This window comes from Pseudomonas sp. SIMBA_041, from assembly GCF_046535095.1.
Taxonomy (GTDB): Bacteria; Pseudomonadota; Gammaproteobacteria; order Pseudomonadales; family Pseudomonadaceae; genus Aquipseudomonas; species Aquipseudomonas mucoides.
Map to the genome: position 1 here is coordinate 57672 of NZ_JAWRXJ010000005.1, position 57671 is coordinate 115342.

Below are 57671 nucleotides of genomic sequence, written 5' to 3' on the forward strand. Positions count from 1 at the left end.
GCTGCAGGATTTGGCCACTGGCCAGAAGCCGAAGCTTTCATTCTCGAGCTGGATCGCTAATTCAGGCGCCGGCTGGCCGCAAGCCAACCGGCATTTGCCCTCAATCCTGAGCAACGCAAAACCCTGGTACAAGGGAATGCGTGAGGGCGGCTGCGCTTAAAACAAATACAAAAGGCGGAGACAACGCAATGCACAACAATAAGAGTCACGGGTTCACGGTTTCGCGTTACACATTGCTGGCCTCAGCCATTCTGGCCGCGTCCATGCCGACCGCCCACGCGGTTGAACTGGATACCGGTAACCCGGACTGGACCGCGCGCATCGATAACACCATCAAGTACAACTACGGTGTGCGCACCGAAAGCGCCGACAAGCGCATGTTGGGGACGCCAAACAACAACGATGGCGACTACAACTTCCGCAAGGCTGGCACCAACATCACCAACCGTATCGACCTGTTGACCGAGATGGACGTGGTCTACAAGAACACCATGGGCTTTCGTGTCAGTGCCGCCAGCTGGTACGACAAGGCGTATGAGAACACCGGCTCCAACTCCAACCCGTTCGTCAACGGCAACGATGCACGCTCCGGCCTGGTCGCCAACGACCCACGCCTGGCTGCCGTCACCAACGACAACGTCGGTTTTGGCAGCCCGCACCTGAGCAACTACGCCCAGCGTTACTACACCGGCCCGTCCGGTGAAATCCTCGATGCATTCGTGTTCTACAGCACTGAAGTGGGCGAAGAATCATTGCTCAGCATGAAGGCCGGTCAGCACAACGTGTTCTGGGGCGAGACCATTCTCAACCCGGTGCATTCGATCAGCTACGGCCAGTCCGGCCTCGACCTCGCCAAGCTGGCGGCGTCGCCTGGCACTGAAGCCAAGGAACTGTTCGTACCGCGTAACCAACTGTCGACGACCTTCACCGTTAACCCTGAGTTGACCATCGGCGCTCAGTATTTCCTCGACTGGGATGCAGCTCGCTTGCCTGAAGCCGGCACCTACTACGGTGGTTCCGATCTGGTGGGTTTCGGCGCGCAATCGTTCCTGTTGGGCAACACCAACGCCGTGGTTCCGGGCAGCCCGCTGGGTTGCGGCCTGGCGCCGTGCAACGGTTTGACCAACGTGGTGCGTGGGCATGACCTGACGCCGCACAGCAGCGGTGACTGGGGCGTCATGGCCAAGTGGTCGCCGGCCTGGCTGGACGGGACGCTCGGCGTCTACTACCGCGAGACGTCGGAAATCCTGCCGCAAGCCTGGCTGGATGCCCGAGGCATATCGTCGGCCAACCCGAACGGCACCCGACCAGCAGGGCAAGTGCCTGCCGTGGTCAACACGCTCAATTCGTTGAACACCGCCACTTATCAACTGGCCTATGCCGACGACATCAAGATTTTCGGCCTGAGCCTGTCCAAGGACGTTGGCGGCGTGAGTGTGGGTTCCGACCTGAACATCCGTCACAACATGCCGCTGGCCAGTATCCCGGCAATCGTCAGCTCCACCAGTCCGTTGGGCCTGGGCAAAGGCCTCGGCCTGTTGCCGGCGCGCACCGATGCCACGGGCGTGATCTACGACACCCCGAGCCGCGGCGACAGCATGAGCGCCACCGGCGAGACGTTGCACTGGACGTTGAACGGTCTGATGACCCTGCCTAAAACGCCGGTGTTCGATCAGGCGACAGTGCTTGCCGAACTGTATTACAGCAACCTGTTGAGCATCGATGACAAAAACAAGGCGCTCTACAAGGGTGAGGACAGCTATCGCGGTATCGACAAACCGACCCGTGATAACTGGGGTATCGCGGTCAACTTCACACCGACCTGGTACCAGGTATTCCCGGGCGTTGACCTCAACGCGCCAATGTCCGTCAACGTCGGCATCGACGGCGTGTCCCCGGTGTCCGGTGGCGGTGCCAAGGACACCGGCAACTATGCCTTCGGCGTGGGTGCCGTTGTGTACAACAAATACTTTGTCGACCTGAAGTATGTGGACTCTTTCGGCCAGACCGAGAAGTGCAATAAAAGCGGCGTGAGTACCGGCCCGACGGGGGGCGACGGCTCTACTCCCAACGCCTTTAGTGGTAACGAAAACTATGCGTGCTACGCCGGTGGCTACTCGTCCTTTTCCGGTGGCGGTGCCACGACTGAGGATCGTGGTGCTGTGTACCTGACAATGAAAACCACCTTTTGATTCATCACTCGCTTACTCGACGTAAGCAGGAGAACCTCAACATGAAATTTGTACAAACCGTGTTGGCTGCCTCGCTGGCGATGGTTGTTGCCGCCCAGGCACACGCTGCCGTATCTGCTCAGGATGCCGCCAAACTGGGCAGCAGCCTGACCCTCGTCGGCGCTGAAAAAGCCGGGAATGCCGATGGTTCCATCCCGGCCTATGACGGCGGCCTGACCACGCCACCCGCCAGCTTCAAGGCCGGTGACAGCATGCGCCCGGATCCGTTTGCCAATGAAAAACCGCTGCTGGTGATCGACGGTAAAAACGTCGATCAGTACAAGGGTCAGCTCACCGCAACCACCGCGGAACTGGCCAAGCGTTTCCCGACGTTCAAAGTCGAGGTGTACCCGACTCACCGCACCGTTTCGCTGCCTAAGGCGATCCTCGACAACGGCGTGAAAAACGCCACCGGCGCCAAGTCCCTTGAAGGTGGCCTGGCCATCGACAACGTGCTGCCGGGCGTACCGTTCCCGATTCCGCAATCGGGTAATGAGGCGATGTGGAACTTCCTGTTGCGCTATCAGGGCGTCAGCATCAACTCCAAGTACGACTCCTGGAACGTTGACTCCGCGGGCGTTCCAAGCCTGGCGACCACCGGGCAGGCATTCATCTCTTATCCGATCTACGAAAACCTGGCGCAGCCGATCAGCAGTGCCGACGTGTACTACCAGATGAAGCTGCAATACACCGGCCCGGCGCGTCGTGCCGGCGAAGCGGTGATGCTCAAGGACGCCGCCAACCCGCTGCAACAACCGCGTCGTGCCTGGCAGTACTTGCCTGGCCAGCGCCGCGTGAAGCTGGCTCCGAACCTGGCCTACGACACGCCTAACCCAGGCACCGCCGGCGCCGGTACTTACGATGATGTGTTCGTGTTCAACGGTGCGCTGGATCGCTACGACTGGAAGCTGGTCGGCAAGCAAGAAATGATCGTGCCGTACAACACCTACAAGCTGACCTACGTGCAGGATCCGAAGTCGATCACTACGCCTAATCACCTGGCATCCGATTATGTGCGCTGGGAAAAACACCGCGTGTGGGTCGTCGAAGGCACCCTCAAGGCCGGTGCACGTCACATCTACGCCAAACGTCGCTTCTACCTCGACGAAGACAGCTGGACAGCTTTGGCCTCGGACCAATATGACGCCCGTGGTCAGCTCTACCGTGGTTCCTTTGCCTTCCTCAGCCAGAGCTATGACAAGCAGGTGCCTGACTCCACGCCGTTCATGATTTACGACCTGGTGGGCGGTTCCTACAACATCAACGGTGTAGTCGGCCCTTACGGCGGCATCAAGTACATCGATCCGCTCTCCAAGGCGCAGTGGTCGTCGGAGTCCCTGGCGGGCGCCGGCATTCGCTAAGCAAACCGCAACAAGGCGTTCATCGGTCCACGGCCCGCAAGCCGTGTGACCGGCGACGGTCGGTGCTCGCCGATCGTCGCGGCGCCGGTTTTCAACGTCGGGCTGCACGCTTGCAGTCCCAGACGCGGTTTTCCCAAGAGGACGCGGTATGTGTTCGTACAAAAAGTACCTGCAGTTAACGCTCGGCGCCCTGCTTGTCATGTCGCAGGGCGTCACCCAGGCGGCCGGTTACATCGATGTGCTGGACCTGCCCGCCAGAGTCAGTCCGCTGGCGGTCAGCAGCCCGTTGACCGGCATGACCCGTGCGGGCGACCGATTGGTTGCCGTCGGGCAGCGTGGGCACATTCTCTATTCCGATGACAGCGGTAAACACTGGCAGCAGGCTGTCGTGCCAGTGAGTGCCGATCTCAGTGCGGTGAACTTTCCATCGGCCAGGGAAGGCTGGGCGGTCGGTAATGACGGCGTGGTGTTGCACAGCAGCGATGCGGGCGCGACCTGGACCAAACAGCTGGACGGCCGTCAGATCGGTGAGTTACTGATCAAGCATTATGGTGCGTTGGCCAGTGCCGAACCGGACAACGAACAATGGTCACACTGGGCCGCCGAAGGGCAGCGGCTGGTAGAGCAGGGCGCCGATAAACCCTTGCTCGACGTCTGGTTCGCCAATGAAAAACTGGGTTACGCGGTCGGCGTGTTCAACCTGATCCTGCGCACTGAAGACGGCGGCCAGACCTGGACCCCGTTTCAGGACCGCACCGACAACCCGCAAGGCTTTCACCTGAATGCCATCGCCTCCACGGGGGATGCGTTGTACATCGCCGGCGAGCAGGGTCTGTTGCTCAAATGGGACGACGCCAGCCAGCGTTTCGCTGAAGTGCAAACGCCTTATCAGGGCAGCTTTTTCGGCGTGCTTGGCAAACCCGGCGAAGTGCTGGTCTACGGCTTGCGCGGCAACGTATTGCGCAGCACCGATGGCGGTCAGAACTGGACCGCGCTGGACACCGGCCTGCACATCAGCGTCACCGCCGGCCTGATCGATAACCATGGCGACTACCGCTTGTTCACCCAGGGTGGGCAGATGCTGGTCAGCCAGGGTTCTGGCGCGCAACTGCACCTGGTTCAGCAGCCTGTACCGACGCCGATAGCTGGCGCCACCGAAGCCTCCGACGGCTCGTTGGTCGTGGCTGGCAGCCGTGGCGCACTGGCGCTGTCCGTCGTTAAGACCTCGAACCCTTAAAGCGAGAACCCAGACATGGGCAACATAAAACAACAAGAAGCCATGCCGGTGATCCGCGACGTGCGCGATTTCGACCGTCGCTCCGGCAACCTGCTGGAACGCCTGGTCTTCAACTACCGCCCGCTGTTCATGCTGCTGATGGCGCTCGCCACCGTGGTGCTGGGCTTCATGGCGGTCACCCGTCTGGAGCTGCGCCCCAGCTTCGAAAAAATGATTCCGCAGAGCCAGCCGTACATCCAGAATTTCCTGGAAAACCGTGCGTCCCTGCGCGGCCTCGGTAACTCGGTGCGGGTGGTGGTGGAAAACACCCAGGGCGACATTTTCGACCCTGAATACCTGGACGTGCTCAAGCAGGTCAACGACCAACTGTTCCTCACCGAAGGCGTTGACCGCGCCTGGATGAAATCGCTGTGGAGCCCGGCGGTACGCTGGACCGAAGTCACCGAAGAAGGCTTCCAGGGTGGCCCGGTGATGCCCGACACTTACCAGGGCAAGCCTGAGCAAATCGAGCAGCTGCGCCAGAACATTTCCCGTGCCGGGATCGTCGGCAGCCTGGTCGCCAGCGACTTCAAATCCAGCATGCTGATTGTGCCGCTGCTGGATAAGGCGGGCGCCGGCGGAAAGCGCATCAACTACCATGAATTTTCGCAGATGCTCGAAGAGCAGTTGCGCGACAAGATCGAATACGCCGGTGACAGCGCCGCGCGCAAGTCCGGCGTCGAAGGCAAAGGTCACTACAAAGTCCGGGTGATCGGCTTCGCCAAATTGATGGGCGACCTGATCGACGGCCTGATTCAGGTGATGATGTTTTTCGGCCTGGCCGTGATCACGTCGCTGGTGATCATTTACGCCTACACCCGTTGCGTACGCAGCACCTTGCTGGTGGTCGGCTGCTCGCTGATTGCGGTGGTCTGGCAGCTGGGCATCGTCGCCTGGCTGGGTTACGCCATCGACCCGTACTCGGTGCTGGTGCCGTTCCTGATCTTTGCCATCGGCGTGTCCCACGCCGCGCAGAAGATGAACGGGATCATGCAGGACATCGCCCGCGGCACCCATAAACTGATCGCCGCGCGCTACACCTTCCGCCGTCTGTTCATTGCCGGGGTCACCGCGCTGCTGGCCGACGCCGTGGGTTTCGCCGTGCTGATGCTGATCGACATTCCGGTGATCCAGGACCTGGCGATCACCGCCAGCATCGGTGTCGCCGTCTTGATCTTCACCTCGCTGCTGCTGATGCCGGTGGCGCTGTCCTACGTCGGCGTCGGTGCGAAAGCCGCCGAGCGCGCGCTGAAAATCGACACCCGCGCTGAAAAGCACAAAGGCTTTGGCCGACTCTGGGATTTGCTCGACCGTTTCACCACCCGCAAGTGGGCCACGGGCGCCGTATTGGTCGCGGTGCTGATGGGCGTCGGCGGCTTCATGGTCAGCCTGCACCTGAAAATCGGCGACCTGGAAAGCGGGGCGCCGGAGCTGCGTGCCGACTCGCGCTACAACCGTGACAACGCCTACATCACCCAGCATTACGCACTGTCCAGCGACCTGTTCGCGGTGATGATCAAGACCGCACCGGAAGGCTGCCTGAACTACAAGACCCTGGTATTGGCCGACCGTCTGGCCTGGGAGCTGCAACAGAACCCGGGCGTGCGTGCGACCACCTCGCTGGTCAACGCCGTGCGCCAGATCACCGCCGGCACCTACGAGGGCAACCCCAAGCTCAACAGCATCCAGCGCAACCAGGACGTGCTCAACTACGCCGCGCAACAGGCCTCGGTCAACTCGCCGGAGCTGTTCAACAACAATTGCTCGCTGATGCCGGTGATCGCCTTCCTCAAGGACCACAAGGCCGAAACCCTGGACGAAGTGGTCGCCATCGCCGACAAGTTCGCCAAGGAAAACAGCACCGACGATCGTCAGTTCCTGCTCGCTGCCGGCAGCGCCGGGATCGAGGCTGCGACCAACATCGTGGTGCGCGAGGCCAATCACACCATGCTGCTGTACGTGTACGCGGCGGTGACGCTGTTCTGCCTGATCACGTTCCGCAGCTGGCGCGCGACGCTGGTGGCGCTGCTGCCGCTGGTGCTGACCTCGATCCTCTGCGAAGCCTTGATGGTGGCGATGGGCATCGGCGTGAAAGTCGCGACCTTGCCGGTGATCGCGTTGGGCGTCGGCATCGGCGTCGACTACGCGCTGTACCTGCTGAGTGTGCAGCTGCATTTCCAGCGTCAGGGGCTGTCGTTGTCCCAGTCGTACCGCAACGCCGTGTCGTTCACCGGCCGGGTGGTCGGGCTGGTCGGCATCACTCTCGCCGCCGGCGTGGTGTGCTGGGTCTGGTCGCCGATCAAATTCCAGGCCGACATGGGCATCCTGCTGACCTTCATGTTCCTGTGGAACATGCTCGGCGCGCTGATCCTGATTCCGGCCCTGTCGTACTTCCTGCTACGCGAAAAGTCCCTGGAAACACGTCCTGTCGAGGACGCTCTGCTGGCGCCCGCCGAAGAAGCCGGCACCTCGCACACTTCACCTGTTCCACATGCCTTGAGCACACCTGAGTAAGTCACTATGTCCGAATACAAAGCTCCCTTGCGCGACATGCGCTTCGTCCTCAATGAAGTCTTTGAGGTGTCCAGTCTGTGGGCGACATTACCTGGCCTGGCCGAGGTGATTGATGAAGAGACGGCTGCCGCGATCCTCGAAGAGGCCGGCAAGATCACTGGTGAAGTGATTGCACCGCTGAACCGCAATGGCGACGAACAAGGCTGCACCTGGAACAACGGCAAAGTCATCGCGCCGGACGGTTTTGTCGCCGCGTACCAGGCGTTCGCCGAGGGTGGTTGGGTCGGCGTGGGCGGTGATCCGCAGTTCGGCGGCATGGGCATGCCCAAGGCGATTTCGGCGCAGGTCGAAGAGATGGTCAACTCGGCCGGCCTGTCCTTCGGCCTCTACCCGATGCTGACGGCCGGCGCGTGCCTGTCGATCAATGCCCACGCCAGTGAAGAGCTCAAGCAGCGTTATTTGCCGAACATGTATGCCGGCACCTGGACCGGTTCGATGTGCCTGACCGAAGCCCACGCCGGCACCGACCTGGGCTTGATTCGTACCCGCGCCGAGCCTCAGGCCGACGGCAGCTATAAAGTCAGCGGCAGCAAGATTTTCATCACCGGCGGTGAGCACGACCTGACCGAAAACATCATTCACCTGGTACTGGCCCGACTGCCGGATGCACCGGCCGGTCCTAAAGGTATTTCCCTGTTCCTGGTGCCCAAGGTGCTGGTCAACGACGACGGTTCCCTGGGCGAGCGCAACGCGCTGTCCTGCGGGTCCATCGAGCACAAGATGGGCATCAAGGCCTCCGCCACCTGCGTGATGAACTTCGACGGCGCCACTGGCTGGATCGTCGACGCGCCGAACAAGGGCCTGGCGGCGATGTTCACCATGATGAACTACGAGCGTCTGGGCGTCGGCATTCAGGGGCTGTCCTTGGGCGAGCGCTCGTACCAGAACGCTGTCGAGTACGCCCGTGACCGTCTGCAAAGCCGTGCGCCAACCGGTGCGCAGAACAAGGACAAGGCCGCCGACCCGATCATCGTCCACCCGGACGTGCGCCGCATGTTGTTGACCATGAAAGCCTTGAACGAAGGAGGCCGTGCGTTCTCCAGCTACGTGGCCCTGCAACTGGACACGGCCAAGTACAGTGAAGACGCGACCACGCGCAGTCGTGCACAGGAATTGGTCTCGCTGTTGACCCCGGTGGCCAAGGCGTTTCTCACCGACATGGGCCTCGAAACCACATTGCACGGTCAGATGATTTTCGGCGGCCACGGCTACATCCGCGAGTGGGGCCAGGAGCAGTTGGTGCGTGACGTGCGCATCACCCAGATTTACGAAGGCACCAACGGCATCCAGTCGCTGGACCTGGTCGGGCGCAAGATCGTCGGCAGCGGCGGGGCGCTTTACCGCTTGTTCGCCTCCGAGGTTCGCCACTTCGCCGCCAGCGCCAACGCCGAGTTCAGTGAGTTCAGCAAGCCGTTGAACGCCGCCGTGGACGTCCTCGACGAATTGACCGCGTGGGTGCTCGACCGGGCGAAAAACAACCCGAATGAAATCGGCGCAGCCTCGGTCGAGTACCTGCAAACCTTCGGCTACGTCGCCTACGCCTACATGTGGGCACTGATGGCCAAGACCGCCATCGGCAAGCAGGCCGAGGACGACTTCTACGTCAGCAAACTGGCCACCGCACGCTTCTACTTCGCCCGCCTGCTGCCACGCATCCATTCATTGAGCGCATCGGTCAAGGCCGGCAGCGAGTGCCTCTACGAGCTGGACGCCGCGCAGTTCTGATCGCCAGGCCCCCGCGACTCCCGACTCCGCGTCGGGAGTCGATTGCAACTGAGTGCATCGAGGGGCTCTGAGCCAATAACATAAGGACCAGGAACCCAAACATGATGGCGACAAAAATAATCCCGCCCGCCGATGGCGCCTACGCCTATCCCTTGCTGATCAAGCAATTATTGCTGTCCGGTGCGCGCTACGAACCGGGTCGCGAAATCGTCTACGCCGACAAACTGCGCTACGACTACCAGACCCTCAACAAACGCATCCGCAAACTGGCCAACGCCTTGACGGCCGCCGGCGTGAAAGCCGGGGACACCGTGGCACTGCTGGACTGGGACAGCCATCGCTACCTGGAATGCTTCTTCGCCGTGCCGATGATCGGCGCGGTGCTGCATACGGTGAACATTCGTCTGTCGCCGGATCAGGTGCTGTTCACCATGAACCACGCCGATGACGATCTGGTGCTGGTGCATGATGATTTCCTGCCGTTGCTCGAGCAGGTCCAGGATCGGTTGACCACCGTCAAAGGCTATCTCCAACTCACCGATGACAGCGCCGCCAGCACCTCGTTGCCGGTGCTGGGTGAATATGAGCATTTGCTGTCGCTGGCATCAGACCAGTACGACTTCCCCGATTTCGACGAGAACTCGGTGGCGACCCTGTTCTACACCACCGGCACCACCGGCGACCCGAAAGGCGTGTACTTCACCCATCGCCAACTGGTCCTGCACACCCTGAATGCCGTTGGCACGCTGGGCGTGTATCAAGGCCAGCCGCTGCTGCGTTCCGATGACGTGTACATGCCGATCACGCCGATGTTTCACGTGCATGCGTGGGGCGTGCCGTATGTCGCCACGCTGATGGGGCTGAAGCAGGTTTATCCGGGCCGCTACGAACCCAACAGCCTGGTCCGGTTGTATCGTGAGGAGAAGGTCACCTTCTCCCATTGTGTGCCGACCATTCTGCAAATGATCCTGAACTGCGAGGCCGGGAAGCAAACCCGTTTCGAGGGCTGGAAAATGCTCCTCGGCGGCAGTGCGCTGACCCTCGGTATCGCCAGCGAAGCCAGCGCCAAAGGCATGGTGGTGCACAGCGGTTACGGCATGTCGGAAACCTGCCCGTTGCTGTGCCTGAGTTACCTGCGTGACGACGTGCTCAAGCAACCCATGCAAGACCAATTGGCAACCCGCATCAAAACCGGCACCCCGGTGCCCATGGTTGACCTGAAAATCGTCGATGCCAGCGGCAACGATGTGGTCCATGACGGTGAGTCTCTCGGCGAAATCGTGGTCCGCGCACCGTGGCTGACCCAGGGTTATTTGAAAGAACCGGCAAAGGGCGCCGAGCTCTGGCTCGACGGCTGGATGCACACGGGCGACATGGCTTCCATCGACTCGATGGGCGGCGTGGAAATCAAGGACCGCATCAAGGATGTGATCAAGACCGGGGGCGAGTGGATCAGCTCGCTGGAACTGGAGAGCCTGATCAGCGAACACGCGGCGGTGATGTCTGTCGCGGTCGTCGGCATCGTCGATGAGCAGTGGGGCGAACGGCCCATGGCGATGGTGGTGTGCGAGCCGGGTCAGTACCTCGACAAGCAAATCCTCGAGACGCACCTGCAGACATTTGTCGAGAGTGGGCGTATCAACAAATGGGCGATTCCGAAGCAGTTCAAGTTCGTGGCCGAGATTCCCAAGACCAGTGTCGGGAAGATCAACAAGAAGCTGATTCGGGAGAGTGAGGCGGGCTGACGGTTGAAGCAGTTGTCCGGCTCGTTGGGTCGATAAAAGAACGTGGCGTGGGGGAGACCTCACGCCACGTTTTCGTTTGGGGTTGCTTGTTGATTGTGTGGTGTTATTTAAGGATTTGGCCTACGCCGTTTTCCTACTTCTCTGACTGCTTTCCTGATTGATCTCCCGCAAAGTCTCGCGCGCTCAAAACGCTGCGCGAGGGCGAAATTTCTGGGCAAGGTCGTCGGAAGTTTCCTTCAAGTTGTGGCGGCTTTGATGAACTGGTGCGAAGTGAGATCCATGGATAGTCTTTGGCTGTCGCTGCAAATGCAGTGGCAGGGTGTAGGAACCCTTGGATTTTCACCGCGCGTCAGCGCTGTCGTGTGATTGCGGCACTTACTTAGTGTCCGTAAGATCGTTCGCGGCGGCTGTGCGCGGGACACGCTTCGGCGTGGCTGAGTTTGGTGGATCCTCAGTTTCCTACTCCCGCGTACGGCTGCCACCCAAGCCCGTAGGAAGGCCGTTGGTAGCTTAAATTTATCCGCCCAAGGTCTGAAAAAATGAAAACCCTTCACCCCGATCCACCCTACGAAAAACCCATTCCCCACCCCAAAAGCCGCTTCATGGCGCTCACCAGCAACTGCACCGACATGCCCACGCTGTTCGTCGACACCCACGCGCCGCTCGATGTTTTATACGAAGCTGCCAACTACCGGATTCGCGCCGTCACCCAGGTACTGGAAAACATGTCGATGCGCGGTTCAGTCGAGTGCGAATCCTTCATCCTCAGCGACTTTGCGCTGCTGTGCGCCATCCCATTGCGCGATGGCTGTGATGTGCTGGATGTAGTGGGGCGGCGATTGCGGGCGCAGGCTTCGGATTAGCGCCGCTGAATAATCGTTCCCACGCTCTGCGTGGGCATGCAGCCCATGACGCTCTGCGTCAAACGGGTGCCCGGCTCGACACCGGCAGTATGGCTGGAACGCGGAGCGTCCCTTGAGGCGTTCCCACGCAGAGCGAGGGAACGATCGTCGCAACGATCGATGCTTTCGCAATAGCGACTCACCGCAAAGCACATGCGCAAGGAGGGGTCACCCACCAGTGGGTGCCACTCCTTGGTGCAAAAACTCACTCAGAGCAAGTAACCCGCAGCCTGGGCGAGGTGGTTGTCCTGCACACCAGCGATCAAGTGCAAGGGGATGTGCTGTTGTTCTTCCATGACGGGCACTTCGAAGCACCCCACAATTTGAACGTGCCGCTCACTCAATCCGGACGACTCTTGTGCCTGTAATTTAACCATTCTCGCGTGGTTCGCTGCGATTTCACTGAGGGTTGACACGTTAAATCTCCGGTGACTCACCAGGCGTTTCGCTGGGGTCCTTAAATGTTGAGTGGATTGTCGTCGCGTCAGATTTACGTCGTTTCCGGGCGGCTACGACCGGCCTCTGCAATCCCTGCGCCAGAGCGTCTCGTGCATTGCGCGACACGATTTACCAAGCGACGAATGGTTGAAAGGACAAGAAAGTTTCTGGGCGTGTCGTCGGAGAGTTTATGAAAGTTGCAGCGGTTTAAATGACCGTATGCGCCTTTCGACTGCGCATACGGTGTCGCGAATGCTCTGTAACGTCGCTTACTTGATCTCGACGTCGTTGAATTTCACGACGCTGTCATCGCCGTGATTGGTCCGCAGGCTCAGCTTGAGTGCAGGGGAATTTTGTAGATCACCGCGTCCTTGCTCAAACGCCAATCTCACCCGCGTGGGTACGCCGCGCACAACCGGGAAGGTTTCGCGGTTCATGAACTTTGAAGAGCCTACCTGCATCTTGTCGATGTTCAGCGCCCCACCGGTTTCTTCGAACAGACTTGTGTCGGAGTTGAAGTGAAATTCACCGTCCAGGCGGGTATTCGTCAGCTCGAAATCACAGTTGGGCGAACGCCCGATTTTCTCGCAGCCCAACAGTTCGATGCGCACACCGTCAATCACCTCGATGCGTTTGCCCAACATACTGGCACCGCCGTTCTCGATGAATTTCTGCTGGTTACGGGCGAAGTCGAAACTCGGTTTTGCGTATTCACCACCCAATGCGAAAAAAATCACCGCCAGGCCCGCCGAGAGGATCACCAGCATTGCACCTTTGAGCATCTGCGGGAGGCGGCTGGCATACCAGCCCAGGAAAATGACCGACAGAAAAACAAAGGCACTCATGAACAGGATCACGTTTTTCCAGTTCAGAAAGCTCAGCCCGAACACGGTAGGGTCTGGAAACACATAGGTGATCAACCCCCACATAGCAGCCAGCAGTGCACTGATGCCGCCCATGATGCGCGTGATAAGACCGGAGATTTTCTTCGGTGGCAGTGCGGTTTCCATGTAAATCCTTGAGTGATTTCGTCGACGGGCGTTGTTGCCCATCGAGAGAGATTGAAATAGGGAAGGGCGCTTCATGGAGTCCATTATCGAAGCGTTAGCTGTCAATTTTGAGCGAAATCAAGGGGGATGGCAATCTAATGGCCAAGGTCGTCTGTTTCGCCTGAAAGCAGGGAGCGAGAGTGGGCTTTGTTATATCAAAAAAGAATAAATAGATAATTATATATTCCTTTTATTGCTTGCCTGATGGGTGCACGTTGGAGGCCTGCACATTTTGTGCGTATTGGCCCGACATCAGACAGGAAGCCTCATCATGACCATCAAAGCGATTAACGTCCGGAACCAGTTCAAGGGCGTTATCAAGGAAATCGTCCAAGGCGAAGTGGTGTCCGAAATCGACGTGCAAACCGCCTCCGGCATCGTCACCTCAGTGATCACCACCCGTTCGGTGCGCGACCTTGAACTGAAAGTGGGCAGCGAAGTGATTGCCTTCGTTAAATCCACCGAAGTCTCGATCGCCAAGCTCTGAAGCCCCCAGCCAACACATACTTTGTAGGTTGTGCCATTCCTTAATTTATCGGCATTGGCCAGTCACCCCCGAGGTTTTCATGACGACACCTTTCAAGCGCTCCGCACTAACCCTGTTCGCCACTTCCGTGGTGGTGCTGAGCGCATTACTCAGCCCGGTGGTTCAGGCCGAAGGCAAAATCAGCATTGCCCAGCAATTTGGTATCGGTTACCTGATTCTGGATGTGGTGCGCGACCAGCAGCTCATCGAAAAACACGGCAAGGAGCAGGGCCTCGACATCAAGGTCGACTGGAACAGCATCTCCGGGGCCACCGCCATGAACGAAGCGCTGCTGGCCGGGGCGCTGGATGTGGTGTCGGCCGGCGTGCCGCCGATGCTGACGATCTGGGACCGGACCAAGGGCAAGCAAAACGTCAAGGCCATTGCCTCGCTGGGGTCGATGCCCAATTACCTGCTGACCAATAATCCGAATGTGAAAAGCCTCAAGGACTTCACCGAAAAGGACCGAATCGCGGTGCCGGCGGCGGGGGTAGGTTTCCAGTCGCGCACCTTGCAGATCGAAACGGCCAAACAGTTTGGCGTGGACAATTTCAAGAAGTTTGACGATATCTCGATCAGCCTGGCCCACCCCGATGCAACGTCGGCGCTGATCGCCGGCGGTTCAGAGATCAACTCACACTTCTCCAGCCCGCCGTTCCAGTACCAGGAACTGCAAAGTCCCAACGTGCACAAGGTGCTGAGTTCCTACGACGTACTGGGTGGCCAGGCCACGTTCAACGTGTTGTACACCACCGAAAAATTCCACGACGAAAACCCGAAAACCTACAAAGCGTTTTACGCAGCGCTGGCCGAGGCAGAGCAGATTATCAAGGCTGACAAGCCCGCAGCGGCCCAGACCTATATCCGCGTGGAGCAATCGAAACTATCCTTGCCATTGGTTGAGAAAATCGTCGCCGACCCGGAAATCGATTTCACCGTGGTGCCACAGCGAACCTATATCTATGCCGAGCAATTGCAGACGTTAGGGGTGCTGAAAAACAAGGCAGACAGCTGGAAAGACTATTTCTTTGAGGAAGCACATGGCGGTGCAGGCAGTTGAGACACGCTCGAACATCATGCAAACCCCGACCTACCAACGGCTGGACGTCGCCAACGGCAAGCCGATCAAGCTCTGGACCGAAGGCGTCCCGGTCGAAAACGAAGCCCGGCAGCAACTGATCAACACCGCGAAGATGCCGTTCATCTTCAAGCATCTGGCGGTGATGCCTGACGTGCACCTGGGCAAGGGCTCGACCATCGGCAGCGTGATTCCGACCGTGGGCGCGATCATCCCGGCGGCCGTCGGCGTCGATATAGGCTGCGGCATGATCGCCGCCTGCACCACGCTGACCGCTGCGGATTTGCCCGACAACCTGCACGGTTTGCGCAGCGCCATCGAGAGAGCGGTGCCCCATGGCCGCACGCTGGGACGTGGCGTCCGGGACAAAGGCGCCTGGGACAGTGTTCCGAAACAGGCCGATCATGCCTGGTCGGCGCTGGCTTCACGGTTCAAGGCAATCACCGATAAGTACCCGAAACTCGCCCACACCAACAACCGTGGGCATTTGGGCACGTTGGGCAGCGGTAACCACTTTATTGAAGTGTGCCTGGATGAGACCGACCGGGTCTGGTTCATGCTGCACAGTGGTTCTCGCGGGGTCGGCAATGCCATCGGAAACCTGTTCATCCAACTGGCCCAGGCCGACATGCGACAGCACCTCGCCAACTTGCCGGACCGTGACCTGGCCTATTTCAAGGAAGGCAGTCGGCACTTTGACGATTACGTTGAAGCCGTGGGTTGGGCGCAGGATTTTGCCAGACAGAACCGTGCGCTGATGATGCAATCGGTGATTCAAGCGACCCGGCAAGTGATCAGGAAACCCTTCGAGGCGGCGCTGGAAGCGGTGAACTGTCACCACAACTACGTGCAAAAAGAGCGGCACTTCGGCGAGGACATCCTGGTCACTCGCAAAGGTGCGGTGTCGGCGAAGAAGGGCGAGTTGGGAATCATTCCGGGGTCGATGGGCGCGAAAAGTTTTATCGTTCGCGGACTCGGCAATGAGCAGTCGTTCTGCTCCTGCAGCCACGGCGCCGGCCGCACCATGAGCCGCACCAAGGCGAAAAGTCTGTTCACCGTCCAGGATCAGGTTCGCGCCACCGCCCACGTGGAATGTCGCAAGGATGCGGCGGTGATCGATGAAATCCCGATGGCCTACAAAAACATCGACGACGTGATGCACGCCCAGCGCGAACTGGTGGAAGTGCTGCACACCTTGCGCCAGGTGGTGTGCGTCAAGGGCTGAACACTTCCACTCACCGAGCGATTACTTGTACTTGATCACGATGCCTTTGAGCTTGCGGCCCTGAATCGTTTCGATGTCGCGGCTCCACAGCGGCCCGCTGACATACGCGCCGACGGTCCCGATATGGTCGTAAACCACGACCACGGCATCGCCGCCAAGCTTGGCGGATTCCTCCCGCAGCTTTTCTTCAACCTGTGTAATCGGCGGGGCTGGGTCGACGCTGGCATCGATCAGCACTTCACCCAACCGAACATGCGGGCGAAGGGGCTCGGTGCGCAACACCACCACTTCACTGGCCAGTGTTGGGGCCGGATGTTCGACACCCACATAGGCTGTGGTCTGGGCATCGACGGTGGCGCAGCCATTGAGCGCGAGCAGGGCGGCGGCGAGCCCTCCCGCCAGCAGCGACATTTTGCAGCGGGTGGACCAAGGGGCATGGGCAGGCATAGCGGGTGTCCTCCGAACAATCCGTTGCCACGCGGGTGGCTTGTTGACGGTAGCAGACGGTCCGGGAGTTGCCAGAAAGCCCAACGTTCGCAGGTTGGGCTTTTTCAGGCCGGAGGCCAAAGCGTGTTACTGATCCTTCTCGCAGTTGACCATCCACGACACGCCGAACCGGTCCACCAGCATGCCGAAACGCGCCGCCCAAAACGTCTGTTCCAGCGGCATTTGCACGGTGCCGTCTTCCGACAAGGCATTAAAGACCCGTTCCGCTTCGGCGATGCTGTCGACATTCAGCGACACCGAAAAACCGGCCATGTCATCGACGGGACGATCCGGTGTGGTGTCAGACCCCATGATCGCCTGATCGCCCACCACCAGGCGGGTGTGAATGATCAGGTTATGAAGGTCTGTCGGCACGTGCTCGCCGGCCGGGGTTTCACCGAAGGTCATCATGGCTTCGATCTTGCCGGGCAAACTTTTCTCATAGAAAGTGAACGCCGCTTTGCAGTCGCCGTTGAAGATCAGGTAGGGGTTGATTTTCATGGTGTGCTCCCGGTAACGAAGGAGGCCGGGCGTGGCTGATCGACCCCCGGCCCACAGTAATTGGACGCCATTAGCAAAGCGTTAGAGGGAGGGTTTGGCAAAATTCGTTTAGATGATTTTTCTATTGAAGCGGGGTGTTTTATCGCCTGGACACGCGTGCACCTGACCTTGCATCAGGTGCTCACGCCACCGCGCGTGGCGCCGAAGGCCGCAGTAGACGCTCAATGGCCCCGCTCACCATGTTTTCCAGCAGTTCATCGCGCTCATGGTCGTTCAGCGGATGTTGCATCAACCAACTGGGGGCGCTGTTGAGCAAATTGGCGATGGCGTGTGCTGTGGCGCGTCTCGCCTGTTCACCGACCCGCGGTTTGGTGCCGAGCATCAGCAGCAGGCGGTGTTCGTATTGCTCGCGCAATTGCCGGACGCGCGCCTGTTGCTCGTCATTGAGGCAACCGCTGTCGCGTTCCGCCAGACGAAAATGCCACGGCATTTCCCGGTGCAGATTCAAATGCGCACGGATCAGGTTTTGCAGCTTGTCGCGTTTCGCCGGGCCCTTTTGATCGAGGCGATCCAGGGTCGCCAGCAGCTCTTCGTAGAACTCCTCGATCAGGTCGAGCAGCAAGTGCTGCTTGCTCGGGTAATGGTGATACAACGAGCCCGCGGAAAGCCCCAGGCACGTCGCCAGCTCACGCATGCCGACCTGACCGAAACCCTTGCTGGCAAACAACTCCAGCACTTTGTCCCGGTACTCGGCAAAGCGCGAGCAACGCTCAGGCATAGGCATGGAAGCCACGTCCTGTTTTACGACCCAGATAACCGGCGGCGACCATTTCCTTGAGCAGCGGAGCCGGGCGGTATTTGCTGTCGTTGAAGCCGTCGTAGAAGGCTTCCATGATGGCCAGCAAGGTATCCAGGCCGATCAGGTCGGCCAGGGCCAGCGGGCCGATCGGCTGGTTGCAGCCCAGGCGCATGCCCGCGTCGATGTCTTCGGCACTGGCCAGTCCTTCCTGGAACACCAGAATGGCTTCGTTGATCATCGGCACCAGAATCCGGTTGACCACGAAACCCGGGCGGTTGCCGGCGGTGATCGCGGTTTTGCCCAAGGTGGTCGCCATGTCCAGGGCCAGGGCATGGGTGGCGTCGCTGGTTTGCAGGCCGCGAATCACTTCAATCAGGCCCATCACCGGCACCGGGTTGAAGAAGTGCAGGCCGATGAAACGCTCAGGCTGGCTGACGCTGGCGGCGAGTTGGGTAATCGACAGCGACGAGGTGTTGGAGGCAATCACGCACTCGGCACTGACCTGCGCGGCGATTTGTTGCAGCACGCGCAGTTTCAGGTCAAGGTTTTCGGTGGCCGCTTCGATCACCAGTTGCGCGTTTTTCAGGCTGTCGTATTGGGTGCTGGTGCGAATCCTGTCGAGGGCGACGTGCTTCTGTTCCTCGGTCAGCGTTGCCTTGGCGACCTGGCGATCGAGGTTTTTGCTGACGGTGGCCAGCGCTTTTTGCAGGGCGCTTTCGGAGATGTCGATCAGGGTCACGGTGAAGCCGGCCAGCGCACAGACCTGCGCAATCCCGTTGCCCATGGTGCCCGCGCCGATCACGCCGATGTTTTGCAGATTCATCTTGCCGTCCTTCCACTCATACCTTGCGATACCTTGGCCGTCACAACGGTCGAAGGCGTACTATTGGCCGCGAGTCTAGAACCGGCCGTTCAGTTGTCCTATGCCGCAACTGTTCAACGCTGCTGGTGTTTTTTGCCATTCAAGTGTCAGGGAGCGAAACGTTCACATGCGGGAAAACGACTCGGTTGCCGTTTATTTCGTGCAGGCCATGATCCACGCTCTGGGAGGAGATTCGCAGCGCCTGACGGCTGTGCTGGAACAGGCCGGTATCGACCCGGCGTTGATGGCTGATCCCACGGCGCGGGTGCCGGCCAGCGCGTTCGCCGAGCTGTGGCTGATTCAGATCCGCGAGTTGAACGACGAGTTTTTCCGGCTCGACTCCCACGGCATGCCGCCGGGCAGCTTCGCCTTGATCTGCCGCGCCTTGATTCAAGAACCCGACCTGCACAAAGCCATGCGCCAGTGCCTGGCCAATTTCGGCCTGTTCCTGCGCGACTTCCGCGGCACCCTGAGCGTGCGCGGCAAGCGCGCAATCATCAGCCTCGACACCCACGCGCAAAACGACGACGTCAGCCGTTTCGGCGAAGAGACGTTCCTGGTGCTGATGATCAGCCTGCTGTGCTGGCTCGGCGGACGACGCATTCCCATCGACCGCGCGGACTTCCGCCATGAGCGCGTGTCCCTCAGTGACGACCGCCTGCTGTGGGGCCCCAACCTGACCTTCGGCGCCGAGCGCACCGAAATCGAATTCGCCAGCCACTACCTGCGCCTGCCGGTGGTGCAAGACCTGGCCTCACTCAAAGTATTCCTGCGCACGGCCCCGCAATGGCTGGTGATCCGTTTCCGCAACCAACACGGCCTGGCCTCGCAAGTCCACCAGCGCCTGCGCAACAGCGACTACAGCGAATGGCCGACCCTGCAGGATTTCGCCCTCGAACAACACCTGAGCCCCAGCACTTTCCGCCGCAAACTCGAGCGCGAAGGCTGCTCGTATCAGGAGATCAAGGACGAAGTACGGCGCGGCGTGGCGTTTGAACAATTACGCCAGAGCAAGGCGAGCATCAGCGACATCGCTGAACGGCTGGGCTTTCAGGAACCGAGCGCGTTTCATCGAGCGTTCAAGAAATGGACGGGGGAGAGCCCGGGGCGGTATCGGGCGCGGTTTCAGGTGGGTGTGGAGTAAAGTCGACTGTTCTGGTGTATCAGTCATTCCAAGGAAAGCGCTGAAGGATATAGCGAGGTTTGCTGGAGCCGATTCGCTTGGCGCTTAATGTTATGTCGTAGGTTTTATAGAGATTCGCGTTCACCTCATTCGGATTGGGGATCGCTCTTGGGATACCTCCGTAAATAACCAAACCGTCGATGGTCCGAAATTCGAATGCCCGCTTATCCGGGAGCGCTCCAATAAACTCACCCGTGAACGTCTCTGTCGTTTCCTGGATGTTATCCAGGCTTAGCCGAGTCTTGCTTTTGCGGACCTGTTCACTGTCTGTGAACTGAAATTGACGGGTGGGGGTGGTCAGAGAACAAGAAGCGTCGTAGCTGGACAGCTTCCCCAGAAAATCTGCGACGCTCGACAGGGCTCTATCGGCCAATCTCGACACCGGTTCGGAGAGTTCTTCATCACTCTTCGTCGTGGCTTCGAGCAACTCGGTCATAAGGTCGATGGCTTGTGAAACCAAAGAGATCCCTTCCATTTCCGCTTGCGCCGCAGGAGGGACTTCCTCCAGTTCGAAGCCAAAAGAGCCGAGCGCCGTTCCCGTTATGAGTAACTGATTGTTTGACCGATTTGGAATAGGGCCTTTATCGGCAAGAGTTCCGGAGATTGACGCCGCAATGGTAGCAATAGCTTCACTGAACGCTTGCGTTGCTGCCGTACCAAATTCGGCCAATACCCCCTGAGTACCTAAAACGGGGGCGCCACGATAGGTAATGACGACCTTCGCAGGTTGGTGCGTGTTCTGACTATTCGCTTCAAGCGCTGATGTCGCTTGCGCAATTCGAGAGCGAATGGACATTGCGGATAGCTTGCTGAGCCCAGGTTTGGCTAGCTGCTTCTCCAGAAAGAGGAGCTCTGCCGACGTGTGCAGGTATTCGTTTCTATTCATGTGCTAGCTGTGTAAACCCACCACGTTGTTCACGGATGCTATTCGGCTAATTGGTGGCAAATAACTCAGGCTGGCATGCGGGCGATGCCAGTTGTACTCGTGCAACCATGACGTCAGGTAGGTCGCGCGCTGATCAATCAGCTCAATGTTCTCTGCAAAACTACCGTTCAGCCATTGGAATCCTTCAGCCATGCCCATCCTGTGCAGCTCAGAGCGATGCGAGAGATAGCCATGCAGAATTTGACATCGATCCTGACTGATCGCGAAGCGTTCTATGAAGGCCAAGAGATCAACCTCATAGGGAGATCGATCCATCCCGGCAGGGTTTTGTTAATTGATGGGAGGGATAAGTCCCTCCGGGTTCCATTCAGGTATCAATCCCGGCTTCCTTGCTCAGTGATCTGAAAGTCGGTCGATCCTCATCCTGACGTCCTCTTGCGTCAAGCGAACAAACGTTACAGTTGATTCGCATCACGCACATTGCCGGGCTGAAGTACCCTGTCACCTTGTTTGCCCTCTGCGAGCTTTCCCCCCATGCCAGCGGCCCTTAACCGCCTCACCGCTCTGTTCGACCAGGCCCGACGCGCCTTGCTTCTGGTTTGGGGCACCTCCCGTGGATTGTTCCTCGGCCTGGTCCTGGCCACCCTGATTGCCGGTGTCCTCCCCGCGCTGGCCGCCTGGATCGGTCAACGCATCGTCGACGCAGTGCTCAGCGCCATGCAGTTGCACGCGCAGCAGGGCAGTGCGCCGTTGTGGCCGGTGGTGCGTTATGTGTTGATGGAGGCGGGGGTGTTGGCGTTGTTGTCCGGTACGCAGCGGGCGCTGTCGGTTCAGCAGTCGCTGTTGCGCGTGCAGTTGGGGCAGAAGGTCAACACGATGATTCTGGAGAAAGCCCAGACGTTGTCGTTGGTGCAGTTCGAGAACTCCGAGTTTTACGACAAGCTGGTGCGGGTGCGGCGCGAGGCGTCGACCCGGCCGCTGGCGTTGGTGATGAAGTCGTTGGGGCTGATCCAGAACCTGATTGTGCTGATCAGCTTTGGCGTGTTGCTGGTGCACTTTTCGCCGTGGGCGCTGGTGCTGCTGGTGGTCGGTGCATTGCCGGTGTTTTTCGCCGAGGCGCATTTTTCCGGGGATGCGTTTCGGCTGTTCACCCGCCGGGCGCCGGAGAGCCGGCAGCAGAATTACATCGAGACGCTGCTTTCCCACGAGGGGTACATCAAAGAGGTCAAGCTGTTCGGCTTCGCGCCGCTGTTGTTGCAGCGTTATCGCGACACCTTCGCGCGGCTCTACGCCGAAGACCGCCGCTTGACGTTGCGTCGCGATGGCTGGGGATTTGTCCTAGGCCTGCTCGGCACGGCGGCGTTCTACCTGGCGTATGCGTGGGTGGTGGTCGATGCCGTTCACGGCCAGATCACCCTGGGGCAAATGACCATGTACCTGGTGTTGTTCAAGCAGGGACAAACCGCCGTCAGCAGCAGCTTGAGCGCCATCAGCGGGCTCTATGAAGATGGCCTTTACCTGTCGAATCTCTACGAGTACCTGGCCGAACCGGTGGTGGCCGATACCGGGACGCTCACGGAAGGTGCCGTGCCTGGCGATGGTCTGCGATTCGAGAACGTCGGCTTCACGTATCCGGGGGCGAGTCATTCCGCATTGGAAAGCATTGACCTGCACCTGGTGCCGGGGCGCAGCCTGGCGCTGGTGGGGGAGAACGGCTCGGGCAAGACCACACTGATCAAGTTGCTGACCCGTTTGTACCGCCCCGATCAAGGGCGCATTTTGCTCGACGGCAGCGATTTGCAGACATGGCAGGAGGTCGCGCTGCGGCAGCGCATCGGCGTGATCTTTCAGGATTACATCCGCTACCAATTCTCGGTGGGCGAAAACATCGGCGTCGGCGACACCTTGGCGTTCAACGATGAACAGCGCTGGCAGGATGCGGCGGCCCAAGGCATGGCCGCGCCGTTCATCGAGCGTCTGGATCGCGGGTATGCCACGCAGCTGGGACGATGGTTTGCCGGAGGGCAGGAATTGTCCGGCGGGCAGTGGCAAAAGATCGCGTTATCGCGCGCCTACATGCGCCGCAATGCCGATATCCTGATTCTCGATGAGCCGACGTCGGCCCTCGATCCGGCGGCGGAAGCGGCGGTGTTCGAGCATTTCAGCGAGCACACCGAAGGTCGCATGACGTTGCTGATTTCCCATCGGTTTTCCAGCGTGCGCAATGCAGACCACATCATCGTGCTGGACCAGGGCACGATCCTTGAGCGTGGCGATCACGACAGCCTGGTGGAGGCGGGTGGGCGTTACGCGCAGCTGTTCAACCTGCAAGCCCGGGGTTACCGCTAGGTTTGGCTTTCATCAAACCATCGATTGCCTGGCGATACTGACTGCCACCCAGAATCATGCTGTTGTTATGCGTCCCTCCGGGCACCAGCAGCAGGCGCTTGGGTTCATTGGCGGCATTGAATAATTGCTGGCTGAAGCGTGAAGGCATGAACGGGTCGGCCAGGCCGTGGACCACCAGCAGCGGCATGTCGATGCCGACGATCTTGTCGATGGAATCGAATTTCTGCGACACCAGCCAACGCACTGGCAGCCATTTCACGGGCAGGTTGCTGTCGGCCACTTGCGCCACGGCATCGCCCAGCGAGGTGAACGTGGACTCGATCACCAGGCCGCGCACGGGCACGGGGTCATGGTGCTTTTTCGCTTGTGCGGCCAGGTCTGCCGCGAGGTCGATGGCCACCGCGCCGCCCAGGGAATGGCCGTAGATCAGGCGCTTGTTGGCGTCCGGTTGCATCTGGGTGAAACGCTCCCAGGCCGCTCGGGCGTCTTCGTAAACACTGGCTTCCGAGGGCAGGTCACCTTTGCTTTGGCCGAACCCTCGGTAGTCGATGGCCAGCACCGAGTAACCCATGGCGCGCAATTGCTCGATGCGAAACGCCTGGCCCGTGAGGTTCCAGCGCACACCGTGCAGGTAGAGGATCGACGGTGCATCCCGGCGCGCGGCTGGCCACCACCAGGCATGCAGGTTTTGCCCGGCCTTGAAGCTGGCGGGTTTGATGTCGAACTCCTGCACATCGCTCGGCAGGCCGCGGTACCAACCGGCGGTGCCCGGCTCGATGCGAAACAGCAGCTCGCGTTCCTTGTATTTGAGCACGCCACAACTCACCGGCAGTCCGACGATCAGCGCGGCCATGCACAGCAACGGTAGCCAGCGACGGCCTAAGCGGCTCAACCAATTCGACAACATGCGATGGTCCGGAAGATCAGCAGGAAAGGACGGGTTTTAACAGATGCGTGGTGGGGGCGGGAAGAATTTCGACAGCCGTACGAGGTTGTGGGGTGAACGATCAGGCCCCATCGCGGGTAAGTCGAATCGTCGCACCGTCGGTCCCACATGGGATCCCCGGTGTTCACAAAACCACTGTGGGAGCCGAGCTTGCTCGCGATGGGGCCATTGCCGGCAAAGCAAAAATCCCGATCAATCCACCTTCAACACAATCTTCCCAACATGATCCCCAGCCTCCATCCGCGCATGGGCCTGTGACGCATCGTTGAGTGCATACACCTTGTCGATCATCGGCAGGCAACGCCCGGCGGCGAGCACTGGCCAGACGTACTCGCGCAACTGTTCAGCAATCGAGGCCTTTTCTTCGCGGGTGCGTGAGCGCAACAGGGAACCGGTGATGATCGCGCGCTTGGCCATGATCGCCAGCAAATCGACATCCTTGGCGTGAGCACCACCAAGAAAGCCCAGCATCACCAGTCGACCCTCCATGCCCAGCGCCGCAATATTGGGATTCAGGTACGAACCGCCCATAATGTCGAGGATCACGTTCACGCCTTTGCCGGCGGTTTTTTGCGCGATGACCTCGGCGAAATCCTGGTCGCGGTAGTTGATCGGCTCGGCCCCCAACTGGCGGATCACCGCACACTTGTCCTCGCTGCCCGCCGTGGCGAATGCCTTGACCCCGAACTCGCGGCACAACATCAACGCGGTGGTGCCGATGCCACTGGTGCCGCCGTGGATCAGGGCGCGCTGGCCTTTGCTGGCGCCGCCCATCTCGAACAGGTTGGCCCACACCGTGAAGAAGGTTTCCGGGACTGCCGCCGCGTGAACCCAATCCATCCCCTCAGGGATCGGCAGTGTCTGGCCGGCCGGTGCCACGCAATACTGCGCGTAGCCGCCGCCGTTGGTCAGCGCGCAGACCTTGTCGCCAACAATGAATTCGCTGACGCCGGCGCCGATGGCCACCACTTCCCCGGCCACTTCCAGCCCCGGGAACGGGCTCATGCCGGGTTTCAGCGGGTACTTGCCGGCACGTTGAAGCGCATCAGGGCGGTTGATCCCCGCAGCGTGCACGCGAATCAACACTTCGCCCGCCGCCGGGGTGGGCACCGGCTCCTGACGCGGCTTCAACACCTCGGGGCCGCCGGGCTCGGTGATTTCAATCAGGGTCATGGTTTGAGGCAAGGTCATGTCGAAGTCCTGGGACAGAGAAGTCATAACAGTGGGACCGCATTGAGGGAGCGGTGATTCAGTTCAAAACAGGCAGCAAATCATCACGACGGTTGAGCAAACGCATGCCCTGTTCCAGCAGCAGTGCAACCACAATCGCACCGGCCGCGATGACAAACAACAAGGCGTGATGACCGCCGCTGGCATTGAACAACGCCGAATAGGCAAACCCGGCGATGGCCTGAAAGGTGGCGAACGAAACCGTCGCGCGGCTCCAGGCCACTTGCTGCTGATGATGCTGCGGGATCAGTTCGTGAACCCGTGCCAGCGCCAACGGGACGATGCCCGGCGGGAACGAGCCGAGAATCACCGCCAGCAAGGCCAGCGCCGTAAAGGAACTCGATATCGCCAACAGGCCAACGGCAATTGCTTGCACCACCAGCACCACGCGAATACTGACCTTCGCGCCGAACTGATCCGCCAGAAAGCCATAACTCACCGGCCCGATAATCGCGCCGAGGCCATACATCACCCAAATCAGTGCGCCGACGTGCGGCCCGGCACCGAGACCACGGGCGACGTAATCCACAAGAAACACCATGGCGGGCACCAGTCCGGCGGCCATGAACGCGTATTGAGCGAACAGCAGGTATACCCGTGGATCAGTGGCCGTCTTGGGCTCGTCGATTGACGGCGCGACGGCTGGGTGGTGCGCCTCTGACGGCCAGCCGAACCAACTGGCAGCGGTGAGCACCAGGGACAACAAACCGAGGCCAAACCAGGTCTGCTGCAAGCCAAGGCTCAGCAACGGCGGAACAATCGTCCCCGAACCGGCAATGCCCAGGCCAATCCCTAGAAAAATCGCACCGCTGGCCAACCCGCGGCGTGATGCCGGCACGTGGGGCAACACGGTCGCGGCCACCAGCACCATGATCGCGCCACCGGCAACGCCCGACAGCAGGCGCCAGCCAAAGAACCAACTCACCGACAAGGGAAAGCCACAGGCGAAAAACGACAACGTCACCGCCAACATCATCAGCCGCAGCGCGGTTTTGTTGGAGGTGCGTTGCGCGACAGGGCGGCCGATCAGGGCGCCAATCAGATAGCCCACGAGGTTGGCGGCGCCGAGGTAAACCACGTCGCTGGCGCAAAACCAGTGCGCCTGGATCAATGCGGGAATCAACGGCGTGTACGCAAACCGCGCCAGGCCAATGCTGACCAGACTGGCGCTGAGGCCGGCGAAGATCGGCAGCCAAATGGCGCGTCGCGAGGGGGTCGATGAGCTGTGCATGAGCAGGATCCTGAGAGGTGTTTGCTGGCCTTCAGCCTACCGCGATTATCTGATGCAATAACGCAGCGATTTTGCGTTATGGTGATGCGTATATGCATCGGTAGGAGAGCCGCATGAATTGGGATGACGCACGGGTATTTCTCGCGGTTTGCCGAGAGTCGACACTGCGCGGCGCCGCGCGGGTGCTGGGGGTCGATCAGGCCACGGTGGGGCGACGGATTACGGCGCTGGAAAAGTCATTGAGTGCCACGTTGTTCCTGCGCACCTCGGAAGGTTATGCACTGACCGCCGTCGGCGAGGCGGCGCTGGCGGCGGTGGAAAAAATGGAGCGCTCGGCGCTGGAGCTGCAGCGGCAGATCCAGGGGCTGGATGACCGCTTGACCGGGCTCGTCAGGGTCAGTACCACCGATTCCATGGCCATCGATTTTCTGATCCCGGCCATTGCGCGCCTGCATCAACAGCACCCCGACGTACGCGTGCAACTGGACGCCTCGACGCAGATTCTCAGCCTTGCCAAACGCGAAGCCGACATCGCCGTGCGCAATACCCGGCCGGATAACCCGGACCTGATCGCGCGACGAATCGCCCGCTGGCCGGTGGGGCTTTTTGCGTCGCAGGCGTATGTGGACGCCCACGGCGTGCCGGCGCCGGGCTCGGCGTTCGAGGGGCATGATCTGGTGGTGTATCAGCCGTACCTGCAAAACCAGAAGGACATGACGCTGGTGTCGGAGCCGTTGCATCGCGGGCGGATTGTGTCGAGCCTGAGCTCCAGCCTGTTGGTGCGTCGATCGATTGCGGCGGGTATCGGGCTGGGGGAAATTCCGGTGTACATGGGGGAGAGGGACGGGTTGGTCAGGCTGTGGCCGGAACGCACCCGACCGCTGCCGTATGACGTCTGGCTGGTGACCCACGCCGACTTGCGGCACACCGCGCGGGTGCGGGCGGTGATCGATGAAATTGTCGCGGTGTTCTCCGGCACCGGCGAATAACACACCTGTAGCCGCTGGCGAAGCCTGCGTCCGGCTGCTACAGGGATTTGCGTTTAACAGTTATGGCATTTCAGGCAGCTCTTGCGGGCGCAGGTCGAATACCAGCACTTCAGCATCCGCACCGTTGCTCAACGTCAGCACCTGCTCATTGCGAACCCGCACGCCATCACCTTCCTGCAACTGCACGCCATTGAGTTCAACGCTGCCACGGGCCACGTGCACATAAGCATAACGATTCGCCGCCAGTTCCAGCGCAGCGCTTTCCTTGCCGTCGATCAGCGCGGCGTACACACGTGCGTCCTGTCGCACTTTCAGCGAACCCTTGTCGCCGTCGGGGGAGATGATCAGTTGCAGACGTCCGCGTTTCTTTTGCGTGCTGAAGTGCTCTTGCTGATAACGCGGTTTGGCGCCGCTGACTTGCGGCACGATCCAGATTTGCAGGAAATGCACGGGCCGTGTCGCCGAGTGGTTGTACTCGCTGTGGGCCACGCCACTGCCGGCGCTCATCAACTGCACATCACCCGGACGGATCACCGAACCGGTACCCAGCGTGTCCTTGTGTTCCAGCGCGCCTTCGAGCACGTAGGAGAAAATCTCCATGTCGCGGTGAGGGTGTTGGCCGAAGCCTTTACCGGCCGCCACGCGGTCATCGTTGATCACCAGCAGGTCTGAAAAACCCTGTTCTTTGGGGTTGCGATAGTTGGCGAAGGAAAAGGTATGGAACGACTTCAACCAACCGTGATTGGCCGCGCCGCGATCAGAAGCTTTGCGAAGGGTCAGCATGATGAAATCTCCTGTTGGGACGTTGATTCGTCCGAGTGAGGAGAAGGTTAATGGTTACTAGCTGGTGCAATAAGTAGATGAAAATTGAAACACTGTCCTGATGAGGTTGACAGTAATGTGCGGACGATCACGCATTCTTTCCCGACACAGGCGCCACGATTGGCCATAATGCACAGCACCCTTTTAACGCCTTACACACAACCCCCTGTAGGAGTGAGCCTGCTCGCGATCCCGGTGTGTCAGTCAACATTGATATCAACTGATACCCCGCGATCGCGAGCAGGCTCACCTACAGGGACCGGTGTCTGGCCGGTATTCTTTTTTGACTTCAGTGATTTCTAACCCATGAAAACCGTGGCAATGGTGTTATTCCCGGGCTTCCTCCTGCTCGACATGGCCGGTCCCATGGAGGTGTTTTCCATCGCCAACCGCTACCTGGCCCCGGCTGACCACTACGTCCTCACGACCATCGGCACCGAACCCGGCGCATTGCGTGCGTCCAACGGCGTCAACGTCCAGGCCGATCTGCACATTGATCAGGCAACTCAAGGCTACGACCTGCTGCTGGTGCCGGGCGGCCCCGGTGCCTATAACGAGAAACACCCGCCGTTGCTCAACTGGCTCACGGGCGCGGTGAATCGCGCCGGGCGATACGGTTCGATCTGCACGGGGGCTTTCGTGTTGGGGCACGCCGGTTTGCTCGACGGTTACCGCGTGACCACTCACTGGCACTACACCGAACGGCTGATCAAAGGCTTCCCCAAGGCCACCGTGGAGACCGATCAGATTTACGTGCTGGACCGTAACCTCATCACCTCCGGCGGCGTGACCGCCGGCATCGACCTGGCGCTGGCGGTAGTCGCCGAAGACCATGGCAAAAAAGTCGCGCAGGACGTGGCCAAAGTGCTGTTGGTGGTGATGAAGCGCCAGGGCGGACAGGCGCAATTCAGCCCGTTGATGGCCACGGTTGCCCCGCACGAAACGCCGATCACCCGGGTGCAAAACTATGTGCTGGAACACCTGGATGAAGCGTTCTGCATCGAGCGCATGGCCGGTCTGGCAACCATGAGTGCGCGGCACTTCACCCGGGTTTTTGCCCGGGAAGTGAACATGACACCGATGGAGTTTTTGCAAAACGCGCGCATCGACCGCGCCAGAAGCCTGCTGGAAACCAGTGACCTGCCGCTCAAGACGGTGGCGTTCAAAAGCGGCTTTGGCAGCGTGCGCCACATGCGTTTCCTGTTCGGCGAAAAGCTTGGCCTGACCCCCAGTCAGTACCGTGAACAGTTCAGCTAGCGTGTTGTGTCCGTCATGCGCACCTTGATGGCCGGGACGCTCCCTCCGTGGCCGTTGAACCGTCACGCAGGGCTGCCAAGATACCCCTGAACTCTTTGCAAGGGAGGTGCGGGAGCCTGGAAGGCGAGTGCGAAGGTGGGTTGTGGCACTTAGAGCCTGGCCAGGTTTTCAGCACGCGAACGTGCATGAACAGCCTTACAGATTTGATCAGCGAAGCGGTGCTGCATTTCGGCCCCTACGCGTTTCACCAACGGCAACGGCTGATCCTGGACGGTGATCGGCCGCTGCGCATGGGCGGGCGGGCCCTGGACATTTTGCAGGTGCTGGTCGAGCGCGCCGGGACGGTGGTCAGCAAGGACGAACTGATTGCCCGGGTCTGGCCGACGTCGGTGGTCGAGGAAATCAACCTGCGCGTGCACATTGCTGCGCTACGTCGCGCCCTGGGCGACGGGCAAAACGGTCAGCGCTACATCGTCAACATTCCCCAGCGCGGGTACAGCTTTGTGGCCCCGGTGCAGCACCTGCCGGCAGGCGCGCCTGTGTCGATCCAATCCATTCAAAAAGCTCAACACAACCTGCCGGCACGGCTCACGCCGGTGACCGGTCGTGACTCGATTGTCGGCAGTCTGGTGCGGCAGTTGCCGGTGCGGCGTTTGATGACGCTGGTTGGCCCCGGCGGCATCGGTAAGACTACCGTGGCGTTGCGCGTGGCTGAGTTGTTGTTGCAACACTATCAGGATGGCGTCTGGCTGGTTGATCTGGGGTCGATTGATGATCCCGCGCAAGTCGTTGACCATCTGACGCGCGCCCTCGAATCCGATGTCGGGACTGCCCTTGAGGCGTTGGCGCAGCGCCACGCGTTACTGGTGCTCGACAACTGCGAGCACCTGCTGCAGCGCTGTCGAACGCTGGTTGAAAGCCTGCTGATCGCGGCGCCCCGGCTGTCGATTCTGGCCACCAGCCGCGAACCATTGTTGGCCGCCGGGGAAACGCTGGTGCGTCTACCGTCGCTGGCGGTGCCGCCCAACTCCGAGTGGCAGAGTGTGGCGCAAGTCATGGGCTATTCGGCCGTGCAACTGTTCGTCAGTCGCGCCCGCGCCCGTCAACAAGGCTTTGCCCTGCGCGAACAAGACCTCAGCACCGTTGGTGATATCTGCCGCAGGCTTGATGGTTTGCCCCTGGCCATCGAGCTGGCGGCCGCGCAAATCGACGCACTGGCTTTGGTCGGGCTGCAATCCCAGCTCGACAATTGTTTTCAGCTGCTGACCCAAGGCCGGCGCACGGCCGTCCCCCGGCACCAAACCCTGAAAGCTGCGCTGGACTGGAGCTATGAGCAGTTGAACCCAAAGGAGCAAACGGTGTTGCAGCGCCTGGCCGTGTTCAAAATGGCCTTCACCCTGGACGCCGCCATGGCGGTGATCAATTGCTCGGTACTGCCGCCCGGATGTGTGATGCAAGCGGTAGAACACCTGGCACTCAAATCATTGTTGTCGGTGGAGGAGGGCCGCGGTGTGACCCGCTACCGTTTCCTCAACACCACTCGCCTCTATGCCTTGGAAAAACTCGAGCACAGCGGAGCGTTGCGCGATTTCGAAAGGCGCTACGCCCGTTTTATCAGCCGAGGGCGCTCCACGTCAGCTGGGCAACTGGCGTTGCAACTCGTCGAGTAACCGGCGGACGTTCATCAGGTCCGGTGTGGCAAAGCCTTCGGTGAATTGCTGGTAGATCGGTGCCAGCAGTTCATGGGCCTGTCGATAGCGACCCTGGCGCTGCCAGAGCCGTGCCATCGACGTGGCGCTTCGTAGCTCCCAGGCGAGGGCGCCCTGGGTTCTGGCCACGTTCAGTGCCCGCATCAGCACGGCCTCGGCCGCCTGGTTTTTCAACGGGCAATCCTCTTCCAGTAGCGCATTCGCTTTGGCCCGTAGAATTTCTGCCGTGCTCCAGCCGGCGATGCCGGTATCCGCGCGTTGCAACAAGGTGTCATCGACGAAACCGCTGTCCAGCGTGACCATGATGTCCTTGATCAACCCACTGCCGGGTGGGGGCGGCAAGTGCCCCTCTGCCTGGTCGATCACCTGCGCGTAGTGACGTGCCCACGTGTAGAACAACAGCACCGAATGTTTTTGTGCTTGCTCCAGCAGCAGGCGCAGGAGCTCGCGGGCGCTGCGGGTGTCGCCGTTGTAGTGGGCGATCAGGCAGCCGGCCAGGGCCAGGGTGTAACAAATGGAAGTGCCATGGTTAATCTGAATCGCGATGTCCAGTGCCTGGCGGGCCGTACGCCAGGCCTGCTCCGGTTGGCCCTGCAACCAGAGGATGCGCGCCAGAATCGTCAGGGACGCAACGCTTTGGTCGTATTGCACGCCAAAACCGTGGGTGAAGCGGTTGAGGTGACCACTGTGGGCCATGCGCTGGATCACTTCTTCGGCGTTGGCCCGGGCCCGCCCCTGATCCCCGGCAAAGTGCAACGCGAGCACGCGCAGTCGGTGGGTGCTCAACGCGAGCACGGCGTCGTCATGCCCACCCAGTCGATCGAATTGCAGGCTCTGTTCCAACGCCAGTTGATAATTTCCGCAGCTTAGATTGACCGCCATGTGCCCGGACACCGCCCGCAACTGACCGGCCATGTCACGGCACTGTCTGGCCAACGTTCTGGCGCTGACGAAGGCGTCGATGGTTTCCACAGTGCCGCCCTGGGTGTGGTAGCAGGAGCTGCCGAGGGCCAGTTTCAGGCTCATTTTCAGCTGAGGGCAGGGCTCGGGTGTGGCATCGAGCAGTGCCAGCGCCTTGCGCACATAAATGCCATGCTCCTTGAGCAGCGACAGTTCCTGCCACAGCGGCATGGACGTTGCGGCCAACTGGATGGCCAATGTTTGCGAGCCGTGCCCGTTCAAGCCCCAATCAAGCGCCGCGCGAATGTCCTCCAGACCCCGGGCATACCGCTTGATCCACAGACTGGTCGGGATGAGCTCCCAGTCATTGCGTGCCTGGTGCATCAACGCCAGGCAGCGTTCGGCATGGCGGACTCGCGTGTCCGGCAGGTCGGCGGCCTGGTCGAGTTTTTCCAGGGCGTAGCTGCGTGTGGTGTCGAGCAGGCGATAGAACACGTCTTCGTCGCCCACTTCCACGTTCAGCAGCGACTTGGCCACCAGTTGGGTGATCGCACCAAACACCTTGTCGGGGTCGATGTGTTCACCAACGATCACCGCCGCTGCGGATTCCAGAGTGAATCCGCCCCTGAACACGCCCAGCCGGCGCAGGCAGGTTTGCTCGCAGGGCGTCAGCAGTTCGTAGCTCCAGTCGAGCGTGGCGCGCAGCGTCTGGTGCCGACCCAATGCCGGCTGACACCCTTGGGTAAGCAGGCGAAAACTGCCTTGCAGCTGCTCCAGCACGCCGCTCAAACCCAAGTGGCCGACTTGCGCGGCAGCCAGTTCGATGGCCAGCGGAATGCCGTCCAGGCGATGGCAGATGTCGATCAACAGTGGCAGCTCGTCATCACTCAGTTCGAAGCTGTCATGGCTGGCCATCGCCCGTTCGACGAACAATTGCAGCGCCGAGAACGTCATGGCCTGAGCGCGATCCAGCACGGCGATGGGCGGTGGGCAATCCAGCGACTCAAGGCGCTGGACGAACTCGCCTTCGGCCCGCAGGCTTTCGCGGCTGGTGGCCAGAATGTGCACCTCGGGCGCGGCGCGCAGGGTGCTTTCACAGAGCAGGGCGATGGCGTCGACCAGGTGTTCGCAATTGTCGATGACCAGCAGCATCTGGCGGTCGCGCAGGAAGGCCGCCAGTGCGCTCACGGGTTCGCCATCGTGCAGGGACAACTCGAGCAGCGTCGCCAAATGGGCGGTGATCATCAGCGGGTCGTTGATCGGTGCGAGGTCCAGCAGGCGAATGCCGTCCCGGTAGCGCCCGATCAACTGTTCGGCGACGCGCAGGGCCACGGTGGTCTTGCCGATGCCGCCGGGGCCGACGAGGGTGATGAAGCGCTGGCGTGCCAGTTGTGTCACCAAGTGATCGACCAGGGACTGGCGCCCGATCAGTCGGGTGCGGCGCACGGGGAGGTTATGGCCGTTGGGCACCGGTCCTTCGAGTTCGGGGTGCTGCTCGATCCGTTCCAGCGAATAAGGCGCGACAAAGCTATAGCCGCGCTGTGCCACGGTGACGATGTAGCGCTGGCCGGCCTGGCCGTCGCCGAGGGCTTTGCGCAACGCCGCCATGTGCACCCGCAGGTTGATGTCCTCCACCACGCTTTTGGGCCAGACCGCCGCAATCAGTTGCTGCTTGCTGACCACGTGCCCGGCGTGCTCCAGCAGGATCAACAGAATGTCCATGGCACGTCGGCCCAGGCGCAGGGGCTGGTCGGCCTCCATCACCAGGCGTTGTCCGGGGTAGATCCGGTAGGGGCCGAAATGCACAGCCTGTTCGGGGGAAAGGGTCAACGTGTCGCTCCTGCTTGCATCCGTCTAGTACGCTGTTTTCGAGCATGTTCCGCAGGTTTTCGGATCAGTGCAATCCGGGTGGCGGATGACTGTCGGGTGTTCGCAGCGACTGTGTGTACCCGTCACCCTTGGCCGGTGCCGTGTTTACGGTAACAAAGCCGGGGTTACGGCTTTTGGCGCGCCAGGGAAAATTAACAACGTTTAACTCGTGCTGCGTCTGGTCTACGCCCAAAACTCTGGTTCTTCAACGTCCACCGGTCAGTCGTTGTAGGAATGAGCCTGCTCGCGATAGCGGTGTGTCAGTCACCAACCCTGTCGACTGATAGACCGCTATCGCGAGCAGGCTCACTCCTACAGGGGGGTGTTGGTATTTAAGTCAAGCAGGGATTTATTGTCATGAGGACGCTGGAATGAGCAACGTGGTGGTGGTCTATCACAGTGGCTACGGGCACACCCGTGTCATGGCGCAGGCCGTGGCCCAGGGGGTGGAACGGCACTTGGGCAGCACCTGCCTGTTGATTCCGGTGGAGGAAGTGGACGACCACTGGGACCGCTTGCACAGCGCCGACGCCATCATCTTCGGCTCGCCGACCTACATGGGCAGCGCCTCGGCACCGTTCAAAGGCTTCATGGAAGCCACTTCGGCGTTCTACCTGGCCCAACCCTGGCGCGACAAACTGGCCGCCGGGTTCACTAACTCCGGCAGCCTGTGCGGCGACAAACTCAACACCTTGCTGCAAATGGCCGTGTTCGCGGCCCAGCATTCAATGATCTGGGTCGGCCTCGACCTGCTGCCCGCGCGCTCCGGCACCGGCGTGTTCGATGGGCAGATGAATCGCTTGGGCAGCTCGCTCGGTGCCATGTCCCAATCCAATGTCGAACAACCCCCCGAACTGGCCCCGCCACCCGAAGACCGCTGCACCGCCGCGCACTTGGGCGAGCGCGTGGCGCGGCTGGCCGAACGCATGAACCACTCACCGGTTTGATACACCCCCGACACTCGCAAAGGAGATAACCCATGACAACATTCACCACCCGCGACGGCACCGAGATTTACTACAAGGACTGGGGCACCGGACAGCCCATCGTCTTCAGCCACGGCTGGCCGTTGAATGCCGACAGTTGGGAGTCGCAGATGATCTTCCTGGCGTCCAAAGGTTACCGGGTCATCGCCCATGACCGCCGGGGGCACGGGCGCTCCAGCCAGCCGTGGTCCGGTAATGACATGGACCATTACGCTGACGATCTGGCGCAACTGATCGAGTTGCTGGACCTCAAGGATGCGGTGCTGTTCGGCTTCTCTACCGGCGGCGGCGAAGTGGCGCGCTACATCGGTCGCCATGGCACGGGCCGGTTGGCCAAGGCCGGGCTGATCTCCGCGGTGCCGCCGCTGATGCTCAAGACCGAAGCCAACCCCGGCGGCCTGCCGATCGAAGTGTTCGACGGCATTCGCCAGGCGTCCCTCGTCGACCGTTCGCAGCTGTACATCGACCTCGCCAGCGGTCCGTTCTTCGGCTTCAACAAACCGGGCGCGAAACCGTCCCAAGGCATGATCGACTGGTTCTGGATGCAGGGCATGATGGCCGGCCACAAGAACGCCTATGACTGCATCAAGGCCTTCTCCGAAACCGACTTCACCGAAGACCTGAAGAAATTCGACATCCCGACTTTGGTGGTGCACGGCGACGCCGATCAGGTCGTGCCGTTCGAAGCCGCGGGCGTTGCTTCGGCAAAACTGGTGAAAGGTTCTACGCTCAAGATCTACCCAGGCGCACCGCACGGCTTGACGGATACCCACAAGGATCAACTCAACGCTGATTTGCTGGCGTTCCTCAACGGCTAACACTCGCTGCTACAGGTGCCCGGGCCCCTGTAGCAGCTGTCGAGCCCCGCGTTGGGCGTTATTGTGCGTGAAGTTGAGCGGTGTAGGCGGGTGGATGAGGGTGTGAGCGTACCGTGCGGCAGCGCCAGGCAAACGGATTGATGCCTTCGCTGCGGGTGAAGATGTGGCAGAAGTGCGCCTGATCGCAGAAGCCGCATTCGAGGCTGATTTGCGTGAGGCTCAAGTCGGTGTCGCGGATCAGCTGCTTGGCCCGTGCAATGCGTTGCAGACGTATCCAGTCCTGAGGCGAATAACCGGTGCTGCATTTGAACGCGCGGGAGAAATGACTGCGCGAGAGGGCGCAGGCCCGCGCCAGTTCAGTGACCTCGACGGATTCATCGAGACGGTCGAGGATCAGTTGTTTCGCCAGGCTTTCGCGCCATGGGGTCAGGCCGCCGGTGGTCTTCTTTGGCGATTCAGTGACTGCCACGCGGGCGACGTTTTGCTGAGAATGAGCCATGACAAATGTCCGTGTCGGTGAGCTTCATTCTTCGTCGCGGGGTGTTGGCAGGCGAGTTAAACGTTGTTAATTCCGTCCTCGCGCAAATCCGGCAAAGGCGCTAACTCAGCACATTGCTGCAATTTCTTCAGACGCAGTACTTGCACTATTGATGTCATCCGGTGGCGTTAGGCGTGGCCGCTTTTTTTTATCGATCAAGGGTGAAGGCATGAAACATTCTCTGGTTTGCGCATTGGGGCTCGCGGTAGCGCTGGCATCAGGCACTTCCTCGGCGCAGGCACCGGCGCAAGTCGGCACACAGGCACCGGGCTACTTCCGCTTGGCGGTGGGCGACTACGAAGTGACGGCGTTATTCGATGGTTACAACGACCTGTCACCGAAACTGCTCAAGGGCCTGACACAAAGTCAGATTCGCGCATTGCTGGCCCGTCGCTCGATTGAAACGCCGGGTGTGCAAACCGCGTTCAACGCGTTTTTGGTCAACACCGGCAAGCAGCTGATTCTGGTGGACACCGGCGCCGGCCAGTGCATCGGCGCAACGGCCGGCATGCTCTCGGACAACATGAAAGCCGCCGGGTACGAGCCGTCCCAGGTCGATGCGATTCTGTTGACCCACCTGCACCTTGACCACGTCTGCGGGCTGGTCGACGCAGAGCAAAAACCAGTGTTTGCCAATGCCACGGTCTACGTGGCAAAAGCCGAGGCTGATTACTGGCTCGATCCTCAAGCCATCGCCAAGGCCCCAGAGGGCGCCAAGCCTTATTTCAAAATCGCCCAGGATTCCACCGCGCCTTACGTTGCGCAGGGTCGTTTCAAGACGTTCGAGGCCGGTCAATCGCCCGTGCCGGGTGTGGTCGATGCCACGCTGGAGAGCGGACACACCCCCGGCAGCACTACGTACCGCTTCACCTCTGAAGGGCAGAGCATTCTGTTCATGGGGGATCTGGTGCATAACCTCGCGGTGCAATTCGAGCACCCTGACGTGTCGATCGCTTTTGACGTCAACAGCCAGCAAGCGATCAAGAACCGGGCCAAGGTGTTCAGTGACGCTGCCGCCAGCAAGACCTGGGTGTCGGCGGCGCACTTGCCGTTTCCGGGCATCGGTCACATCGCAACCGAGGGCAAGCACTTCCAATGGGTGCCGGTCGAATACGGGCCTTACAAACGTGCGGCCAAAGTACCGCTGATCGAGTAAAGTCCCAGCGTTTCGTGCCTGGCTCAACACACAAAGGAACCGTGCTTATGAACCGTAACGATCTGCGCCGCGTCGACATGAACCTGTTGGTGATTTTCGAGGCGCTGATGTTCGAAAAGAACCTGACCCGCGTCGCGGAAAAACTGTTCATGGGCCAACCGGCGGTGAGTGCGGCGCTGGCGCGGTTGCGCGATTTGTTTGACGATCCGTTGTTGCTGCGCAACGGACGCGGCATGGAACCGACCGCGCGGGCACTGGCGATTCTCAAGGAGTTGCAGCCGGCGATGGACACGATCTCGGGCGCCGTCAGCCGGGCCAAGGAGTTTGATCCGGCGACCAGTTGTGATGTGTTTCGTATCGGGCTGTCGGACGATGCCGAGTTCGGTTTGTTTCCGCCGTTGCTGCGGCAGCTGCAAGAAGAGGCACCGGGGATTGTGGTCGTGGTACGGCGCGCCAACTACCTGCTGATGCCGGCGTTGCTGGCCTCCGGGGAAATCTCTGTGGGCGTCAGTTACACCACCGACCTGCCGGCGAACGCCAAGCGCAAAAAACTGCGCGATATTCCCTGCAAAGTGCTGCGCGGGGACAAGCGTCCGGGCACGCTGACGCTGGATGAATACTGCGAACGGCCCCACGCCATGGTGTCGTTCTCCGGCGACCTGAGCGGCAACATCGACCTCGACCTGGCCAAGCTTGGACGTAGCCGTCGCGTGGTGTTGGGCGTGCCGCAGTTCAGCGGCTTGCGCGCATTGCTCGCCGGCACCGAGATGATCGCCACCGTACCGGACTATGCCGCGTGCGCGCTGGTGGAAGGCTGTGGGTTGCGTGCTGAAGACCCACCGTTTGCCATCGATGCAGCGCAATTGTCGATGGCCTGGAGCGGGGTGCATGACAACGACCCGGCGGAGCGCTGGTTGCGCTCGCGAATTAGTGAATTCATGTCGGGGCCTTTGCCCATTCCAGCCTGAACGTGGCGGCTTACGGACCGGGCAGATTCCCGCCTGCAGGAAACTGTGTGGGTATGACGGCCGGTTTCAAGGCAGAGCCACTCGTCTGAAAAAACCGTCTACCTGTCAGTTCTGACAGTAGCGACTATTCCCGATCCAGTGTGAGATAGGCCAGTACCCCAAGGGCAAGGTCGATCCCGCACTGAGAGCGAACGATGAATAATCTGACTGCCGTAACCACCCATGACTTGCCCCCTCCACGTATCAAGGAAAACCCGGTTTTCACCCTCCTGAGTCCGGTGGCGGTCAGGCATAACCTCACAGTCGTGGCGAACTACGACAGTCAGACCACGGACAGGATCCGCGTCACATGGCAAGGGGCACCGGGCACGCCGGCCGAGGGTTCCTATACCTCGGGCTTCGTCGAGGTCGGAAATACTCGCCCTGCGGAGCTACGAATTCCCAATTCGCTGGTGACCTTCAACCTGGGCCGTACGGTAACGCTGACCTACACCGTCATCAGTGAAGACGACCCGGAGCCCAGAACCTCGCAGCCATTGATTTTGTATGTGCTGCCACTGGCACAAGGCGATATGCCCAGACCGTTCATCCCGCAGGCGGACAACGCGGGTGAAGGCTTGGTTCTGAATGTGAATGACCTGACCGAATTCACGCTGCGAATAAATGGATGGCCCCTGATTGCCTACAATCAAAACCATTGGCTTCGGCTCAGGGGAACCAACGCCAACGGCAGTGCTTTCGAGGCTGTGTACTGGCCTCGCACGGTTGTCGATCAGCAATTGATCCTTCACGGCTTCTATGCCAAAAACTTTGTTGCCGATCCGCTTAAACGGCTCATGGATCGCAGCACTTTGATTCTGGAGTTCATGGCGACGCTGGATGGAAGCGATGATGAGACCACAGCGCTGATTTTTGCGCCGCGCAACTACATTGTAAGAACGGATGCACCGAAAACGCCGGTGATCCTGTCGGTAAGAGATCCACTCGGTCAGGACATCGCTGATGGAGGTGATACCGAGTACGGCAGCGTGACCCTGGAAGGTACCGCTACAGAGGGTGAAGATGTGGAAATCTTTGCCAGCAACATTCCAAAAGGCACGGCCACGGCCGATTCCGGTCGTTGGAAGCATCAGGTGACTGGACTGACCGACGGGTTACACGAGTTGAAGGCCAAAGCCTTGTATGGCGACGGCGCGGTATCCAATTCGTGGAGGATAAACGTGAGCCTGCAAAAGCGGCAGTTGTCGATCAAGGAAGCGCCCGATCACGTCAATCTGGATCCCCTGGCGGCGTTGCAAAGACTGACCGCAGTGCTGGATTCTGAAATGGCGCCTGGCGATCTGCTCACTGTGAGGTGGGCAGCCGCGCCCGGCACGCTGCCAGCGGGCTCACACACGACAAGCGCCGTTTTGGCCGGCAATACTCGACCCATCGAAATACCGCTGCCTGTTTCATTGGTCGCGTTTAGCCTGGGTAAAAAAGTAGAGCTGACGTTCACCTATACCCGCGGGACATCGGATCCGGTGACCTCTCAACCCTTTCCCCTTGATGTTCTGACGATCCCGGCGGTCGAGCTCATTGCTCCGGTGATTACCCAGGCGAACGGCACGACCGTGCTGGACCTGAAAGACGTCACGTCCGGCGCGACCCTCAGTTTTGGTGGCTGGCCACATATCGCCCAAGGGCAGCGCATCTGGCTGGATCTGGAGGGTGAAAACGCCAGTGGTGGCAGCCACAATCTCCAGACCTGGGCGGGCTCGCGCAACTCGGTGCACCGTGCTTGGGTCACGAACAATGGCTTTAGCATCACCATTGCGTACAGCTATCTATCGCTATTGAGGGATGGCAGCCGGTTGGCCATTCGCTTCCGGGTAAATATGGATCAGGTGGCAGATGACGCGACAGCGATGGTCTTCGGCACGCGTGAATATACTGTTCGAGCCGTTCCCTGAACCGGGCCGGTTTATCGATACCTTGATCGATCCTGCCCGTCATGCAGGTCCCCTGTGGGTGTGAGCCTGCGTCGCTTGGTAGATCTGTGCTCTTCCACAAAAAGAGCACACCCATCCAATTTTTCCCGTCCCCACACCGGCACTATCGAAAAACGTCCCGGCGCATCATTGCCGGTGGTTTTTCATTTGTGCAGGTAGCCCATGAACACGTCGCTACGGGATGAACGGGTCCAGGACTGGGGACTGCTGTTTCTGCGGGGCAGCGCCAGTCTGTTCCTGCTGTGGGTGCACGGCTTGCCGAAGCTGCTTGACTACAGCGCTCAACTGCACGTCATCGAAGACCCTTTCCACCTTGGCGCCAACCTGACGCTGATGCTGGCGATTTTTGCCGAGGTGCTGTGCCCGTTGCTGATCATTGTCGGACTGTTGGTGCGTTTGGCGTGCCTGCCGATCTTGTGTGTGTTGCTGGTGGCGATGGTGGTGGTGCATCCGCAATGGAGCCTCGAGCAAGGGCAATTCGGCTGGTTGTTGTTGATCTTGTTCACCAGCATTTTCATCGCCGGGCCTGGTCGGCTGGCGCTCAATGTCCGATTCACCGGAGCGTTGCGTTATGCCTGAAGCCAAACCTTTTGAAGAAGTCGTGACCCTGATCATCAAGCACCGGGTCAAGTCGGGTTTTGAAGTGCCTTACGAAGCCTGGCTGCGCAACATTGTCAGCATCGCCGGGCAGCAGGAAGGGCACTTGGGCGTGGACGTGATGCGCGGCAAAAACGCCGGGCTCGACATGTACACCTGCGTGCTGCGCTTTTGCACCACCGAGGCGATGCAGCACTGGCTCGATTCGCCGCAACGCCTGGAACTGGTCCGCGAAGCGACGCCGATGCTCGCCGACGGCGACCAGACCGAGGTCAACCCGGTCAATGAATTCTGGTTCGCGCCCCAGGCCGACGCCGCGTCGCCACCGCCGCCACGCTGGAAGCAGGCCGTGGTGACCTTGCTGGTGATTCTGCCGCACACCTTGCTGGTGCCGCTGATCTGGGGACCGCTGCTGCAACTCAACGCGGTTCTCTCCAATTACGTCGTAGCGACGTTTCTGATCACGCTCACCATCGTGCTGTCGGTGGTGTACCTGTTCATGCCCATGGCGACCCGATTATTCGCGCCCTGGTTATCTCCTTCCCCTCAGCCCAAGGAAACGCGATGAACGCCGATCTGATTCTGTTCAATGGCCAATTTCATACCGTTGACCGTGAAAACCCGCTCGCCAGTGCCGTGGCGATCAGCGACGGCCGCTTTGTCGCGGTCGGCACCGATGCCGAGGCCATGGCCCTGCGCGGTTCGGGCACGCAGGTCATCGATCTCAAGGGCCGCTGCGTCATCCCCGGCCTCAACGACTCGCACCTGCACCTGATCCGTGGCGGCCTCAATTACAACCTCGAACTGCGTTGGGAAGGGGTGCCGTCGCTGGCCGATGCCTTGCGCATGCTCAAGGATCAGGCCGACCGCACACCAACGCCGCAATGGGTGCGCGTGGTCGGTGGCTGGAACGAATTCCAGTTCGCCGAAAAGCGCATGCCGACCCTCGAAGAACTCAACCAGGCAGCACCGGACACCCCTGTATTCGTCCTGCACCTGTACGACCGTGCCTTGCTCAACCGTGCCGCGTTGCGCGTGGCCGGCTACACCCGCAATACGCCGAACCCACCGGGTGGCGAGATCGTGCGCGATAGCAACGGCGAGCCGACCGGCATGCTGGTCGCGCGGCCCAACGCGATGATTTTGTACTCGACGCTGGCCAAGGGGCCGAAGTTGCCGCTGGAGTACCAGGTCAACTCGACCCGCCAGTTCATGCGCGAACTCAATCGTCTCGGTCTCACCAGCGCGATCGATGCCGGCGGTGGTTTCCAGAATTACCCGGACGATTATCAGGTGATCGAGCAGTTGGCCAAGGACCAGCAATTGACCATCCGTATCGCCTACAACCTGTTCACCCAGAAGCCCAAAGAAGAACTCACCGACTTCAAGAACTGGACCAGCAGCGTGACCCTGCACCAGGGTGACGATTACCTTCGGCATAACGGCGCCGGGGAAATGCTGGTGTTCTCGGCGGCGGATTTCGAAGACTTCCTCGAACCGCGTCCGGACCTGCCGCAAACCATGGAAGACGAACTCGAGCCGGTCGTGCGCCACTTGGTGGAGCAGCGTTGGCCGTTCCGTTTGCACGCCACCTACAACGAATCGATCAGCCGCATGCTCGACGTGTTCGAGAAGGTCAACCGCGACATTCCGTTCAACGGTTTGCCGTGGTTTTTCGACCACGCTGAAACCATCACCCCGCAGAACATCGAGCGGGTGAGGGCGCTGGGCGGGGGTATCGCGATTCAGGACCGCATGGCGTTTCAGGGCGAATATTTTGTCGAGCGTTACGGCGCCAAAGCTGCCGAAGCGACGCCGCCGATCAAGCGCATGCTGGCCGAAGGCGTACCGGTCGGCGCCGGCACCGATGCCACGCGAGTGTCCAGCTACAACCCCTGGACTTCGTTGTACTGGATGGTCAGCGGCCGGACAGTGGGAGGGCTTGAGCTGCATGCCGAAGGCCTGTCCCGGCAGACCGCGCTGGAACTGTTCACCCACGGCAGCGCCTGGTTCTCTTCCGAGCAGGGCAAGAAAGGCATGATCAAGGTCGGTCAATTGGCGGACGTGGCGGCATTGAGTGCGGACTTTTTCAGCGTCGACGAAGAAGCGATCAAGTGGATCGAGTCGGTGTTGACCGTGGTTGGCGGCAAGGTGGTGTATGCCGCCGGTGACTTCGAAAAACTCGGGCCGGCCAGCGTACCGGTGCTGCCGGACTGGTCGCCGGTGGTCAAGGTCCCGGGCCACTGGCGTCCGACCTCGCCGATGCAGGCGCAGGTTCACCATTGCAGCGGGCCGTGCGGCGTGCATGCCCACAGCCATGAAAAAGCGCGCTTGTCGACTGCGCCGGTCAGCGATTTTGCCGGTTTCTGGGGCGCCTTTGGCTGCTCGTGCTTCGCGTTCTGACGATCACAACAAAGCGCCGATGGACTGTGTCGGCGCCCGACGTAATACCCATCCACCGAGGAGTTTCACATGAGCAACGTTCCGTACAAACGCCTGAACAAGGATGATGCCGTGGTCTTGCTGGTCGACCACCAGACCGGTCTGATCTCGCTGGTTCAGGATTTCTCGCCCAACGAATTCAAGAACAACGTCCTGGCCCTCGCGGACCTGGCCAAGTTCTTCAAACTGCCGACCATCCTCACCACCAGTTTCGAAAACGGCCCGAACGGCCCGATGGTGCCGGAACTCAAGGAGCTGTTCCCGGACGCGCCGTACATCCCGCGTCCAGGCCAGATCAACGCCTGGGACAACGAAGACTTCGTCAAAGCCGTCAAAGCCACGGGCCGCAAGCAGTTGATCATTGCCGGTGTGGTGACGGACGTTTGCGTGACGTTCCCTACGCTGTCGGCGCTGGCAGAAGGGTTTGAAGTGTTCGTCGTCACCGACGCCTCGGGGACCTTCAACGAAACCGTGCAACAAGCGGCATGGGCGCGTATGACGGCGGCGGGTGCACAACTGGTCAACTGGTTCTCGGTGGCCTGTGAGCTGCAAGGTGACTGGCGCAATGACATGGAAGGCTTGGCGAATCTGCTGTCGCCGCGTATTCCGAACTATCGCAATTTGATGAACAGCTATTCGGCGCTGACGTCGAAGTAAGTCCAGCCCCAATGAAAAGTGCCCGCCAATGCGCGGGCATTTTTTTGCCTGACGAATGCGCTTTTTGTAGCAACCGCCGAGCCTAGTCCGACTCCTGTAGCCACTGCTCGTCAGCTGCTACGCGAATTGGGTGTGTAATTGTTGGGGTGTCGATACCCTGAAAAACGGCTATAAAGTGTTCGACTGTCAATCAGGCTGTGACAATGAACCCGTTCGAAGATATGCGTATTTTTTGCCAGGTCATGGACTCCGGCAGCTTCACCGCGGCGGCAGATCAATTGGGGTTGTCCAAGCAATTCGTCAGCCGGCGTTTGATGCAACTCGAAGAGCGCCTGGGCGTGCGCTTGCTCAATCGCTCGACCCGGCGGCTGGACGTCACCCCACTGGGGCAGAGTTATTACGAGTCGGCCTTGCGCCTGCTCGGTGAAGTCGAGCAAGTGGAGCAGGGCATCGCCGGGCAAACCACCGAGCCACGGGGCACGATTCGCATCAGCGCACCCTTGTCGTTTGCATTGGCGCATTTGGGCAGCCTGCTGCCGCTGTTCTTGCAGCGTTATCGCGACGTCACCGTGGAAGTGGACCTGAGTGATCGCCCGGTAGACTTGCTCAGTGAGGGGTATGACCTGGCGTTGCGTATCGGCATTCTTGAAGACTCAACGCTGATCGCCCGACGCATCGCCTCGATCCAGCGTGTGTACTGCGCCAGCCCGACGTACCTGGCCGAACGTGGCACGCCGCTTAAACCCGAAGACCTGCACGACCATGACTGCCTGCCGTACGGCCACGGTCGTCAGGTGCAATGGCGGTTTGAAGGGCAGGGCAAACCGCTGACCGTCAATGTCACGGGCCGGATGCGGGTCAATAACGGCGAGTTGCTCAAGGACGCGGCGATTTCCGGGATGGGGATTACCTATTTGCCGACATTTATCGTCGGTGCAGCCTTGAAGGACGGCAGGCTGGTGCCGGTGCTGGAGGCGTTTCAGCCTGAGCCGCTGAGGTTGTCGGCGGTCTATCCGCAACACCGCCAGAGCTCGCGCCCGGTGCAGGCGCTGATCGAGTTTTTGCGTGAACAGCTGGATCAGACTGAAGACGAACTCTAATCCTCACACAGTTCCCCCTGTAGGAGTGAGCCTGCTCGCGATGACGGAGTGTCAGACGACATCAATGTTGAATGACAAATGGCTATCGTCGGAACGCTGCCCGGAGCAGGCTCGCTCCTACAGTTGGTTTGTGGATGACCTGGGCTTAATGGTGATCAGGTCCTTTTGTCATCGCCGTTGACATGAACACCACGGTCATCACCGACTTCGCCGTTGGCATGGACGCCACGGTCATCACCGACTTCACCATTGGCGTGGACGCCATGGTCATCGCCGATTTCGCCGGCGCGATGAACACCATTTTGGTTGTGTGACACTTCGCCGGAGCGATGAACGCCATTTTGGTTGTGGGACACTTCACCGGAGCGATGAACGCCGTTTTGGTTGTGGGACACTTCACCGGAACGATGAACACCATGGTCATCGCCTACTTCGCCGTTGGCATGAACGCCATGATCGTCGCCAGGTTCGGCGTGCGTGCCATTGCGACCGGAGTTGGAGGAGGCTGTGTTGCCGGCATTACCAGGGCCGTGGTCGCTGCCGCTGTGACTGCTGCCGCTATTGCCGCCGCTGCCACTGTTGCCGCCACTGCCGCTTCCACCGTGACCGCCGCTGTTGCCGCCGCCACCGTTTCCACCGCCGCCATTGCCTCCGCCGCCACCGCCATTACCGCCGCCACCGCCGCCACCGCCGCCACCATTGCCGCCGCCACCGCCGCCACCGCCGCCATTTCCGCCGCCACCGCCACCGCCACCATTACCGCCACCACCACCATTGCCACCGCCGCCATGACCTCCGCCATTGCCGCCACCGCCACCACCGCCGCCGCCGCCACCATCCTTGGCCTGAGCAGTCGACATACTGGACAGACTGTCCGGTATCAATACGGTGGACGCCGACAAGACCGCGCCAATAGCTACTGCCAGTAAAAGCTTGTTGATGTGCATGTCGTTCTCCGTCTTATTCAGGGTTGGAACGTTGATGAACAATGCAACGTGCTGCTCGATTCAATAGGTGAACACCACACCTTCCGAATTTATTCAGCTGAATCGCCGATAAAAAACGCAACGTAGCGCTATGCCTCATTCCAGAGCCTTAGTGAATGCTTGAGGCAAGCTCGAAGATCGGCATGTACATCAGGATCACGATGACCCCGATCAACAACCCGATAAACGTCATGAGCAGCGGTTCGAACAACCTGACAAACCATTCGAGCCAGCGACTGATTTCTTCGTCGTAGAAGTCGGCGCTGCGTTCCATCATTTGCCCGAGGTTGCCGGACTGTTCGCCGGCGCGCAGCAAGCGCAGGGACACCGGGGTCACCAGGTGATTGAGCTCCAGCGCGGCCGACAGCGATTGGCCCTCGCGCACCCGTTCGCAGGCTTCGTCCAGGCGTGTGCGCGAAGCCACGGTGAGCAAACCGCGCACCATGCCCATGGCGGTGACGAGGGGAATGCCGCCCTGCAACAGAATCCCCAGCGAGCGATAGAAACGCGCCAGTTCGTACATGAAGATGCGTTGGTGGATGGCCGGGAGTTTTTCGATCAGGCGGTCCACGCCCCGACGAAAGGCCGGTTGGCGCTGGAGGAAGGCGAGGGCGACGATGATCGCCAGCAACCCGCCGAAGAATTCGCCCTGATGCGCATGGAGGAACATGCCGCTGGTCATCAACACTTGCGACAGCCACGGCAGGTTCGACCCCAGGCCTTCAAACACCAGGCTGAAACGCGGCACTACGTAACCCATCAAAAACAACACCACGCCACCGCCCACCACCAGCAACAGCATGGGGTAGATCGACGCGCTGACGATTTTTTGCCGAACCTCGTCCATGCGCTGGCGATAGCTGACATAGCGGCCCAGGGCTTCGCCCACGGCGCCGGTCTTCTCGCTGGACTGCACCAGTGCCACATACAACGGCGGGAATATGGCCGACAACTGACCCAGTGCCTGGGAGAACGATTTGCCCTCGTACAGCAAGCGCACCAGCTCACTCAAGGTTTTGCGGGCCTGTGGCGCGCTTTCTTTTTCGGCCAGGCTTTCCAGTGCATCGATCAGCGGCAGGCCTGCATTGAGTAGGGTGGTCAGTTCCTGGCTGAACAACACCAGGTTGAAGGTCTCTCGCTGTTGCAGACGCAAGGCGCGCCAGTGCCGTTCGGCATGCAGGCTGACCACCCGCAACCCCTGGTCTTCGACGATGCGCCGAGCCTCGCTGTGACCGGGGGCCTCGACCGTCATCGAGACCACGCCGGCCTTGCCCACGGCTTTGAGATGAAAGCGCATGGTCTTCCCCCGTCATTGCCAACTGGTGACTTCGGCGTTTTCGCCTTCGCCACCGGGCTGCCCGTCCTTGCCCATGGACAGCAGATCGTACTCACCGTTTTCGCCGGGATAGCGGTAGGTGTAGTTACGGCCCCACGGGTCCTGCGGCAATTTTTTCTGCAAGTAAGGTCCGGTCCAGTGGGTTTCATCGCTCGGCGCGGTGACCAGCGCCTGCAAGCCCTGCTCGGTCGACGGGTAGTGCCCGACCTCCAGGCGATACAAATCCAGCGCCTTGCCCAGGCCTTCGATTTGCGCCTTGGCGACCTTGACTTCGGAACGGCCCAGTTGGGCGAAATACTTCGGCGCGACGATGCCGGCCAACAGCCCCAGCACCACCAGCACCACCAGCAGTTCGAGCAGGGTGAACCCGCGTTGCGTACGCGGGGCACAGCACAGACGTTGATTCATGATGACCTCACACAGTCGGCAGAAGGGTCGCGATAAAGGCTTATGCAATTGCCATGCAAAGCCCCTGGCAACCTTCTGAACCTCCCGTGCTACGGCCTTTCACGCTTACGGCACAGTGCTTGCGTATGGCTGATTAACGATCGGCCAGTGGGGCATTACCCCCAATTTTCGGGGCCGGCCAGGGGAGGTAGAACAATGAAAACACTCACCACTGGATTGCTCGGATGCCTGCTATTGACCAGCGTCGCACAGGCCGATGTCTTCGTTTCCGTGGACGCCAAGGGCAGCTACGTTTTGTCCAACGTTCACCGCCCCGGCCGCACCTATGAACGGGTTATTCACGAGCCCACCGCAGCGGTCGTCAGCCTCGACCAGCAACCGCAGATGATCGCCGCGCAACCCTACGCCGAGCTGGTCTCGGCCGCTGCCAAGGCCAATGAAGTTCCGGAGGCGCTGTTACACGCGGTCATTCGCGCCGAGTCCCGCTACAACGCCGACGCAACGTCCGCCAAAGGCGCTGGCGGATTGATGCAGTTGATGCCCGACACCGCGCGGGAGATGGGGGTCAAGGATGTCTACGATCCGAAGGCCAACATCCAGGGCGGCGCCAAATACCTCAAGCGTCTGCTGACCCTGTTCGACAACGACATTGCCCTCGCGGTAGCGGCCTACAACGCCGGCCCGCAAGCGGTGCTCAGCCGTGGCGGGGCGATCCCGCCGTTCGCCGAAACCCAGCGCTACGTGCCGGATGTCCTGCGCCAATACCGGCGTTTGCAGGGCCTGGCCGTGGACGCGCCGTTGTAGTCGAAACCCCGTGCCGGCTTGCCCCAATAGTGGGGAATGATGGCCCCGGCAGAAAAGTGGGGAATTAGTGGGGAATATCCCCCGAGTTATTAAGTCGTCAACTTAACTGACTGAAAAACAACACAATTATTTTTGGCATGGCGATTGCTCCAGCGCACTTGTCGAGAATTGTTCCTTGTGAGCACCCAATGCGAGGTCCGTGATCATGTCCGGCATACCCCACGCTCATTACCTGATTAATCTGCTGTTGTTTTTCGCGCCCTTGTTTGGCATCGAGATGGCCGAGGCGGCCGCCCGTTGCGAACGCAATCTGGTGGCGAACGTCGTGGCGCTGGATCAGCCGCTGATGTTCAACCGCCTCGGCGCACAGAACGCCAACGGCATGATGTTCGCCCTGCGCCGCGACGTGGTCGACGACCACAACATGCCCCTCGCCCAAGGGGGCGCAGCGGTGCCGGGCAAAGTTTCGTTGCGGCCCGACAAACGTCCGCGTCCACTGGTGCTGCGTGTAGCGGCGGGTGATTGCCTGACGATCAATCTGCAGAATTTGCTGGCGTATCAGGCCAACCCCGGCAAGCACGAAGAGACCGACGTCGAGGGCGCAGAAGGGGGAGCAACCGGTAATGCCGATCAGTTCAAGGTCGATGAGCAAGTCACTGACCGCCATGTCGGCTTCCAGGTCAACGGCCTGCAAGCGGTCAACAGCATTGACGACATCGCGTCCTTCACCGGGCGCAATGCCAACACGCTGATTCCGCCCGGTGCCACGCGGTCCTACACCCTGTACGCCGAGCGTGAGGGCGCGTTTGCCGCCAGCAGCCGTGGCGCCACATTTGGGGGTGAAGGTGATGCGGGCAACGTTGCCAACGGCCTGTTCGGTGAAGTGGTGGTGGTGCCCAAAGGTGGCCGTACCTATCGCAACACCGTGACCGAAGAAGAGATGCGCCTGGCCAGCACCGGCCGCACCCCGGCCGGTCAGCCGATTGTCGATTACCAGGCGCGCTACCCGCAGCGCGAACCGTGGATCCGTGAAGGCAAGGCCGGCACCCCGATCATCAGCATGGTCGATGGCAGTGAAATCATCTCCAGCGAGAGCGACGCGATCGTGATGGGCAGTAACGCTGATGGCAGCTTCCCGCCCGCGACTTATCCGCTGGAAGCTATCGGCAAACGCAACCCGGCGCTGCCTAACCGGCTGGAGCCGTTCCGCGATTTCGCCTCGCAGTTCCAGGATGAAGTGGCTGCGACTCAGGCGTTCCCGGCGTATTGGGCTGACCCGGTGATGGCCCACGTGCTGGAGCCGACCCGCGACGCGTTCATGATCAACTACGGTTCCGGCGGCATGGGCGCCGAGGTGGTGGCCAACCGACTGGGTGTCGGGCCGATGCACGATTGCCTGTCCTGCGCCTATGAAGAATTTTTCCTCAGTTCCCACACCGTGGGGGACGTGGCAATGCTGGTGGATGTACCGGCCAACGTCGGCCTGGAAAACATTCGTCCGGGCGAAACGCCACGCGCCGATCAGGTCGGGGTCAAGGCGACCATGGCGCTGTATCCCTCCGAGCCGGCCAACGTCAACCACAGCTACATCGGTGACTTCGTCAAATTCCGCAACACCCACAACGGCCACGAGCAACACATCTTCCACTTGCACGGGCACCAATGGCTGTTCAACCCCAACGACGATAACTCCGACTACGTCGATGCCCAGGGCATCGGTCCGGGCGCCGGCTACACCTATGAAATCGCCAATGGGGGTTCGGGCAACCGCAACCGCGTGGCCGGCGATGCGATCTATCACTGCCACTTCTATCCGCACTTTGCCCAAGGCATGTGGAGCATGTGGCGGGTACACGATGTGTTCGAGGAAGGCACCAGACTCGAAGTCTCCCAACAGGGCAACGACGGTTATCACAGCGAACCTTACGCGTTGCGCAGCGGTAAACCGGCGGCGGGCGCACGGGCCTTGCCGGATGGCGAGATCATTGCCGGCACGCCGATTCCTGCGGTCGTGCCGCTGCCGGGCAAAGCCATGGCGCCGATGCCGGGCAAAGTCGCGGTCGTACCGAAGATCAGCGAAACCCTGGTGGCCGGTCATGACGATGACGACGAGGAGGGCGATGACGACGGCGAACATCACGGCGGTAGCGGTGGTGCCCAAGCCATCGGTTCCCTGGCCCTGGTGGATCGCAGTGAAGCCAACCGCAACGCTGACGGCAGCCTGAAAAACCCGGGCTATCCGTTCTGGATCGGTGGCATGGAAAGCTCGGTCGGCCAACGTCCACCAACTCCGCCGCTGGACATGCTCGACGCCGCCAAGGCGCAATCCCTGAAAACCAGTGGCAATGCCTTGTGGGCCAACCTCGATCCGGCGCAGTCCGGTGGCTGGGATGGCGGTCTGGGGCGGCACTCACTGGACGGGTTCTCATCGGGTGGTCAGGCGCACACCGTCACCACGTCGCTGGATTTCTCCAAGGAAGTGACCCGCGCCAAACCGATTTATATGCCCGAAGAGGGCACTGAAGTGGAACAGGCGGCCATGGCGTTCCACGCCCAAAAGGACCACCCGAGCTTCGCCGTGCTGCCGGGCAATCAAGTGGTGGCGCGCAACTTCCGCACCAACGGCGCGTTGCCGATGGCGGGTGCGCCGTACTACGAACCGTGCATGGATGATCGGCAAAAACGCCTGACCGCCAGCGCCGGCACCGGCGAGTTCAACAGCGGCGAACGGGTCGACGGGTTGTCGTTTACCGGTTCCTCGACCTTCACCGCCGACCGTCCGCGCATCTATAAGGCTGCGAACATCCAGTTCGACGCGGTGTACAACAAGGTCGGCTACCACTTCCCGCAAGCGCGCATCCTGGCGCTGTGGGAAGACGCCTGGCCGGTGATCACCAAACAGCGTCCGCCAGAACCGCTGGTGATGCGCATGAACACCTTCGACTGCGTGCAGTACCAGCAAACCAACCTGGTGCCGGCCATCTACGAGATGGATGACTATCAGGTGCGCACGCCGACCGACGTGATCGGTCAGCACATCCACCTGCCGAAATGGGACCTGACCGCCGCCGACGGCTCGGCCAACGGCTGGAACTATGAAGACGGCGTGCTTTCCCCCGGTGCCGTGCAAGAGCGCATCCACGCAATTCGTCTGTTCAACCAATGCGAAGGCACCGACCCGCGTGACGGCACACCGACTTGCCCGGTAGCCAAGCAGCATCCGTTCTTTGGTCAATATGGCCGGGCCGATTGGGTGGGCGCGCGCACAGCGATGCAGCGCTGGTTCGTCGATCCGGTGGTCAACAGCAAAGGCGTCGACCGTGGCCTGGGGACCATTTTCACCCACGACCACCTGGGCCCATCGACGCACCAACAGATCGGTCTGTACGCCACCGTGCTGGCAGAGCCGGCCGGTTCCACCTGGTTCCACGCCGAAACCGGCGAGCCGTTGTACAGCGGCGCGCGGCAGGACGGCGGGCCGACCTCGTGGCAGGCCGTGATTTCTACCGGTGACCTGGACGGCGACGGCAAGAACGACAGCTTCCGTGAGTTCTTCCTCGAATACAGCGACTTCCAGCACGCCTATGAAGCCGGTGTGTACGTGGGCGCCGGGCCGAATGGCGTGCCGGATGCGCAATCCTTCCCGGCCACCGCCGACAGCTTCCGTTATGCGATCAACCCGCCGGTGCGCAAGGAAGCCGCGACCCTGCTTGAACAGGTGGTTGAAGCCCGCGGCGGGCTGTCGCCGGGCTGCCCGAGCCGGCCTTGCCCGCAAGCCATCTCGGTGGATGACCCTGGCATGTTCGTGGTCAATTACCGCAACGAACCGCTGGCCCTGCGGGTGTATGACCCGAACAAGGTCGGCCCGGACGGCAAGCGCGGCATGCAGGCCGACGGCCTCGGTGGCGACCTGGCGTACGCCATGCAAAGCCGCACTGACCGGGCGATCCCGGCGATGAACCTGGCGCCCAACCTGGTCACTGCCGCCACCGGGCCCACCGGCGGCACCACGCTGTTCCCGCCACACATCAACAAGGGCGGCGCGGAACCGGGGGACCCGTTCACGCCGATGCTGCGCACCTACACCGGTGACAACGTGCGGCTGCGGGTGCATGCCGGCGGTCATGAAGAGGAGCACAACGTGACCCTGCACGGCGTGAAGTGGCTGCAAAGCGGTTCCGGTTTCGGCAACAGCTCCAACTCCGGCTGGCGCTCGTCGCAAATGATCGGGATCTCCGAGCAGATGGGCTTCATCGCGCCGGTCTCGATGTTGTCCAGTTCAGCGGCGATCACCGGGGATTACCTGTACTCGATGGACGCATCCCTGGAAGGTTACTGGAGCGGAATCTGGGGGGTGATGCGCAACTACACCGCGCAACGCAACGACCTGTTCGCGCTGCCGAACAACCCGAAACCGGCGGGCATGCGCAACACCGTGGCCTTCGATGGCGCCTGCCCACGGTATGGCGCCAACCCGAACGGCATCGGCACCCGGCCGACCGTGCAACGCAACTATGAAGTGGTCGCGGCGCTGGCCAACGACATCCTCGGCAATCCGCTTAACCTGTCCATGGCGGACCCGGCGGGCCTCGGCCAGCATGTCGGCGGCCCGTTGAATCCGGCGGGCGGTACGCTGGTGTACAACTCCCGCGCGGTGAGCATTCCACAGGTCACGGTAAACGATCCCCAGGATGGGACGACCTTCACCATCGGCGGGCAAAGCGGCCCGCTGCATGACCCGACCGCGATTCTGTACGTGCGCAAATCCGACCTCGACCCGGTCACTGGCAAGCTGAAACCCGGTGTGCCTGTCGAACCGCTGGTGCTGCGCGCGGCGGCCGGTGACTGCATCAACATCACCCTGGAAAACCGTTTGCCGAGCGTGATGCCGGACCTGGCCCAGACCGCTTCGGTGATGGGCATGGTCAAGCGTGACCGCAACGGTGGCGAAGGTTCGACCACCTTCAGCAACAACCTGATGCGGCCGTCCAGCACGGTGGGCTTGCACGCTCAACTGCTGGCGTACGACATCACCAAATCCGACGGCACCAACGTCGGCACCAACCCGATCCAGACCGTACCGCCACGTGTTGGCAACAGCGGTGCATACCCGACGCGTACTTATCAGTACTACGCCGGACACCTGGAGCGTGAAGGCAAGCCGATTACCCAACTGGGCCGCAGCGTCGACAACATCAACGCCACGGCGGTGGAGTTCGGCGGGCTGAATTTCACCCCGGCGGACGTGATCAAGCAGCCACAAAAAGGCCTCGGTGGCGCGATGAGCATCCTGCCGATCGGTGCCACCTGGGTTGAGGACGCGCGCAAGGTCAATGCGACAGTCACCGCGCCAGGGCAAACCACCTACCGCGACTTTGCGATGGTCTGGCAGAAGGCGCTCAACATGCGCTGGGCCAATGGCCGGCCGGTGGAAGGCATTGCCTCGGAAGCGGGTGTGCCGACCGATCCGCAGGACAACTCGAGCATGGCCATCAACTATAAAACCGAACCGATGTGGTACCGCTTCGGCCTGCCGCCGGACGCGCCGTTCGGTCACGCCGATGGCAACGGTTACGGCGACGTGCCCAACGCGCACATGGCCTACAGCAACGCGCTGGTGGGGGGCGATCCACAGACACCGGTGCTGTATGCCAAACCGGGGCAACCGTTCCGCACCCACATCCTGATGCCTACCGGTGGCAGCCGTGGTTCGACGTTCCAGCTGGACGGTCACGTCTGGTCGGTCAACCCGTTCCAGTCGGAGAAGAGCGACACCGGCGGTTACCCGATGATGACGCCGGGCGTGGGTTCGGTGCGGTTCGGCTACAACCCGATGTCGATGTACATCGGCGCCCACGAAAGCATCCTGCCGGCCGCGCACTTCAGCTTCATGCACCCGAGCGCCGGAGGCAGCAATGCGATACCGGGCGACTACCTGTTCCGTGACTACGCCGGCTACGGCAATACCGCCGGGCTGTGGGGGTTACTGCGGGTGACCAACGAACCTGAACCGGCACCGGCGCCGTAGACCGAGGGGATGGGAACGACATCAACCCTGTGGGAGCAAGCTCGCTCCCACAGGGGCTCGGTGGGGCAGTAATTGATCTGAAGGGGAGAGAGGGATGAACAGGACCATCAGAATCGCCAGTGGTGCGCTGGTTTTAGGCGTCGCGCTGATTAGCCTTGGCGTATGGCGCACCGTGCCGCCGAGCATGCTCAGCGAAGTCGCCTTGCCCAACACCTGGAGCGGCCAGAGTCTCTCCCGTGACGGGGTGTCGGTGGCGCTTGAGGTCAAGCCTTTGGCCAAGGACGGTGTACTGCGCGAAGGCGAGTTTGCCGACGTGCAGTTCCGGGTCAAGGACAGCACTTCGGGCCAGCCATTGTCTGGCGTCAACCCTGGCGCCTGGCTCGACCCCGAAACCGTTGCCGCCGACCAGGCCCAGGGCCGCGAGCAAAGCTGCAAATCCCGGGTCGGGGTGTTCCTCAAATCGAGCATTGGCGCGCGGCCGCTGCTGGATCTGAACAGCTACTTCCTGCTGGTGATGAACCGCGATGCCAGTGTTTCAGTGGTCGATCCGTCAGTGTCGGTGGGCGGCATCACCAGCACCATGGCCCGGATCGATCTAAAACAACCGCCGATGGATTGGGTCACCCCGAAGGACAACAAACGGGTGTTTTTGTCGATGCCAGCGGCGGGGGAAGTGGCGGTGATCGACAGCGAACAATTCAAATTGCTGGCGTCGGTGAGCGCCGGCAGCAACCCGGTGCGCGTGGCCCTGCAACCGGATGAGCGTCTGTTGTGGGTCGGCAACAACGCGTCAACCGCCGACGAGTCCGGCGTCACGGTCATCGACACCCGCAGCCTCAAGCCCCTCAAACACCTGGCCACCGGGGCCGGGCATCACGAAATCGCCTTCAGCAAGGACAGCCGCTTTGCCTTCGTCACCAACCGCGACGACGGCACCTTGACCATCATCGACATCGCCAGCCTGACCGTCAGCAAGCAACTCAAGACCGGCTCGCACCCACTGTCAGTGGCGTACTCGCCGCTGTCCCAGGCGGTGTACGTCGCCGATGGCCAGGACGGCACCGTGACCGTGGTCGACAGCGCCAGCCTGGCGGTGCGCCGGGTGATCAAGGCGAAGCAGGGCTTGGGGCCGATGGGCTTCAGCGCTGACGGTCGCTTCGGCATTGTGCTCAACACCCTGGAGAACCAGGCCTCGGTGATCGACGCCGCCACCGATTCGCTGATCCATGAACTGGACGTGTCGGCCGAGCCCTATCAAGTGGTGTTCACCAAGGCCTATGCCTATGTCCGCGGTCTGGCGTCGGCCAAGGTCACGATGATCAACCTGTCGTCGCTGGGCCAGGGACGTACGCCGATCAGCCAGGGTTTCGAAGCGGGGCCGCAAGCACCACGGCTGGCCGGTGATCTGCCGCTGGCGTCGAGCCTGGCGGTGTCGCGGGACGACAACGCGGTGTTCGTGGTCAACCCGGTGGACAACACCACTTACTTCTACGCCGAAGGCATGAACGCGCCGATGTCCGGGTACCCCAATCGCGGGCAAGTGGCGCGGGCGGCGATGGTCATCGACCGCAGTTTGCGCGAGGTCGAACCGGGGCTGTACAGCGCGCGGATCAAGTTGCCGTCGGCCGGGCGTTTCGACGTGGCGTTCCTGCTCAATCAACCGAACATTATTCATTGCTTCACTGCGTTGGTTGAGCCGGACCCATCAATCGCGCAACACCCCGGCGTGCCCCAAGTGGAATTCATGCTCGACAAGTCCACGGCCACCCTCGGCAGTCCTTATGTGGTGCGCTTTCGCATCGTCCAGGGCCAGCAGCAGACCCGGCGCAGCGGGGTCAAGGATGTTCAGGTGCGCTACTTCCGTGCGCCGACGTCACGGGTGCAGGAAGTCGCGGCCCTCGACGTGGGCAACGGTATCTATGAAGCCCCGGTGACCCTGGACCAGAACGGCGCGTGGTACTTGCACGTTCGTGCGGCGTCGCTGGGTGCGAATTTCGACGACAAGACCTTTGCCAGCGTCCGGGTTCTGCCCGGCACTGCGAACTGAAGAGGACACCGACATGAACCGCATCGCACACCGTGGATGGCTGACGTTCTGCCTGTTGGCGGCCGGTATCGGTCAGGCCCTGGCGCATTCGGCGGACGAGCACGCCGGGCACGACATGCCAGCCAAACCCGCCACGTCCGAAAGCGCACAGGTCAAGTTCGCCGACGTGGCACTCGTGGACCAGAACGGCAAATCAGTGCGCCTGGAAAAGGACCTGATCAGCAACAAAATCGTGGTCATGAGCTTCATCTACACCAGTTGCACCACGGTCTGCCCGGTGGTGTCCTCGATCATGGGCAAGGTGCAAAAACAACTCGGTGCTCGGGTCGGTGGCGAGGTGCAACTGGTGTCGATCAGCGTCGACCCGCAGCGCGACGATGCCAAACGCCTGAACGACTACGCCCGCAATTTCCAGAACGGTCCGGGCTGGAGCTGGCTCACCGGCAGTTCGCAGTCGATCACTGAAACCCTCAAGGGCCTGGGCTCGTTCAGTGGCGACTTCAAGAACCATCAGCCATTGATCCTCGTCGGCGATGGCAACAGCCGTCACTGGACGCGCTACTACGGCTTCACCGACCCGGCCGTCCTGACCCGTGAAGTCGAGAAGATCAGCGGCCAGCGCAATGCCCACGCCAAACACACCGCCATTGCGATGGAGCA

47 protein-coding genes and 2 pseudogenes (2 of these 49 cut by a window edge) are annotated in these 57671 nt (G+C 60.8%); 31 read left to right on the plus strand and 18 right to left on the minus strand.

What is annotated here, in order from left to right:
- From SB725_RS12915 to SB725_RS12950, 8 genes are all read left to right on the plus strand, one after another.
- On the plus strand, positions 1-60 hold the end of the coding sequence (locus SB725_RS12915) for an RBBP9/YdeN family alpha/beta hydrolase (RefSeq protein WP_059181160.1). The gene continues 507 nt to the left of window position 1, outside the view; 60 of the gene's 567 nt are visible here — the last part of the coding sequence; its start codon lies off the left edge, out of view; its stop codon occupies positions 58-60.
- A gap of 128 nt (positions 61-188) precedes the next feature.
- Positions 189-2192 (plus strand): DUF1302 domain-containing protein, encoded by a 2004-nt coding sequence (locus SB725_RS12920; protein ID WP_410921878.1) that lies wholly within the window; start codon positions 189-191, stop codon positions 2190-2192.
- A 41-nt stretch (positions 2193-2233) separates the two neighbouring features.
- Positions 2234-3592 carry a DUF1329 domain-containing protein gene (locus SB725_RS12925; protein WP_059181159.1) on the plus strand — a complete coding sequence of 453 codons (1359 nt, stop codon included), beginning with the start codon at positions 2234-2236 and terminating at the stop codon, positions 3590-3592.
- 148 nt (positions 3593-3740) lie between these two features.
- Positions 3741-4829 (plus strand): WD40/YVTN/BNR-like repeat-containing protein, encoded by a 1089-nt coding sequence (locus tag SB725_RS12930; protein WP_194939731.1) that lies wholly within the window; start codon positions 3741-3743, stop codon positions 4827-4829.
- 15 nt (positions 4830-4844) lie between these two features.
- Positions 4845-7382 (plus strand): efflux RND transporter permease subunit, encoded by a 2538-nt coding sequence (locus tag SB725_RS12935; protein ID WP_027921438.1) that lies wholly within the window; start codon positions 4845-4847, stop codon positions 7380-7382.
- Between the two features lie 6 nt (positions 7383-7388).
- Positions 7389-9167 carry an acyl-CoA dehydrogenase C-terminal domain-containing protein gene (locus tag SB725_RS12940; protein ID WP_410921879.1) on the plus strand — a complete coding sequence of 593 codons (1779 nt, stop codon included), beginning with the start codon at positions 7389-7391 and terminating at the stop codon, positions 9165-9167.
- Between the two features lie 101 nt (positions 9168-9268).
- Positions 9269-10912 carry a fatty acid--CoA ligase gene (locus tag SB725_RS12945; RefSeq protein ID WP_410921881.1) on the plus strand — a complete coding sequence of 548 codons (1644 nt, stop codon included), beginning with the start codon at positions 9269-9271 and terminating at the stop codon, positions 10910-10912.
- A gap of 539 nt (positions 10913-11451) precedes the next feature.
- A complete protein-coding gene (locus SB725_RS12950; protein WP_027921435.1) occupies positions 11452-11775 on the plus strand; it encodes a hypothetical protein in 324 nt (107 codons plus the stop codon).
- Positions 11776-12023: 248 nt separating this feature from the next.
- Here the strand turns inward: SB725_RS12950 and SB725_RS12955 are convergent, their stop codons facing one another.
- Complete coding sequence (locus SB725_RS12955; protein WP_194939726.1) at positions 12024-12230, minus strand: hypothetical protein; 207 nt, start codon at positions 12228-12230, stop codon at positions 12024-12026.
- 291 nt (positions 12231-12521) lie between these two features.
- Positions 12522-13262, minus strand: coding sequence for a hypothetical protein (locus SB725_RS12960; protein ID WP_410921883.1), 741 nt, complete (start codon positions 13260-13262; stop codon positions 12522-12524).
- Between the two features lie 73 nt (positions 13263-13335).
- On the opposite strand from SB725_RS12960, the gene SB725_RS12965 reads away from it, so the two are divergent.
- The 4 genes from SB725_RS12965 (at position 13336) to SB725_RS12980 (ending at position 16130) form a co-directional block, all read left to right on the plus strand.
- A complete protein-coding gene (locus tag SB725_RS12965) occupies positions 13336-13470 on the plus strand; it encodes a hypothetical protein (RefSeq protein WP_410921884.1) in 135 nt (44 codons plus the stop codon).
- A gap of 102 nt (positions 13471-13572) precedes the next feature.
- On the plus strand, positions 13573-13788 hold the full coding sequence (locus tag SB725_RS12970; protein WP_027921432.1) for a molybdopterin-binding protein: 216 nt from the start codon (positions 13573-13575) through the stop codon (positions 13786-13788).
- A 79-nt stretch (positions 13789-13867) separates the two neighbouring features.
- Entirely contained in the window at positions 13868-14887 is a 1020-nt protein-coding gene (locus SB725_RS12975) for an ABC transporter substrate-binding protein (protein ID WP_410921886.1), read from the plus strand.
- A gap of 16 nt (positions 14888-14903) precedes the next feature.
- Positions 14904-16130 carry an RtcB family protein gene (locus SB725_RS12980; protein ID WP_027921430.1) on the plus strand — a complete coding sequence of 409 codons (1227 nt, stop codon included), beginning with the start codon at positions 14904-14906 and terminating at the stop codon, positions 16128-16130.
- 21 nt (positions 16131-16151) lie between these two features.
- Here the strand turns inward: SB725_RS12980 and SB725_RS12985 are convergent, their stop codons facing one another.
- The 4 genes from SB725_RS12985 to SB725_RS13000 all read right to left on the minus strand — a co-directional run bounded on the left by SB725_RS12985 (position 16152) and on the right by SB725_RS13000 (position 18739).
- Positions 16152-16577, minus strand: coding sequence for a hypothetical protein (locus SB725_RS12985; protein WP_027921429.1), 426 nt, complete (start codon positions 16575-16577; stop codon positions 16152-16154).
- 126 nt (positions 16578-16703) lie between these two features.
- On the minus strand, positions 16704-17117 hold the full coding sequence (locus SB725_RS12990) for a VOC family protein (protein WP_027921428.1): 414 nt from the start codon (positions 17115-17117) through the stop codon (positions 16704-16706).
- A 181-nt stretch (positions 17118-17298) separates the two neighbouring features.
- Positions 17299-17901, minus strand: a complete 603-nt coding sequence (locus SB725_RS12995) for a TetR/AcrR family transcriptional regulator (protein ID WP_027921427.1) — start codon at positions 17899-17901, stop codon at positions 17299-17301.
- Positions 17888-18739, minus strand: a complete 852-nt coding sequence (locus SB725_RS13000) for a 3-hydroxybutyryl-CoA dehydrogenase (RefSeq protein ID WP_027921426.1) — start codon at positions 18737-18739, stop codon at positions 17888-17890. Before SB725_RS13000 ends, SB725_RS12995 begins: the two co-directional genes overlap by 14 nt.
- A 166-nt stretch (positions 18740-18905) precedes the next feature.
- Here SB725_RS13000 and SB725_RS13005 point away from each other — a divergent pair, with 166 nt between their 5' ends.
- Entirely contained in the window at positions 18906-19922 is a 1017-nt protein-coding gene (locus tag SB725_RS13005) for an AraC family transcriptional regulator (RefSeq protein ID WP_027921425.1), read from the plus strand.
- 19 nt (positions 19923-19941) lie between these two features.
- On the opposite strand, the gene SB725_RS13010 is transcribed toward SB725_RS13005, so the two are convergent.
- The 3 genes and pseudogenes from SB725_RS13010 to SB725_RS13020 all read right to left on the minus strand — a co-directional run.
- Positions 19942-20847, minus strand: a complete 906-nt coding sequence (locus SB725_RS13010; protein WP_027921424.1) for a hypothetical protein — start codon at positions 20845-20847, stop codon at positions 19942-19944.
- Between the two features lie 3 nt (positions 20848-20850).
- A pseudogene (locus SB725_RS13015) lies at positions 20851-20982 on the minus strand (integrase core domain-containing protein); the annotation flags it as partial.
- 24 nt (positions 20983-21006) lie between these two features.
- Positions 21007-21162, minus strand: a pseudogene (locus SB725_RS13020) (DUF6932 family protein); the annotation flags it as partial.
- A 219-nt stretch (positions 21163-21381) separates the two neighbouring features.
- Between SB725_RS13020 and SB725_RS13025 the strand changes: the two are divergent.
- Positions 21382-23196, plus strand: coding sequence for an ABC transporter ATP-binding protein (locus SB725_RS13025; RefSeq protein WP_410921887.1), 1815 nt, complete (start codon positions 21382-21384; stop codon positions 23194-23196).
- Here SB725_RS13025 and SB725_RS13030 read toward each other — a convergent pair.
- The 3 genes from SB725_RS13030 to SB725_RS13040 form a co-directional block, all read right to left on the minus strand.
- A complete protein-coding gene (locus SB725_RS13030; RefSeq protein ID WP_027921422.1) occupies positions 23168-24103 on the minus strand; it encodes an alpha/beta hydrolase in 936 nt (311 codons plus the stop codon). The two genes, SB725_RS13025 and SB725_RS13030, sit on opposite strands and share 29 nt — an antisense overlap.
- A 231-nt stretch (positions 24104-24334) precedes the next feature.
- On the minus strand, positions 24335-25333 hold the full coding sequence (locus SB725_RS13035) for an NAD(P)H-quinone oxidoreductase (RefSeq protein ID WP_027921421.1): 999 nt from the start codon (positions 25331-25333) through the stop codon (positions 24335-24337).
- Positions 25334-25391: 58 nt separating this feature from the next.
- Positions 25392-26603, minus strand: coding sequence for a YbfB/YjiJ family MFS transporter (locus SB725_RS13040; RefSeq protein WP_027921420.1), 1212 nt, complete (start codon positions 26601-26603; stop codon positions 25392-25394).
- Positions 26604-26716: 113 nt separating this feature from the next.
- Here SB725_RS13040 and SB725_RS13045 point away from each other — a divergent pair, with 113 nt between their 5' ends.
- A complete protein-coding gene (locus tag SB725_RS13045) occupies positions 26717-27592 on the plus strand; it encodes a LysR family transcriptional regulator (RefSeq protein WP_059181146.1) in 876 nt (291 codons plus the stop codon).
- A gap of 60 nt (positions 27593-27652) precedes the next feature.
- On the opposite strand, the gene SB725_RS13050 is transcribed toward SB725_RS13045, so the two are convergent.
- A complete protein-coding gene (locus SB725_RS13050; protein WP_059181145.1) occupies positions 27653-28375 on the minus strand; it encodes a pirin family protein in 723 nt (240 codons plus the stop codon).
- A gap of 345 nt (positions 28376-28720) precedes the next feature.
- Between SB725_RS13050 and SB725_RS13055 the strand changes: the two genes are divergently transcribed.
- Both SB725_RS13055 and SB725_RS13060 read left to right on the plus strand, forming a co-directional pair.
- Positions 28721-29671: a GlxA family transcriptional regulator gene (locus tag SB725_RS13055; protein WP_027921417.1), complete on the plus strand. Its 951-nt coding sequence runs from the start codon at positions 28721-28723 to the stop codon at positions 29669-29671.
- A gap of 185 nt (positions 29672-29856) precedes the next feature.
- On the plus strand, positions 29857-31341 hold the full coding sequence (locus tag SB725_RS13060) for an ATP-binding protein (RefSeq protein ID WP_410921888.1): 1485 nt from the start codon (positions 29857-29859) through the stop codon (positions 31339-31341).
- Here the strand turns inward: SB725_RS13060 and SB725_RS13065 are convergent.
- Positions 31306-34110, minus strand: a complete 2805-nt coding sequence (locus SB725_RS13065) for an ATP-binding protein (RefSeq protein WP_410921889.1) — start codon at positions 34108-34110, stop codon at positions 31306-31308. The two genes, SB725_RS13060 and SB725_RS13065, sit on opposite strands and share 36 nt — an antisense overlap.
- A gap of 410 nt (positions 34111-34520) precedes the next feature.
- Here SB725_RS13065 and SB725_RS13070 point away from each other — a divergent pair, with 410 nt between their 5' ends.
- Together SB725_RS13070 and SB725_RS13075 are read left to right on the plus strand one after the other, a co-directional pair.
- Positions 34521-35096, plus strand: coding sequence for a flavodoxin family protein (locus SB725_RS13070; protein WP_027921414.1), 576 nt, complete (start codon positions 34521-34523; stop codon positions 35094-35096).
- Positions 35097-35128: 32 nt separating this feature from the next.
- Positions 35129-35953, plus strand: a complete 825-nt coding sequence (locus SB725_RS13075) for an alpha/beta fold hydrolase (RefSeq protein ID WP_027921413.1) — start codon at positions 35129-35131, stop codon at positions 35951-35953.
- Positions 35954-36011: 58 nt separating this feature from the next.
- Here the strand turns inward: SB725_RS13075 and SB725_RS13080 are convergent, their stop codons facing one another.
- A complete protein-coding gene (locus SB725_RS13080) occupies positions 36012-36452 on the minus strand; it encodes a helix-turn-helix domain-containing protein (protein WP_059181142.1) in 441 nt (146 codons plus the stop codon).
- Between the two features lie 208 nt (positions 36453-36660).
- On the opposite strand from SB725_RS13080, the gene SB725_RS13085 reads away from it, so the two are divergent.
- The 8 genes from SB725_RS13085 to SB725_RS13120 all read left to right on the plus strand — a co-directional run bounded on the left by SB725_RS13085 (position 36661) and on the right by SB725_RS13120 (position 45402).
- Complete coding sequence (locus tag SB725_RS13085) at positions 36661-37647, plus strand: MBL fold metallo-hydrolase (RefSeq protein ID WP_410921890.1); 987 nt, start codon at positions 36661-36663, stop codon at positions 37645-37647.
- Positions 37648-37694: 47 nt separating this feature from the next.
- A complete protein-coding gene (locus SB725_RS13090) occupies positions 37695-38615 on the plus strand; it encodes a LysR family transcriptional regulator (RefSeq protein WP_059181140.1) in 921 nt (306 codons plus the stop codon).
- Positions 38616-38809: 194 nt separating this feature from the next.
- Positions 38810-40567, plus strand: a complete 1758-nt coding sequence (locus tag SB725_RS13095; protein ID WP_050590120.1) for a hypothetical protein — start codon at positions 38810-38812, stop codon at positions 40565-40567.
- Between the two features lie 201 nt (positions 40568-40768).
- Entirely contained in the window at positions 40769-41185 is a 417-nt protein-coding gene (locus SB725_RS13100) for a DoxX family protein (RefSeq protein ID WP_059181138.1), read from the plus strand.
- The gene (locus tag SB725_RS13105; RefSeq protein WP_410921891.1) at positions 41178-41771 is read left to right on the plus strand and encodes an antibiotic biosynthesis monooxygenase; all 594 of its coding nucleotides are present in this window, start codon (positions 41178-41180) and stop codon (positions 41769-41771) included. Before SB725_RS13100 ends, SB725_RS13105 begins: the two co-directional genes overlap by 8 nt.
- Positions 41768-43606, plus strand: coding sequence for an amidohydrolase (locus tag SB725_RS13110; protein ID WP_410921892.1), 1839 nt, complete (start codon positions 41768-41770; stop codon positions 43604-43606). Before SB725_RS13105 ends, SB725_RS13110 begins: the two co-directional genes overlap by 4 nt.
- 69 nt (positions 43607-43675) lie before the next feature.
- Positions 43676-44302, plus strand: coding sequence for an isochorismate family cysteine hydrolase YcaC (ycaC, locus tag SB725_RS13115; RefSeq protein ID WP_027921406.1), 627 nt, complete (start codon positions 43676-43678; stop codon positions 44300-44302).
- Positions 44303-44505: 203 nt separating this feature from the next.
- Positions 44506-45402 carry a LysR family transcriptional regulator gene (locus tag SB725_RS13120; protein ID WP_194939716.1) on the plus strand — a complete coding sequence of 299 codons (897 nt, stop codon included), beginning with the start codon at positions 44506-44508 and terminating at the stop codon, positions 45400-45402.
- A 155-nt stretch (positions 45403-45557) separates the two neighbouring features.
- On the opposite strand, the gene SB725_RS13125 is transcribed toward SB725_RS13120, so the two are convergent.
- The 3 genes from SB725_RS13125 to gspG form a co-directional block, all read right to left on the minus strand.
- Positions 45558-46349: a hypothetical protein gene (locus SB725_RS13125; RefSeq protein ID WP_410921893.1), complete on the minus strand. Its 792-nt coding sequence runs from the start codon at positions 46347-46349 to the stop codon at positions 45558-45560.
- 148 nt (positions 46350-46497) lie between these two features.
- Positions 46498-47685 carry a type II secretion system F family protein gene (locus SB725_RS13130; protein WP_027921403.1) on the minus strand — a complete coding sequence of 396 codons (1188 nt, stop codon included), beginning with the start codon at positions 47683-47685 and terminating at the stop codon, positions 46498-46500.
- 12 nt (positions 47686-47697) lie between these two features.
- Positions 47698-48132, minus strand: coding sequence for a type II secretion system major pseudopilin GspG (gspG, locus tag SB725_RS13135; protein WP_059181132.1), 435 nt, complete (start codon positions 48130-48132; stop codon positions 47698-47700).
- A gap of 195 nt (positions 48133-48327) precedes the next feature.
- On the opposite strand from gspG, the gene SB725_RS13140 reads away from it, so the two are divergent.
- From SB725_RS13140 to SB725_RS13155, 4 genes are all read left to right on the plus strand, one after another.
- On the plus strand, positions 48328-48936 hold the full coding sequence (locus SB725_RS13140; protein WP_027921401.1) for a lytic transglycosylase domain-containing protein: 609 nt from the start codon (positions 48328-48330) through the stop codon (positions 48934-48936).
- Positions 48937-49141: 205 nt separating this feature from the next.
- Complete coding sequence (gene mnxG, locus SB725_RS13145) at positions 49142-54964, plus strand: manganese-oxidizing multicopper oxidase MnxG (protein WP_027921400.1); 5823 nt, start codon at positions 49142-49144, stop codon at positions 54962-54964.
- 94 nt (positions 54965-55058) lie between these two features.
- Complete coding sequence (locus SB725_RS13150; RefSeq protein ID WP_410921894.1) at positions 55059-57011, plus strand: YncE family protein; 1953 nt, start codon at positions 55059-55061, stop codon at positions 57009-57011.
- Positions 57012-57024: 13 nt separating this feature from the next.
- Positions 57025-57671, plus strand: partial view of an SCO family protein gene (locus SB725_RS13155; protein ID WP_027921398.1) — the 5' portion only. Its footprint extends 10 nt past the window's final position; the window shows 647 of its 657 coding nt (coding positions 1-647); it begins with the start codon at positions 57025-57027; the stop codon falls past the right edge of the window.

Excerpts from the sequence above, each read along its gene's own strand:
- SB725_RS12920 (WP_410921878.1), top strand. The coding sequence starts at position 189 with ATGCACAACAATAAGAGTCACGGGTTCACGGTTTCGCGTTACACATTG.
- SB725_RS12925 (WP_059181159.1), top strand. The coding sequence starts at position 2,234 with ATGAAATTTGTACAAACCGTGTTGGCTGCCTCGCTGGCGATGGTTGTT.
- SB725_RS12930 (WP_194939731.1), top strand. The coding sequence starts at position 3,741 with ATGTGTTCGTACAAAAAGTACCTGCAGTTAACGCTCGGCGCCCTGCTT.
- SB725_RS12935 (WP_027921438.1), top strand. The coding sequence starts at position 4,845 with ATGGGCAACATAAAACAACAAGAAGCCATGCCGGTGATCCGCGACGTG.
- SB725_RS12940 (WP_410921879.1), top strand. The coding sequence starts at position 7,389 with ATGTCCGAATACAAAGCTCCCTTGCGCGACATGCGCTTCGTCCTCAAT.
- SB725_RS12945 (WP_410921881.1), top strand. The coding sequence starts at position 9,269 with ATGATGGCGACAAAAATAATCCCGCCCGCCGATGGCGCCTACGCCTAT.
- SB725_RS12950 (WP_027921435.1), top strand. The coding sequence starts at position 11,452 with ATGAAAACCCTTCACCCCGATCCACCCTACGAAAAACCCATTCCCCAC.
- SB725_RS12960 (WP_410921883.1), bottom strand. The coding sequence starts at position 13,262 with ATGGAAACCGCACTGCCACCGAAGAAAATCTCCGGTCTTATCACGCGC.
- SB725_RS12965 (WP_410921884.1), top strand. The coding sequence starts at position 13,336 with ATGGAGTCCATTATCGAAGCGTTAGCTGTCAATTTTGAGCGAAATCAA.
- SB725_RS12970 (WP_027921432.1), top strand. The coding sequence starts at position 13,573 with ATGACCATCAAAGCGATTAACGTCCGGAACCAGTTCAAGGGCGTTATC.
- SB725_RS12975 (WP_410921886.1), top strand. The coding sequence starts at position 13,868 with ATGACGACACCTTTCAAGCGCTCCGCACTAACCCTGTTCGCCACTTCC.
- SB725_RS12980 (WP_027921430.1), top strand. The coding sequence starts at position 14,904 with ATGCAAACCCCGACCTACCAACGGCTGGACGTCGCCAACGGCAAGCCG.
- SB725_RS12985 (WP_027921429.1), bottom strand. The coding sequence starts at position 16,577 with ATGCCTGCCCATGCCCCTTGGTCCACCCGCTGCAAAATGTCGCTGCTG.
- SB725_RS12990 (WP_027921428.1), bottom strand. The coding sequence starts at position 17,117 with ATGAAAATCAACCCCTACCTGATCTTCAACGGCGACTGCAAAGCGGCG.
- SB725_RS12995 (WP_027921427.1), bottom strand. The coding sequence starts at position 17,901 with ATGCCTATGCCTGAGCGTTGCTCGCGCTTTGCCGAGTACCGGGACAAA.
- SB725_RS13000 (WP_027921426.1), bottom strand. The coding sequence starts at position 18,739 with ATGAATCTGCAAAACATCGGCGTGATCGGCGCGGGCACCATGGGCAAC.
- SB725_RS13005 (WP_027921425.1), top strand. The coding sequence starts at position 18,906 with ATGCGGGAAAACGACTCGGTTGCCGTTTATTTCGTGCAGGCCATGATC.
- SB725_RS13010 (WP_027921424.1), bottom strand. The coding sequence starts at position 20,847 with ATGAATAGAAACGAATACCTGCACACGTCGGCAGAGCTCCTCTTTCTG.
- SB725_RS13025 (WP_410921887.1), top strand. The coding sequence starts at position 21,382 with ATGCCAGCGGCCCTTAACCGCCTCACCGCTCTGTTCGACCAGGCCCGA.
- SB725_RS13030 (WP_027921422.1), bottom strand. The coding sequence starts at position 24,103 with ATGTTGTCGAATTGGTTGAGCCGCTTAGGCCGTCGCTGGCTACCGTTG.
- SB725_RS13035 (WP_027921421.1), bottom strand. The coding sequence starts at position 25,333 with ATGACCTTGCCTCAAACCATGACCCTGATTGAAATCACCGAGCCCGGC.
- SB725_RS13040 (WP_027921420.1), bottom strand. The coding sequence starts at position 26,603 with ATGCACAGCTCATCGACCCCCTCGCGACGCGCCATTTGGCTGCCGATC.
- SB725_RS13045 (WP_059181146.1), top strand. The coding sequence starts at position 26,717 with ATGAATTGGGATGACGCACGGGTATTTCTCGCGGTTTGCCGAGAGTCG.
- SB725_RS13050 (WP_059181145.1), bottom strand. The coding sequence starts at position 28,375 with ATGCTGACCCTTCGCAAAGCTTCTGATCGCGGCGCGGCCAATCACGGT.
- SB725_RS13055 (WP_027921417.1), top strand. The coding sequence starts at position 28,721 with ATGAAAACCGTGGCAATGGTGTTATTCCCGGGCTTCCTCCTGCTCGAC.
- SB725_RS13060 (WP_410921888.1), top strand. The coding sequence starts at position 29,857 with ATGAACAGCCTTACAGATTTGATCAGCGAAGCGGTGCTGCATTTCGGC.
- SB725_RS13070 (WP_027921414.1), top strand. The coding sequence starts at position 34,521 with ATGAGCAACGTGGTGGTGGTCTATCACAGTGGCTACGGGCACACCCGT.
- SB725_RS13075 (WP_027921413.1), top strand. The coding sequence starts at position 35,129 with ATGACAACATTCACCACCCGCGACGGCACCGAGATTTACTACAAGGAC.
- SB725_RS13080 (WP_059181142.1), bottom strand. The coding sequence starts at position 36,452 with ATGGCTCATTCTCAGCAAAACGTCGCCCGCGTGGCAGTCACTGAATCG.
- SB725_RS13085 (WP_410921890.1), top strand. The coding sequence starts at position 36,661 with ATGAAACATTCTCTGGTTTGCGCATTGGGGCTCGCGGTAGCGCTGGCA.
- SB725_RS13090 (WP_059181140.1), top strand. The coding sequence starts at position 37,695 with ATGAACCGTAACGATCTGCGCCGCGTCGACATGAACCTGTTGGTGATT.
- SB725_RS13095 (WP_050590120.1), top strand. The coding sequence starts at position 38,810 with ATGAATAATCTGACTGCCGTAACCACCCATGACTTGCCCCCTCCACGT.
- SB725_RS13100 (WP_059181138.1), top strand. The coding sequence starts at position 40,769 with ATGAACACGTCGCTACGGGATGAACGGGTCCAGGACTGGGGACTGCTG.
- SB725_RS13105 (WP_410921891.1), top strand. The coding sequence starts at position 41,178 with ATGCCTGAAGCCAAACCTTTTGAAGAAGTCGTGACCCTGATCATCAAG.
- SB725_RS13110 (WP_410921892.1), top strand. The coding sequence starts at position 41,768 with ATGAACGCCGATCTGATTCTGTTCAATGGCCAATTTCATACCGTTGAC.
- ycaC (WP_027921406.1), top strand. The coding sequence starts at position 43,676 with ATGAGCAACGTTCCGTACAAACGCCTGAACAAGGATGATGCCGTGGTC.
- SB725_RS13120 (WP_194939716.1), top strand. The coding sequence starts at position 44,506 with ATGAACCCGTTCGAAGATATGCGTATTTTTTGCCAGGTCATGGACTCC.
- SB725_RS13125 (WP_410921893.1), bottom strand. The coding sequence starts at position 46,349 with ATGCACATCAACAAGCTTTTACTGGCAGTAGCTATTGGCGCGGTCTTG.
- SB725_RS13130 (WP_027921403.1), bottom strand. The coding sequence starts at position 47,685 with ATGCGCTTTCATCTCAAAGCCGTGGGCAAGGCCGGCGTGGTCTCGATG.
- gspG (WP_059181132.1), bottom strand. The coding sequence starts at position 48,132 with ATGAATCAACGTCTGTGCTGTGCCCCGCGTACGCAACGCGGGTTCACC.
- SB725_RS13140 (WP_027921401.1), top strand. The coding sequence starts at position 48,328 with ATGAAAACACTCACCACTGGATTGCTCGGATGCCTGCTATTGACCAGC.
- mnxG (WP_027921400.1), top strand. The coding sequence starts at position 49,142 with ATGTCCGGCATACCCCACGCTCATTACCTGATTAATCTGCTGTTGTTT.
- SB725_RS13150 (WP_410921894.1), top strand. The coding sequence starts at position 55,059 with ATGAACAGGACCATCAGAATCGCCAGTGGTGCGCTGGTTTTAGGCGTC.